Origin of the sequence: Bradyrhizobium sp. LTSP857 (assembly GCF_000938285.1) — a bacterium.
Classification (GTDB): Bacteria; Pseudomonadota; Alphaproteobacteria; order Rhizobiales; family Xanthobacteraceae; genus Bradyrhizobium.
The window spans coordinates 203,146-258,907 of record NZ_JYMS01000027.1; the positions used below are offsets into that span (position 1 = coordinate 203,146).

Annotated in this window: 54 protein-coding genes, 1 tRNA gene and 2 pseudogenes (2 of these 57 running past the window's edge); 30 read left to right on the forward strand and 27 right to left on the reverse strand. The window is 63.5% G+C overall.

Features of this window, described 5'->3' with window-relative positions:
• The 3 genes and pseudogenes from UP06_RS18400 to UP06_RS18410 form a co-directional block, all read right to left on the reverse strand.
• Positions 1 to 989, reverse strand: the 5' portion of a protein-coding gene (locus UP06_RS18400) for a PQQ-dependent sugar dehydrogenase (RefSeq protein ID WP_045004558.1). The gene continues 280 nt to the left of window position 1, outside the view; only the first 989 of its 1,269 coding nucleotides appear in the window; the start codon lies at positions 987 to 989; the stop codon falls past the left edge of the window.
• A gap of 381 nt (positions 990 to 1,370) precedes the next feature.
• Positions 1,371 to 2,356, reverse strand: a pseudogene (locus UP06_RS18405) (NAD-dependent epimerase/dehydratase family protein).
• Between the two features lie 75 nt (positions 2,357 to 2,431).
• Positions 2,432 to 2,506, reverse strand: a tRNA-Gly gene (locus tag UP06_RS18410).
• A gap of 273 nt (positions 2,507 to 2,779) precedes the next feature.
• On the opposite strand from UP06_RS18410, the gene trxA reads away from it, so the two are divergent.
• Both trxA and UP06_RS18420 read left to right on the forward strand, forming a co-directional pair.
• Positions 2,780 to 3,703 carry a thioredoxin gene (trxA, locus tag UP06_RS18415; RefSeq protein ID WP_045004559.1) on the forward strand — a complete coding sequence of 308 codons (924 nt, stop codon included), beginning with the start codon at positions 2,780 to 2,782 and terminating at the stop codon, positions 3,701 to 3,703.
• Between the two features lie 30 nt (positions 3,704 to 3,733).
• A complete protein-coding gene (locus tag UP06_RS18420) occupies positions 3,734 to 4,411 on the forward strand; it encodes an LON peptidase substrate-binding domain-containing protein (protein WP_045004560.1) in 678 nt (225 codons plus the stop codon).
• Positions 4,412 to 4,636: 225 nt separating this feature from the next.
• Here UP06_RS18420 and UP06_RS18425 read toward each other — a convergent pair whose 3' ends face one another.
• The 6 genes from UP06_RS18425 to UP06_RS18450 all read right to left on the reverse strand — a co-directional run bounded on the left by UP06_RS18425 (position 4,637) and on the right by UP06_RS18450 (position 8,212).
• Positions 4,637 to 5,227: a cytochrome b/b6 domain-containing protein gene (locus UP06_RS18425; RefSeq protein ID WP_045004561.1), complete on the reverse strand. Its 591-nt coding sequence runs from the start codon at positions 5,225 to 5,227 to the stop codon at positions 4,637 to 4,639.
• A gap of 38 nt (positions 5,228 to 5,265) precedes the next feature.
• Positions 5,266 to 5,544, reverse strand: coding sequence for a PepSY domain-containing protein (locus UP06_RS18430; RefSeq protein ID WP_045004563.1), 279 nt, complete (start codon positions 5,542 to 5,544; stop codon positions 5,266 to 5,268).
• A gap of 218 nt (positions 5,545 to 5,762) precedes the next feature.
• Entirely contained in the window at positions 5,763 to 6,563 is an 801-nt protein-coding gene (locus UP06_RS18435; protein ID WP_045004565.1) for an SDR family oxidoreductase, read from the reverse strand.
• A gap of 3 nt (positions 6,564 to 6,566) precedes the next feature.
• Positions 6,567 to 7,007 (reverse strand): PaaI family thioesterase, encoded by a 441-nt coding sequence (locus UP06_RS18440; protein ID WP_045005007.1) that lies wholly within the window; start codon positions 7,005 to 7,007, stop codon positions 6,567 to 6,569.
• Positions 7,004 to 7,807, reverse strand: coding sequence for a crotonase/enoyl-CoA hydratase family protein (locus tag UP06_RS18445; protein WP_045004567.1), 804 nt, complete (start codon positions 7,805 to 7,807; stop codon positions 7,004 to 7,006). The genes UP06_RS18440 and UP06_RS18445 overlap by 4 nt, the downstream gene beginning before the upstream one ends.
• Before the next feature lie 54 nt (positions 7,808 to 7,861).
• A complete protein-coding gene (locus UP06_RS18450; protein WP_045004569.1) occupies positions 7,862 to 8,212 on the reverse strand; it encodes a hypothetical protein in 351 nt (116 codons plus the stop codon).
• Positions 8,213 to 8,303: 91 nt separating this feature from the next.
• On the opposite strand from UP06_RS18450, the gene UP06_RS18455 reads away from it, so the two are divergent.
• Positions 8,304 to 8,834, forward strand: coding sequence for a TetR/AcrR family transcriptional regulator (locus UP06_RS18455; RefSeq protein WP_045004571.1), 531 nt, complete (start codon positions 8,304 to 8,306; stop codon positions 8,832 to 8,834).
• A gap of 172 nt (positions 8,835 to 9,006) precedes the next feature.
• Complete coding sequence (locus UP06_RS18460; RefSeq protein WP_045005009.1) at positions 9,007 to 9,204, forward strand: Trm112 family protein; 198 nt, start codon at positions 9,007 to 9,009, stop codon at positions 9,202 to 9,204.
• 203 nt (positions 9,205 to 9,407) lie between these two features.
• On the opposite strand, the gene UP06_RS18465 is transcribed toward UP06_RS18460, so the two are convergent.
• Positions 9,408 to 10,625 carry a ubiquinone biosynthesis hydroxylase gene (locus tag UP06_RS18465; RefSeq protein ID WP_045004573.1) on the reverse strand — a complete coding sequence of 406 codons (1,218 nt, stop codon included), beginning with the start codon at positions 10,623 to 10,625 and terminating at the stop codon, positions 9,408 to 9,410.
• 149 nt (positions 10,626 to 10,774) lie between these two features.
• Here UP06_RS18465 and tesB point away from each other — a divergent pair, with 149 nt between their 5' ends.
• On the forward strand, positions 10,775 to 11,638 hold the full coding sequence (gene tesB, locus UP06_RS18470; protein WP_045004575.1) for an acyl-CoA thioesterase II: 864 nt from the start codon (positions 10,775 to 10,777) through the stop codon (positions 11,636 to 11,638).
• 97 nt (positions 11,639 to 11,735) lie between these two features.
• Here tesB and UP06_RS18475 read toward each other — a convergent pair whose 3' ends face one another.
• Genes UP06_RS18475 through UP06_RS18490 form a run of 4 tightly spaced genes read right to left on the reverse strand, consistent with a single transcriptional unit; the run spans position 11,736 to position 16,718 of the window.
• The gene (locus tag UP06_RS18475; RefSeq protein WP_045004577.1) at positions 11,736 to 12,698 is read right to left on the reverse strand and encodes a Bug family tripartite tricarboxylate transporter substrate binding protein; all 963 of its coding nucleotides are present in this window, start codon (positions 12,696 to 12,698) and stop codon (positions 11,736 to 11,738) included.
• Between the two features lie 53 nt (positions 12,699 to 12,751).
• Positions 12,752 to 13,975: a CaiB/BaiF CoA transferase family protein gene (locus UP06_RS18480; RefSeq protein WP_045004579.1), complete on the reverse strand. Its 1,224-nt coding sequence runs from the start codon at positions 13,973 to 13,975 to the stop codon at positions 12,752 to 12,754.
• 24 nt (positions 13,976 to 13,999) lie between these two features.
• A complete protein-coding gene (locus tag UP06_RS18485) occupies positions 14,000 to 15,139 on the reverse strand; it encodes an FAS1-like dehydratase domain-containing protein (RefSeq protein ID WP_045004581.1) in 1,140 nt (379 codons plus the stop codon).
• A gap of 16 nt (positions 15,140 to 15,155) precedes the next feature.
• Positions 15,156 to 16,718, reverse strand: a complete 1,563-nt coding sequence (locus UP06_RS18490; protein WP_045004583.1) for an acetate--CoA ligase — start codon at positions 16,716 to 16,718, stop codon at positions 15,156 to 15,158.
• A 186-nt stretch (positions 16,719 to 16,904) separates the two neighbouring features.
• On the opposite strand from UP06_RS18490, the gene UP06_RS18495 reads away from it, so the two are divergent.
• Positions 16,905 to 17,681 (forward strand): IclR family transcriptional regulator, encoded by a 777-nt coding sequence (locus UP06_RS18495; protein WP_045004585.1) that lies wholly within the window; start codon positions 16,905 to 16,907, stop codon positions 17,679 to 17,681.
• Positions 17,682 to 17,712: 31 nt separating this feature from the next.
• Here UP06_RS18495 and UP06_RS18500 read toward each other — a convergent pair whose 3' ends face one another.
• Complete coding sequence (locus tag UP06_RS18500; RefSeq protein WP_045004587.1) at positions 17,713 to 18,609, reverse strand: DUF4339 domain-containing protein; 897 nt, start codon at positions 18,607 to 18,609, stop codon at positions 17,713 to 17,715.
• Between the two features lie 234 nt (positions 18,610 to 18,843).
• On the opposite strand from UP06_RS18500, the gene UP06_RS18505 reads away from it, so the two are divergent.
• The 12 genes from UP06_RS18505 to xth all read left to right on the forward strand — a co-directional run bounded on the left by UP06_RS18505 (position 18,844) and on the right by xth (position 31,031).
• Complete coding sequence (locus UP06_RS18505) at positions 18,844 to 19,182, forward strand: P-II family nitrogen regulator (RefSeq protein ID WP_045004588.1); 339 nt, start codon at positions 18,844 to 18,846, stop codon at positions 19,180 to 19,182.
• Positions 19,183 to 19,253: 71 nt separating this feature from the next.
• The gene (locus UP06_RS18510) at positions 19,254 to 19,568 is read left to right on the forward strand and encodes an ArsR/SmtB family transcription factor (RefSeq protein ID WP_045004589.1); all 315 of its coding nucleotides are present in this window, start codon (positions 19,254 to 19,256) and stop codon (positions 19,566 to 19,568) included.
• Entirely contained in the window at positions 19,565 to 19,939 is a 375-nt protein-coding gene (locus UP06_RS18515) for an SRPBCC family protein (RefSeq protein ID WP_045004590.1), read from the forward strand. Before UP06_RS18510 ends, UP06_RS18515 begins: the two co-directional genes overlap by 4 nt.
• Before the next feature lie 95 nt (positions 19,940 to 20,034).
• Complete coding sequence (locus UP06_RS18520) at positions 20,035 to 20,637, forward strand: ATP-dependent Clp protease proteolytic subunit (protein WP_045004591.1); 603 nt, start codon at positions 20,035 to 20,037, stop codon at positions 20,635 to 20,637.
• Between the two features lie 446 nt (positions 20,638 to 21,083).
• The gene (locus UP06_RS18525) at positions 21,084 to 21,422 is read left to right on the forward strand and encodes a P-II family nitrogen regulator (protein WP_027525082.1); all 339 of its coding nucleotides are present in this window, start codon (positions 21,084 to 21,086) and stop codon (positions 21,420 to 21,422) included.
• Between the two features lie 38 nt (positions 21,423 to 21,460).
• The gene (locus tag UP06_RS18530) at positions 21,461 to 22,909 is read left to right on the forward strand and encodes an ammonium transporter (protein WP_045004593.1); all 1,449 of its coding nucleotides are present in this window, start codon (positions 21,461 to 21,463) and stop codon (positions 22,907 to 22,909) included.
• Positions 22,860 to 24,722 carry a caspase family protein gene (locus tag UP06_RS18535; RefSeq protein WP_245305502.1) on the forward strand — a complete coding sequence of 621 codons (1,863 nt, stop codon included), beginning with the start codon at positions 22,860 to 22,862 and terminating at the stop codon, positions 24,720 to 24,722. The genes UP06_RS18530 and UP06_RS18535 overlap by 50 nt, the downstream gene beginning before the upstream one ends.
• 121 nt (positions 24,723 to 24,843) lie before the next feature.
• A complete protein-coding gene (locus UP06_RS18540; protein WP_045004594.1) occupies positions 24,844 to 25,248 on the forward strand; it encodes a GFA family protein in 405 nt (134 codons plus the stop codon).
• 220 nt (positions 25,249 to 25,468) lie between these two features.
• Positions 25,469 to 26,683 (forward strand): aminotransferase class I/II-fold pyridoxal phosphate-dependent enzyme, encoded by a 1,215-nt coding sequence (locus tag UP06_RS18545; RefSeq protein WP_045004595.1) that lies wholly within the window; start codon positions 25,469 to 25,471, stop codon positions 26,681 to 26,683.
• Between the two features lie 9 nt (positions 26,684 to 26,692).
• A complete protein-coding gene (locus tag UP06_RS18550; RefSeq protein WP_045004596.1) occupies positions 26,693 to 29,167 on the forward strand; it encodes a DNA translocase FtsK in 2,475 nt (824 codons plus the stop codon).
• A gap of 151 nt (positions 29,168 to 29,318) precedes the next feature.
• Positions 29,319 to 30,074: an outer membrane lipoprotein carrier protein LolA gene (locus UP06_RS18555; protein WP_045005012.1), complete on the forward strand. Its 756-nt coding sequence runs from the start codon at positions 29,319 to 29,321 to the stop codon at positions 30,072 to 30,074.
• Positions 30,075 to 30,215: 141 nt separating this feature from the next.
• Positions 30,216 to 31,031, forward strand: coding sequence for an exodeoxyribonuclease III (gene xth / locus UP06_RS18560; RefSeq protein ID WP_045004598.1), 816 nt, complete (start codon positions 30,216 to 30,218; stop codon positions 31,029 to 31,031).
• A gap of 57 nt (positions 31,032 to 31,088) precedes the next feature.
• Here xth and UP06_RS18565 read toward each other — a convergent pair whose 3' ends face one another.
• Both UP06_RS18565 and UP06_RS18570 read right to left on the reverse strand, forming a co-directional pair.
• The gene (locus tag UP06_RS18565) at positions 31,089 to 31,532 is read right to left on the reverse strand and encodes a cyclic nucleotide-binding domain-containing protein (RefSeq protein WP_045004601.1); all 444 of its coding nucleotides are present in this window, start codon (positions 31,530 to 31,532) and stop codon (positions 31,089 to 31,091) included.
• A gap of 58 nt (positions 31,533 to 31,590) precedes the next feature.
• On the reverse strand, positions 31,591 to 32,277 hold the full coding sequence (locus UP06_RS18570; protein WP_007598630.1) for a response regulator transcription factor: 687 nt from the start codon (positions 32,275 to 32,277) through the stop codon (positions 31,591 to 31,593).
• Between the two features lie 203 nt (positions 32,278 to 32,480).
• Between UP06_RS18570 and UP06_RS18575 the strand changes: the two genes are divergently transcribed.
• Together UP06_RS18575 and UP06_RS18580 are read left to right on the forward strand one after the other, a co-directional pair.
• A complete protein-coding gene (locus UP06_RS18575) occupies positions 32,481 to 33,050 on the forward strand; it encodes a L,D-transpeptidase family protein (protein ID WP_045004605.1) in 570 nt (189 codons plus the stop codon).
• A 6-nt stretch (positions 33,051 to 33,056) separates the two neighbouring features.
• A pseudogene (locus UP06_RS18580) lies at positions 33,057 to 33,838 on the forward strand (2-keto-4-pentenoate hydratase).
• A 48-nt stretch (positions 33,839 to 33,886) separates the two neighbouring features.
• Here the strand turns inward: UP06_RS18580 and UP06_RS18585 are convergent.
• Positions 33,887 to 34,576, reverse strand: a complete 690-nt coding sequence (locus UP06_RS18585; protein ID WP_045004607.1) for a YggS family pyridoxal phosphate-dependent enzyme — start codon at positions 34,574 to 34,576, stop codon at positions 33,887 to 33,889.
• Positions 34,577 to 34,685: 109 nt separating this feature from the next.
• Between UP06_RS18585 and UP06_RS18590 the strand changes: the two genes are divergently transcribed.
• Positions 34,686 to 36,383 carry a diguanylate cyclase domain-containing protein gene (locus UP06_RS18590; RefSeq protein WP_045004609.1) on the forward strand — a complete coding sequence of 566 codons (1,698 nt, stop codon included), beginning with the start codon at positions 34,686 to 34,688 and terminating at the stop codon, positions 36,381 to 36,383.
• 3 nt (positions 36,384 to 36,386) lie between these two features.
• On the opposite strand, the gene UP06_RS18595 is transcribed toward UP06_RS18590, so the two are convergent.
• Entirely contained in the window at positions 36,387 to 37,433 is a 1,047-nt protein-coding gene (locus UP06_RS18595; protein WP_197087323.1) for a GGDEF domain-containing protein, read from the reverse strand.
• 198 nt (positions 37,434 to 37,631) lie between these two features.
• Between UP06_RS18595 and leuS the strand changes: the two genes are divergently transcribed.
• Genes leuS through holA form a run of 3 tightly spaced genes read left to right on the forward strand, consistent with a single transcriptional unit; the run spans position 37,632 to position 41,852 of the window.
• Entirely contained in the window at positions 37,632 to 40,256 is a 2,625-nt protein-coding gene (leuS, locus tag UP06_RS18600) for a leucine--tRNA ligase (protein ID WP_045004611.1), read from the forward strand.
• Complete coding sequence (lptE, locus tag UP06_RS18605) at positions 40,243 to 40,794, forward strand: LPS assembly lipoprotein LptE (RefSeq protein WP_045004613.1); 552 nt, start codon at positions 40,243 to 40,245, stop codon at positions 40,792 to 40,794. The genes leuS and lptE overlap by 14 nt, the downstream gene beginning before the upstream one ends.
• A 29-nt stretch (positions 40,795 to 40,823) precedes the next feature.
• Positions 40,824 to 41,852, forward strand: coding sequence for a DNA polymerase III subunit delta (gene holA, locus UP06_RS18610; RefSeq protein WP_045004615.1), 1,029 nt, complete (start codon positions 40,824 to 40,826; stop codon positions 41,850 to 41,852).
• Between the two features lie 160 nt (positions 41,853 to 42,012).
• Here the strand turns inward: holA and UP06_RS18615 are convergent, their stop codons facing one another.
• The 7 genes from UP06_RS18615 to hemJ all read right to left on the reverse strand — a co-directional run bounded on the left by UP06_RS18615 (position 42,013) and on the right by hemJ (position 50,370).
• Complete coding sequence (locus UP06_RS18615) at positions 42,013 to 42,897, reverse strand: ParB/RepB/Spo0J family partition protein (protein ID WP_045004617.1); 885 nt, start codon at positions 42,895 to 42,897, stop codon at positions 42,013 to 42,015.
• A 156-nt stretch (positions 42,898 to 43,053) separates the two neighbouring features.
• On the reverse strand, positions 43,054 to 43,908 hold the full coding sequence (locus tag UP06_RS18620) for a ParA family protein (RefSeq protein ID WP_045004619.1): 855 nt from the start codon (positions 43,906 to 43,908) through the stop codon (positions 43,054 to 43,056).
• Positions 43,909 to 43,937: 29 nt separating this feature from the next.
• Positions 43,938 to 44,579: a 16S rRNA (guanine(527)-N(7))-methyltransferase RsmG gene (rsmG, locus tag UP06_RS18625; RefSeq protein WP_156163081.1), complete on the reverse strand. Its 642-nt coding sequence runs from the start codon at positions 44,577 to 44,579 to the stop codon at positions 43,938 to 43,940.
• A 75-nt stretch (positions 44,580 to 44,654) separates the two neighbouring features.
• Positions 44,655 to 46,535 (reverse strand): tRNA uridine-5-carboxymethylaminomethyl(34) synthesis enzyme MnmG, encoded by a 1,881-nt coding sequence (gene mnmG, locus UP06_RS18630; RefSeq protein ID WP_045004621.1) that lies wholly within the window; start codon positions 46,533 to 46,535, stop codon positions 44,655 to 44,657.
• Between the two features lie 243 nt (positions 46,536 to 46,778).
• The gene (gene mnmE / locus UP06_RS18635; protein ID WP_045004623.1) at positions 46,779 to 48,110 is read right to left on the reverse strand and encodes a tRNA uridine-5-carboxymethylaminomethyl(34) synthesis GTPase MnmE; all 1,332 of its coding nucleotides are present in this window, start codon (positions 48,108 to 48,110) and stop codon (positions 46,779 to 46,781) included.
• A 312-nt stretch (positions 48,111 to 48,422) separates the two neighbouring features.
• The gene (gene rho, locus UP06_RS18640; protein WP_045004625.1) at positions 48,423 to 49,688 is read right to left on the reverse strand and encodes a transcription termination factor Rho; all 1,266 of its coding nucleotides are present in this window, start codon (positions 49,686 to 49,688) and stop codon (positions 48,423 to 48,425) included.
• A 247-nt stretch (positions 49,689 to 49,935) separates the two neighbouring features.
• Positions 49,936 to 50,370: a protoporphyrinogen oxidase HemJ gene (hemJ, locus tag UP06_RS18645; RefSeq protein WP_045004627.1), complete on the reverse strand. Its 435-nt coding sequence runs from the start codon at positions 50,368 to 50,370 to the stop codon at positions 49,936 to 49,938.
• A 459-nt stretch (positions 50,371 to 50,829) separates the two neighbouring features.
• Here hemJ and UP06_RS18650 point away from each other — a divergent pair, with 459 nt between their 5' ends.
• Genes UP06_RS18650 through dnaQ form a run of 4 tightly spaced genes read left to right on the forward strand, consistent with a single transcriptional unit; the run spans position 50,830 to position 53,654 of the window.
• A complete protein-coding gene (locus tag UP06_RS18650; protein WP_045004629.1) occupies positions 50,830 to 51,669 on the forward strand; it encodes a pyruvate, water dikinase regulatory protein in 840 nt (279 codons plus the stop codon).
• Between the two features lie 8 nt (positions 51,670 to 51,677).
• The gene (locus tag UP06_RS18655; protein ID WP_045004631.1) at positions 51,678 to 52,286 is read left to right on the forward strand and encodes a Maf family nucleotide pyrophosphatase; all 609 of its coding nucleotides are present in this window, start codon (positions 51,678 to 51,680) and stop codon (positions 52,284 to 52,286) included.
• Between the two features lie 23 nt (positions 52,287 to 52,309).
• Positions 52,310 to 52,909 carry a dephospho-CoA kinase gene (gene coaE, locus UP06_RS18660; protein ID WP_045004633.1) on the forward strand — a complete coding sequence of 200 codons (600 nt, stop codon included), beginning with the start codon at positions 52,310 to 52,312 and terminating at the stop codon, positions 52,907 to 52,909.
• Positions 52,910 to 52,934: 25 nt separating this feature from the next.
• The gene (gene dnaQ / locus UP06_RS18665) at positions 52,935 to 53,654 is read left to right on the forward strand and encodes a DNA polymerase III subunit epsilon (RefSeq protein ID WP_045004635.1); all 720 of its coding nucleotides are present in this window, start codon (positions 52,935 to 52,937) and stop codon (positions 53,652 to 53,654) included.
• On the opposite strand, the gene secB is transcribed toward dnaQ, so the two are convergent.
• Positions 53,651 to 54,133: a protein-export chaperone SecB gene (gene secB, locus UP06_RS18670; protein ID WP_045004637.1), complete on the reverse strand. Its 483-nt coding sequence runs from the start codon at positions 54,131 to 54,133 to the stop codon at positions 53,651 to 53,653. The two genes, dnaQ and secB, sit on opposite strands and share 4 nt — an antisense overlap.
• Positions 54,134 to 54,534: 401 nt before the next feature.
• Here secB and UP06_RS18675 point away from each other — a divergent pair, with 401 nt between their 5' ends.
• Both UP06_RS18675 and mltA read left to right on the forward strand, forming a co-directional pair.
• The gene (locus UP06_RS18675) at positions 54,535 to 55,239 is read left to right on the forward strand and encodes a Tim44/TimA family putative adaptor protein (RefSeq protein ID WP_045004638.1); all 705 of its coding nucleotides are present in this window, start codon (positions 54,535 to 54,537) and stop codon (positions 55,237 to 55,239) included.
• A protein-coding gene (gene mltA / locus UP06_RS18680) for a murein transglycosylase A (RefSeq protein ID WP_045004639.1) crosses the window boundary here: on the forward strand, positions 55,217 to 55,762 show its beginning. It continues 1,005 nt past the right edge of the window; only the first 546 of its 1,551 coding nucleotides appear in the window; its start codon is at positions 55,217 to 55,219; its stop codon lies beyond the right edge, outside the window. The genes UP06_RS18675 and mltA overlap by 23 nt, the downstream gene beginning before the upstream one ends.

Below are 55,762 nucleotides of genomic sequence, written 5' to 3' on the forward strand. Positions count from 1 at the left end.
TAGAACTTCATGCCGAGCGGAGCGACGTGGGCGCCGAGGTTCAGCACGGGCGGCGTGAACTCGGAGCACTTGTGGCCCATCGCGAACTTCGGATCCGGAAGGTCGCCCTGATGGCAGTAGGGATAGCCGAAATGCTCGCCGAGCTTGCTGACCATGTTCAGCTTATCGGAAGGCAGATCGTCGCTGACCCAGTCGCGCGCATTTTCCGTGAACCAGTACTTGCCGGTACGCGGATCGACATCGCCGCCGACCGAGTTGCGAACACCGAGCGCATAGACTTCAGCGTTGCCGGTCTTGGGATCGACGCGCCGGATCTGCGAGACGCTGGTCGGAGGAACGCCGACGTTGAAGGGCGGTCCGAACGGAATGTAGAACCAGCCTTCCTTGTCGGCCGCGAGGTACTTCCAGCCATGTGCGGCGTAGGACGGCATGTCGTCATAGACGACCTTGCCCTCACCGAGATTGTCGAGCTTGTTTTCGACGTCGTCGTAGCGGATCAGCTTGTCGACCGCGATGACGTAGAGCGCACCGTCCTTGACGGCCAGACCCGTGGGCATGTTCAGCCCCTTGAGGATGGTCTTGACCTCTTTCTTCCCGTTGTTGTCCTTGATGGCATAGACGTTGCCGAGGCCGAACGAGCCGACGAACAGCGTGCCCTTGTCACCCCAGGCCATCTGCCGCGCGGCGAGCACGCCCGAGGCATAGACATCGATCTTGAAGCCTGCCGGCAGCTTGATCTTCTTGATGAGGCTGGCGAGCTCGGCGTCGGACGCGCCGGTCGGCGGACCCGAGGGCGGCGCCAGGCCCTTCTGTGCTTCGGTCTCGTCGCCGAGGAACCAGTCGTCCGGCGGATGGGTCCAGAACTCCTTGGTTCCGGATTCGTATTTCTTCAGCTGCCGGCTCTTGTCCTGCTGCTGCGCACTGGCGACGCTTGTCCCTGCAAGAAGGGCCACGGCCGCAAGCGCCAAGACGGATTGATGGAATTTCATCGCGTCACTCCCCTAAGGCAGCCATCTGGGCTGCACGTTATTTGTTTTGGTTTGTCGAGTCGGCGAAGGTCGGAGTCTGTCGAGAGGCAGACGCAAAAAGGTTAGCACATCTGCGAGCAGTGAGAAGCGCGTCACGTGCACTGCCGTAGTGCTCAATAAAAATTGAGACGGATTTTCTCCGAGAGTGAATGCGGCGATAGCAACACTCTCGCTGCAACGCGGAATCGCAATGAAGCGCGCCTCATTTGCAGGCAGCAAAATGGGCGACCAATGCAAAACCGCGAAAACAACCCCATGCACAGTAGAACATCAGACGCCGGATGGTGCGCGGTGACGCCGGCCACACATCTGAAACATCGTGCGAATTGATAAAAGCGGCGACTATTTGGCGACGGGGTACGGCTCATCGTCAAATTGCATGTCGTGATAGCCTTTCGCTCCCACCTCGCGCGCCAGGGAGCTGCGAAAATCGCGCCCCTCGCGCAGGCTGCTCAGCATATGGGCGAAATCGAATTCGGGATGCCATCCGAGTTCGCGCCGCGCGCGGTCGTTGACATAGACCCGGTCGATCTTGGGAAATAGCCGCCAGCCGCGCGCCGCGTAGAGTTGCTCGCAATCGGGATAGAGCGTCCGCACCACGCCAGCTGCATCACGCGGCAGCGCCGCGAGATGCTGCGGCCCAAATGGGGTTGTAGCCGAGACGATATAACGGGCGAAACCGATCTCCGGTGCACGCGCCACGGCGAGCAGATGGGCACTCACGGCGTCCGCTATGTCCAGCCGGCGATAGAGCAGCTCGTTGGCCTGCGCATTGTCCAGCGGGTAGGCCGACCGCATTGCGGGATCATCATCGTCCTCCGGAAAGAAGCGCGAGGTCCGCAACCCCACGACCGGCAGACCGCGCTCGCGGAAGAACAGCTCGCACAGATTTTCCGCCATCAGCTTGGTGGTGCCGTAGATGTTTTTGGCACCGGCGGTAGGTCCTCGGTGACCCACACCGCCGGCTGCCCCGCCTCCGGCCGGAGCTGGGAACCGAATGCACTGGTGGTGCTGGTGAAAACAAAGCTCTTCACGCCAGCGGCGGTGGCCGCCTCGAGCAGATGGAGCGTGCCAGTGACGTTGGTGTCGATGAAGTCCCGCTTGCTGTGGGTCGCCACATGAGGCTTGTGCAGGGTCGCGGTGTGGATGATTGCGGTGACCCCGGCCGTCTGGTTCCGCACAAAGTCCGGATCGGTGATCGAGCCGATGGCGTCGGTGAAAGCTGATTTCTTCAGATCAACCCCATGCACAGGTGAGCCGCGCCCGCGGAGCGTCCGGGCAATGGCCTCCCCGAGGTGGCCCGCGCTGCCGGTGACCAGGATTGTCATGGCAGACCCCACCCAGCCGCCAGCGGTGCAGCGAACGACGCTATGTGCCCGTTTGGCTGGACGCTTGGGAAAAATTGGAGCGGGCGAAGGGGCTCGAACCCTCGACCCCGACCTTGGCAAGGTCGTGCTCTACCACTGAGCTACACCCGCATCCTGTGTCGGCCGCATGACGCGCCCGGCAACGGCTGTCGTATGCCAAAAGCGGGCGGCGAATGCAACAGCTACGGGCAGCATAGATTCGGATTTGGGACCCCATATGGGCCCAATCCTGGCAAAACCGACCTAAAATCGCCCTGAGCGGCCGAATCGGTTCCCATGGATTGAAATTCGGCCGCCCCGGCCCAATTTTAGGGCCGACAGCGAAGCATATGAATTGGCGACGTGCTAAAGACCCGCCATTCCAGACATAGACGAGGGGATTCCGTGACGATCATCGACCAGGGTAACGGAGCCGCAGTCCCGGCTGCGGCGGATCTGATCAAGGACACCACCACCCAGACCTTCGTGAAGGACGTCATCGAGGAATCGAAGCGCCAGCCGGTGCTGATCGACTTCTGGGCCGAGTGGTGCGGCCCCTGCAAGCAGCTCACCCCCGTGCTGGAAAAGGCGGTCAAGGCGGCCAAGGGCAAGGTCAAGCTGGTCAAGATGAACATCGACCAGCATCCGGCGATCCCGGGCCAGATGGGCATCCAGTCGATCCCGGCCGTGATCGCCTTCGTCAACGGCCAGCCGGCCGACGGCTTCATGGGCGCGGTGCCGGAGAGTCAGATCAACGCCTTCATCGAAAAGCTGACCAAGGGCGTGACCGCACCGGGCGAGGCCAACATCGCCGAGATCCTGCAAGAGGCCGAAGCCGTGCTCGCCGAGGGCGATGCCGCGGCCGCAGCGCAGATCTATGCCGAGGTGCTCCAGCACGATTCGACCAACATCGCCGGACTTGCCGGGCTCGCAAAATGCTACGCCGTCTCCGGCGCGATGGAGCAGGCCAAGCAGACGCTCGCCATGGTGCCGGAATCCAAGCGCAACGACCCCGCGGTGAAGGCCGTGCAGACCGCGATCGATCTCGCCGAGCAGGCGCAGTCGCTCGGACCGGTGGCCGAGCTGGAACAGAAAGTCGCCGCAGACCCGCTCGATCATCAGGCGCGATTCGACCTTGCGACCGCGCTCAACGCGCAGGGCAATCGGGCGGCGGCCACCGAGCAGCTGCTAGCGATCATCAAGCGCGACCGCAAATGGAACGACGACGGCGCCCGCAAGCAGCTCGTGCAGTTCTTCGAAGCCTGGGGCGGCGCCGATGATGCGACCGTCGAGGGCCGCAAGCGCTTGTCGATCATCCTGTTTTCGTAAGCACGAGCTGGCGACGTCAGCGGGGACCAGATGCCGATCAATATCGAATATCGCGGCCCCGCCGACCTTCCGGAAATTCTCCCGGTATTTCCGCTGCCAGGTGCGCTGCTGCTGCCGCGCGGGCAAATGCCGCTCAACATCTTCGAGCCGCGCTACCTCGCGATGGTCGACGATTCCTTCCGTGATGGCCATCGCCTGATCGGCATGATCCAGCCCGACATCGCGCATTCGCCGAAGAATTCCGACAAGCCGGCGCTGTTCCGCGTCGGCTGCGTCGGCCGCATCACCCAGCTGGCTGAATCCGGCGACGGCCGCTACATCCTCGAGCTCACCGGGGTCGCGCGGTTCAAGGTGGTCGAGGAGCTCGAGGTGCTGACCGCCTACCGGCAGTGCAAGGTCGACATCTTCGCCTTCGCCGACGATTTCACCGCGCGCGTCGGCGAGGACAAGGTCAACCGCGAGGCCTTGCTGGTCGCGCTGGCGGATTTCTTGAAGGCCAACAACCTCAAGGTCGACTGGGAGGGCGTCGAGAGCGCGCCCAACGAAGCGCTGGTCAATGCGCTGGCAATGATGTCGCCCTACGGCCCGGCCGAGAAGCAGGCTATGCTCGAGGCGCCGGACCTCAAGACCCGCGCCGAGATCTTGATCGCGGTCACCGAGATGGATCTCGCCAAGAAGCGCACCAGCGGCGATCCGCCGCTGCAGTGAGGGTGTGCTGCGACATTTCGCTTTCAGAAATATCTTGAACACGATGATTGCTGCCACAACGGTGATGCGCTCCCTCTCCCGCTTGCGGGGGAGGGTTGGGGAGAGGGTGCTTCCTCAAGCGAGAACCCCGATGAGGAGAAAGCCCTCACCCGGCGCTTCGCGCCGACCTCTCCCGCAGGCGGGCGAGGTTGACTGAGCCTGCCGCCCGAGCGGTTCAACCCAACTTCAAGAACGATGACGGATGCGTTTGCGTCCGGTGAACATCGCGCGGATCAAATTCTCACGCTGAAGAACGCCCATCAGCACCACGCCTACGACGTGCAGAACGACCAGGACGATGACCGCGTCCGATGCATAGGCATGGGTATCCTCGATCCACCGGACGCCGAAGAATGTGACGGTGACCGACAGCGCGCCGGTGATCGACGAGACCGCGAGCGACACGAGCAGTGCCACCAGCATCAGAGTGCCGGCAGGATTGAGCCCGATATAGCGTCCCGTGATGCCGCGGCGAAGATTCCAGAGATAGCGGGGCGCGGCACGGAGCCTGACGCCGACCATGCGAAAGCGCGAATAGCGGCTTCCCAGAAATCCCCATATCAGGCGGAAAGCCAACAGCCCGATCACGCCATAGCCGACGATGCGGTGAAGGCCGTCATAGACGGCGGGCGTGAACCACGCGATCAGGACGCTAGCTGCGAGAGCCCAGTGCCAAAGGCGCAGCGGGAGGTCCCAGACATCGACCGTCCGCGAAACGGTCTTGTCCGCGGGGGCCCGGATGGGCTCCCCGCGCGCGTCTGGTACCGCTTCGTCCATCGGCCTCAGTTCATTTAGCGCAGTTTATTTGGCACAATTTATTTAGCGATCGTGTGCTTCAGGCTGAGATCTTCAGGGCTGTAGAACAGCTCGTAGATCTTGCCTTCCTTGACGCCGTAGACCTCATAGCACGAGCCTTCGATCTTGGAGCGCCGCACCTCGTAGCCGGCCGCCTTGGCCTTGGCTTCGGCATCGCCCGCCGGCTTCCATGATGCCTTGTCGAGCTTGGTGCAGTTCTTGAAACCGTCGGCCATGGCCGTCGACCCCATGCCGATCCCGACCGTCAGTGCAATGGCAACAACACGAATGACCTTCACGAACGTCTCCTCCTCTGTCGTGTGCGCGACGCTTCGCGCGAAACGCGACCGAAGGAAGCAAAGGGGATCGCGAAGTCAACTCGGGTTCGGGGCGCGAAGCCTTTAGAGATATTCTAACGGTCGCCAAAACATCAGCGCGCTCCGCATGCAGCGCGTGTTTGGAGCTTCGCTGCGGCCTTACGCCTCACGGCCTGGTGTCGAAGATATCGACCTGCGCCTCACCCGCGGGATGACCGACGTCGCAGCCAGTCGGCCCACGAGAGCCGTCCACGCACGCCATGGCTGACGACGAAGCCCATGCCACGCGCCTTCGCGTCTGAAAGACTCACCGGCAGGATTTTACGACGCAGTCCGCGCGCATCCTGGTACTGGCCGGCGAGCGCGGTAAGACTGAGGTCTTCGGGACCGCCGATCTCCGCGCGCTCACCACGCGCCCCATCGAAGGCGCATGTCACGACGTGATCGGCGACATCCGACGTATCGACAGGATTGAACGATGTCGTCGGCACCGGCCACACCGGAAGCCAGGCGAGGCCCGCGAGCAACCTGTCGAGCAGATAGTAGAACGGCATTGCGCGAACGACGGACCAGGACAGCGCGGACGAGCGGACCAACCGCTCGCCGGCAAGCTTGACCCGGCCATAAGGCAGCGTCGCCTCGTCGAGTCCGACGATCGAGGTGTGCAGGAAATGCCGCACGGACTGTTCCTGGCACAGCGACAGCAATCGCTCCGTGCCTTCGACATCCACGGCGGAAGGGGACCTGAAGAAGTCTATCGGACGAACCCCGCCGCGCCGTGCGATCGGCGAATACGTCGCCGCATTGATGACCGTGTCGACACCATGCAGCGCTTGCCGCAGCCCGGCTCCCGTAGCGAGATCACCGACGACCCACTCGATATCCGATCGCGTGCCCCGTGATCGCGCAAGGACCCGGACGCGACGGCCGTCGCGGACAAGGCGATCGACGATGTCACGGCCAAGATGGCCCGTGCCTCCGGTGACGAGCGTCAGCGCCATGCTTCAGCCTCCCGTACGTGCCGGCTCTCCCATGGGAACGAGCACGGCCTCGCCGGTCGCGACGAGAGACAGTTCGCCCTGCTCATCAGCAGCGAGAAGCTCGGCCCGGGCGAATACCTGCCTGCGCCCGGCGCGCACCGTCGTTCCCCTGGCGATGAAGTGAGAGCCGACGGCCGGCTTGAGGCAGTTCATCGAGAAGTGCGACGCGGTGACTGAGCCCACCAAGGTCGCGGCAGCAAAACCGCAGGCGGTGTCGAGCAGGGCTGCGATCAAGCCGGCATGCAGGTGTCCGGAATATTGGGCAAAGTCGTCGCGCCAGCTCATGCGGATGGCGACCTCACCTTGGCCGGCCTCAACGACTTCGAACTCCGCCATGCGGTTGAACGCAGCGGATGAATTGACTGCCTTGAGAGCCGGCAGATCGAAACCGTCAGTCCTGCTCATGCGCAGCTCCATCGTGGTGGACGCTTCTCGAGATTGCTCCTGACGGCCTCGACATGATTGGGCGAACCGAGCAACGCAGCCTGTTCGGCGGTTTCGGCCGCAAGACCGGTGGCCGCGTCGCAAGTCGCCGCGAGATTAAGGAGCCGCTTGGCGGCGCGAATGGCATCCGGACTTCGGTTTGCGATCTCCTGCGCAGTCGACAATGCGGCCGCCAGCGGATCATCGGCGAGTCCGGTCGCAAAGCCATAAGCCAGCGCCTGCTGAGCCGAAAACACACGGCCGGTGTAAGTCAGTTCGCGTACGACATCCTCACGCGCAAGGTGGCGCATCAGTTGGGTGCCGGCCATATCGGGCACCAATCCCCATTTGGCCTCGATGACGGCGAGCTGCGTTGCCGGTGCGAGATAGCGAAGGTCGGCACCTAGCGCGAGCTGGAAGCCGCCGCCGAAGGCGACGCCGTGGACGGCTGCGATCACGGGCATCGGCAGCTCGCGCCACAGCCAAACGAGATGCTGCGCATAGTTCGCGATCCCGTGGGTTCGTTGAGTGAGGTCGATCGATGGGATCAGCCGTTCGCCGTTTGCCGTGGCCAGCAGGCGGTCCAGGTCGAGGCCCGCGCAAAACGCGCGTCCTTCGCCGGAGAGAACGACGGCGCGGACATCCTTGCAAGCGCCAAGCTGTGTTCCAACGGTGATGATCGCTTCGAACATCGCCGGGTCCAGCGCGTTCATCTTGTCCGGGCGATTCAGCCGGACATGGGCCACACCTTCCTCGATGGTCAGGCGAACACGATCTTCCATAGCCACTCCACTTTGAAGGCCTTGGGTTTTGAGACCTTGGGTTCGTTTCGACGTTCAGTAGCCGGCAACCGCCATGACCACGACGGCACTGAGCGCCATCCAGCCAAAGTGCCGGCCGCGTGTCGCCCATGCATTGGCCAGGGCGGAAAAACCGAACACGCAGGCCATGGTGATCACGATCCAGTGGCGCGCCGGCGCGGAGTCCATCCAGGGCGTCGCGATCAAGAGCACACCACCGCCGATCCAGGCCACGGTCGAGGCCTGCCAGACCAGGCGGATCAAGGTGCGGAGGCGCTCGGGCTCGATACGGGCACGCGCAAAGACCTTGGTCTCGCCGAGGATGCCATGGATGATCGCCACGACAATGGTCAGGACGCCGGCACACTGGAGCAGGAGATCACGCATCAACGCCTCCGTACAGTTATGTATGGTGGATTAAGCGCTGGCCCGCCGCCTGTCAATACACTAGTGTATGGCTCGACCCTTGGACCCCGAGATGACCGAACAGCTCTCCGCCGACGACTGGATCAACGCGGGACTCAAGGCGCTCGCCAAAAGCGGCTTCACGGCGCTGAAGGCCGATCCGCTCGCCAAGGCCATGGGCGTCTCGCGCGGCAGCTTCTATTGGCACTTTGCCGATCTCGGCGCGTTCCACGCGGCCATTCTGAAGCGCTGGCGCGAGATCGCGGCCGAGCAGATCATCGCCGACGTCGAGGCCGGCAGCGACGAGCCGCTGAAAGCGCTGCTGCGCCGGACGTTTGGCGCGCGGCTCGATCTCGAACGTGCCGTGCGCAACTGGGCGGCGTTCGATCCGGCCGCGCAAGCGGCGGTCCGCGCCATCGACCGCCGCAGGCTCGATTATATCGAGACGCTGCTGGAGCGGCGCGGGCTCAATGCCACGATGGCGCAGGGGCGCGCGCAGATCCTGTACTGGACGTTTCTCGGCTTCGCGCTCTCCGGCGCGCCGGTCCCGGCGCCACGACTCCAAGGCCTGCTCGACGAGCTCCTGCGAATGATCGCCGGTTAGCCAAAAAGCCGGTGGCGCCCGCGATGGGCGGCCGCGATTTTCTATGCTAGAGCCCCATTCCGATGGAATCGGAACGGGACGCTAGATTCTTTTTTGACGCGTTTTCTTTACGCGAACCGGTATCCACTTCGCTCGAAAACGCTCTACAGGCAGCCGATCGCCGGAGACCATGATGACCGCGCCCACTGAACGCCCCGAAAACAGCGTCGATCCCAAATTGCTGGAGATCTTGGTCTGCCCGCTGACCAAGGGCCCGCTGGAGTTCGATTCCGCCAAGCAGGAGCTGATCTCGCGCTCCGCCAAGCTCGCTTATCCCATTCGCGACGGCATCCCGATCATGCTGCCGGAAGAGGCGCGGAAGATCGATTGAGATAAGCGGTCATTTTGCGCGACGGCCGCGCAACAGCCTCATTGTCGTCCCGGCGAAGGCCGGGACCCATAACCACAGGAAGTGGTTGTAGCGCGAAGCTGGTAACTCCGAGTCTTCGCAAAACTATTGCTGCGGCGTATGGGTCCCGGATCTGCGCTGCGCTTGTCCGGGACGACGAGCGGAGAGCTAGGCGACAGCGAGAATTACAGCGCCTCGCCCTTCAGCAACTTCGGCACCTCGCCCGTGAGCCCCGCGGCCTGGCGGATGAAGAGATTCTTCAGCGGCGGGGCGCGGTCGACGAGGCCGAGGCCGATGTCGCGCACGGTGCGCAGCAGCGTCGACTTGTTGGAGAACAGGAAGTTCAGCGAGTTAGTGGCAACGCCCATCGCCATGGTGTCGAAGCGGCGCCAGCGCTGGTAGCGCTCGAGCACGTCGGCTCCGCCGATATCCATCCCAAGCCGCGCGGCATCTACGACGACCTCGGCCAGTGCGGCGACATCCTTCAGCCCCATGTTGAGGCCCTGGCCCGCGATGGGATGGATGACATGCGCGGCGTCCCCGACCAGCGCCAGGCGCTCGGCGATGAAGGAGCGCGCCACGAAATAAGACAGCGGAAACGCGCGCGGCTTGTCGAGCGCCTTCACCTCGCCGAGATGCAGGCCGAAGCGCTGCTCGAGCTCGCCATGAAATTCGTCGTCGCTCAGGGCCACGATGCGCGCGGCCTCGCTGCGGCGCTCCGTCCACACCAGCGAGGAACGCTTTCCGGTAAGCGGCAGGATCGCGAACGGACCCGCGGGCAAGAAGTGTTCTTCGGCGCGCCCCTCGTGATCGCGCTCATGGCCGACGGTGACGACGATGCCGGATTGATCATATTCCCAGCCATGGGTGGCGATGCCGGCGCGCTCGCGCAGTTTTGACTTCGCACCGTCAGCCGCGATCAACAGGCTCGCGGCAACAACGCTGCCGTCACTGAGCGTCACGTCGATGCCGTCAGCACGGGCGTCATAGGAGGCAACGGCCGTGGCGCGGAGCTCGACGCCGGCCGCTTCGGCGCGGACGACCAGCGCATCAATCAGGCGGCGGTTCTCGACCATATGCGCGAAGGATTCGCCGGGCGCGACATCGCCGGCAAGATTCAGGAACACCGGACGCGTCGCGTCCTCCAGCTTGGAATCCGTGACCACCATGTCGAGGATCGGCTGCGCCTCGCCCTTGACGTCGTCCCAGGCGCCGAGGGCCTCGAAAAGCCGGCGGCAGGCCGCCACGATCGCAGTCGCTCGGGGATCACGGCTCGGACGGACGCTGAGCGCCGGATCGGCGACGATGATGGGAATCTCGGGCCCGAGCCCCTGGCGCAGCGCCAGCGCCAGCGCGAGGCCCGCAAATGCGCCGCCGCCAATGACTATGCTACTCTGTGACATCTAAAATTCCCGGCCAACTCTTGGTCTTGCTAGCAGACTTGAGGTGGGCGAAACAGTGCGGTGAAACAAGGGCGGAACGGCCCCCAAGAACTGCCTAATGTGTCATTCCTGAGCAACCCACCCGGAATGACGGCAAGAAAGTTCACTCCATGTCCAAAAGCCTGTTCGACCTGATCTCGATCCTCGACCTCGAACAGCTCGAGGTGAATTTGTTCCGCGGCAACAGCCCGAAGACGGACTGGCAGCGGGTCTTTGGCGGCCAGGTGATCGGGCAGGCGATGGTTGCGGCCTGCCGCACCGTCGAGGGCCGGCTGCCGCACTCGCTGCATTGCTATTTCATCCTGCCGGGCGATCCGCAGATTCCGATCATCTACCAGGTCGAGCGGCTGCGTGACGGCAAGAGCTACTCGACCCGCCGCGTCACCGCGATCCAGCACGGCAATGCGATCTTCTCGATCATGGTGTCGTTCCATGCCGAGGAGGCGAGTGCGTTCGATCACCAGGACAAGATGCCGGACGTGCCGCCGCCGGAAAAGCTGACCGCGGAGGAGGTTGCAAAACAGCCGCAGTTCAAGGAGATGCCGGAGTTCATCCGCCGCTACTATGAAATGGATCGTCCGATCGAATTGCGTCCCGTCGAGATTGGCCGCTATTTCGGTCAGAAGGTCGACGACGGCCGCATCAATATCTGGATTCGCACGGCCGCAAAGCTCCCCGACGATCCCGCGTTGCATCTGTGCGCACTCGCCTACGCGTCGGACTTCTCGCTGCTCGATGCGATCATGGCGCGCTACGGCCGCACGCTGTTCGACAAGCGCATGATGCCGGCGAGCCTCGATCACGCGATGTGGTTCCACCGCCCGTTCCGCGCCGACGAATGGCTGCTTTACGCGCAGGATTCGCCGAGCGCGCAAGGCGGCCGCGGCTTGAGTCGCGGCCTCATCTTCAAGCCGGACGGCACGCTGGTGGCCTCAGTGGCGCAGGAAGGCTCGGTGCGCGAGCGTCGCACCTAAAGCGCGATGAGATTGGGATGAATCGTCATCGCGCTTTAGGTTGTTGTTGGAGCATGATCTTTCCGGAAAACCGCTGCGCACTTTTCCGGATCATGCTTTAGCCGCCCTGTAAACCTGTCGACTTGATCACCGGCCCCCATTTGAGCCGCTCTTGCGCCTCGAATCGGGCGAGGTCCGCCGGCGTTCCGCCGGCCGGATCGAATCCCAGCTCCTGGAGCCGCTTCCTCGTCTCGGGCAGGGCCAGCGCCTTGGCGAACTCGCCGTTCAGAAGCTCGATGACGGCTTGTGGCGTGTCGCGCGGCGCGTAAAAAGCGTTCCATCCTGCCATCTCGAAATCAGGCACGCCCTGCTCGGCGATGGGTTTTACGCCCGGCAGAAGTTCGCTCGGCTTCAGCACGGTGATGCCCAGCGCCTTCAACTTGCCGTCGTCGATCTGCGTGCGCAGTGCCGTGACCGTATCGATGAGCAGCGGCACCTGTCCGCCAAGCACGTCGGTCATCGCCGTCGCCGATCCCTTGTAGGGAACGCCGAACATCGGCGCGCCGGTCTTCTCCTTGAGAAACTCGAAGATGACACGTGCCGTCGTGCTCGGCAGGGCGATGTCGATCCTGTCGGGCTTCGCTTTCGCCGCGGCGATCAGATCAGCCACATTGTTTCCGGCAAACGACGGACTGGCCGAGATCACCAGCGGCAGTTTGCCCACCAGGATGATCGGGGCAAAATCCTTGTCCGGCGCGAAGCCCAGCGAGGGATACATGAACTCGTTCATGGTCTGGGTGGCGTTGGTGCCCATCAGGAGCGTATAGCCGTCGGGGTCCGAATGCGCCGCCTGCTCGGCACCGATATTGCCGCCGGCACCGGGCTTGTTCTCGACATAGAAGCGCTGGCCCAGCGTCCGCGACAAATGGTCGGCCAGGTATCGCGCCACGACGTCGGTGCCCTGGCCCGCCTGATAGGGAACGATGATCCTGACCGGCCGGGTCGGATAGGTTTGCGCAAGGCTTGCGCAACTCCATAACAGGGCCAGCCATCCGGCGGCCCATCTCACGGATTTCAGCATGCTCGTTTCCTCCGATTATGATTCTTTTGATCGTCTTCTTGTTGGTAGCCTTCTTATCGTTGCGCGGCGTCCTTCCCTGGCGGCGTGACGACGCCGGCTTCGATCAGGCCGTCGATCGTCGCTTCGTCGAAACCGGCGTCCGCCAGGATTTCGCGGGCATGCTCGCCAAAGCGGGCCGGCCGTCGCGTGGTGCTGCCGGGCGTCTGCGCGAGCTTCACGGGAATGCCGGGTGCACGATGGCCCTCGCTTTCGACCAGCATGTCGCGGTGAGCGACGTGGGATTGCGCGAACGCCTGCGGCACGGTGTTGACGACGCCTGCGGGAACGCCGGCCTGCATCAGGTCGCGGCAAAGCGCGTCCGACTTGAAGCCGGCCAGCGTGCGCTCCAGCTCAGTGCGAAGCGCTGCAACGTGACTGAGCCGGTCGGCGTTGGTCCGAAAGCGCCGATCATCGAGCAGATCGCCGCGTTTCACCTTCTGGCAGAAGCGGCGAAACTGGCCGTCATTGAGGATGCCGAGAAATATCTCGCCGTCGGCCGCCGCGAACTTGTCGTAAGGCGCGATGTTGGGATGGGCGCTGCCGAGACGGCCGGGCACAGTCCCTGAGCAGATCCAGTTCGCCGCGTGTGGCACGAGAAGGGCGAGCGCGGTGTCGAACAGCGTCACCTCGACGCGCTGTCCGCGTCCGGTCCGTTCGCGCGCCGCGAGCGCGAGCAAGACGCCCGTGAGCGCATTGTAGCCGGTGACATAATCGACAATGGGAACACCGACGCGCGTGGCGCCTGAGTCCTGCGTCCCGTTGATGCTCATCAAGCCACACATGGCCTGGAGCACTGCATCGTAGCCGGGCAGGCCGCCGAGCGGCCCGTCGGCGCCGAAGCCGGAGATGGCGCAATAGATCAATCGCGGAAAGCGTTCGGACAAATCGGCCTCGTAGCCGAGCCCCCAGCGCTCCATGGTGCCAGGTAGGAAATTCTCCACCAGCACGTCGGCATCTTTCAACAGCGCTTCGAGCACCGCGCGCCCCTCCGCGCGCGACAGGTCGAGCGCCATACCCCGCTTGCCGCGATTGACGGCGCCGAAATACGCCGCTTGTCCTGCCGCATCGAAGGGCGGCCCGAGGCCGCGCGTCTCATCGCCCGATGGCGGCTCGATCTTGACGACGTCAGCGCCATGATCGGCCAGCATCTGCGTACACAACGGGCCCGCCAGCACGCGCGAGAGATCGACGACCTTGAGGCCGGTCACCGCTCCGCGCGTGAGATCAGATGCGGGCATGCTGATAGGCCCAGTTGGTCGTCGTCAGGTGCGGCTAGGCAGTTCCACGATGCCGGTTCCGAGCACCGAGAGTTCATCGTCCTGGTTGCGCGCTTCCTGTTCGATCTCGACGAGGTGACGGCCGTTCTCGACGAATTTGCGCTTCACCCTGCCCTTGATGAACAGGATGTCGCCCTCGGGATTGTGCCGGCGGATCTTGCAGGTCGCGCGGCGCAGGAAACCATCATCGCCCATCCAGTTGGTGAGGTGATGGGTCAGCCAGGAGCAGCGCTCCGGACCGTAATCATAGGCGCCGGGCGCGCCGACCTCGAGCGCGAATTCCTCTTCCCAGTGCACGCGCTCGGGACAATCGGGAATATTGAAACGGTTCGGAATGCCGAGGCCGCGATGGGCGTCCTGCAGTTTCCAGGCGAGCTTGTTGGCACGGATGTAGAGACCGCCCCAGCCCTGGGCATAAGCAATGAATCCGGTGACCGTCATCGGCCCCTTCAGCATCACGGGCAGTGCCTCGCCTTCGGTGACGTCCTGCCAGTAGCGCGGACGCGAGCCCTGAATCCTCTCGTCGGCATAGTGCTTGTAGGCTGCAGCCAGTTCCTGCTCGCTGTAGCGGCGCTGCGGGCGGGCCTTGACGTCGCTGTACTTGGTGCCCTGCTCGCGCGCGTGGTCGCGCTCGGTCCGGAAGCACCAGCTATCCGCTTCGGCGACGAGGTCGCCCTGCTGGTTGAAGAAATCGACGTGATAGGTCTGCTGGATCGCGCGGCCGGCGAAACGCGTCTGATGCTCGACGAGGTCCTTCAACTTTGCCTCGGTCGAAATGACGTCGTTGCGCCGGATAGCCTTGTGCCAGGTCCAGTCGGCGCCCGACCACATGGCGTGGACGCCGGGCAGGCCGCCGACATAGCCCGACACGATGCGGCTGGTGCTGAAGAGGAAGCTCGGAAGCGCGATGAGGCCGCCATAGCTGGTCTTGGCGGCGTATTCGGGATCGCACCAAAGCGGGTTGTCGTCGCCGATGCCGTGCGCGTAGTGACGGATGTTGTCGCGCGTTGCCTCGTAGCACCAGGGCTCGGCGGTTACGCCGATCGAGACGCCGATGCGCTTGCGCAAATCGTCGAGGCCCTCTTCGGTGATCTTCGGAAACCTGGTTTCGGTCGTGTCCAGCATGTGGCGTTCCTTTCCTCTAACTCGTCGTTTCTGATTGTTTGACGGCCTGCTCCCGATCGCGCAGCACCTTGCGGTTGACCTTGCCGGCAGGCGTCTTGGGCAACTCCGTGACGAAGCTGACGAGACGGGGATACTCATGGTGGCTGAGGCGCTGGCGCACGAGGTTCTGGATCTCGTGCTCGAACGACGTATCGCCGGGTCTGTCGGTGACCACGAAGGCCTTCACCACCTGCCCACGCAGGGAATCAGGGACGCCAATGGCCGCGGCCTCCCGCACCTGCGGATGCTTCAGGATCGCGTCCTCGATCTCGACGGCGCTCATGGTCCAGCCGGCGGAGATGATGACGTCATCAGCCCGGCCGCCATGATAAAAATACCCGTCCTCATCGATGCGCCCGAGATCCTTGGTCGCGATCCACGCGCCACGGCGCCAGACCTTCAGCTCGCCGGTGACGCCGGGCGCGCACGGCCGCCCTTCGGCGTCCTGCACTTCGACGCGCCCGCCGGGGATCGGCTTGCCCAGCGATCCCGGCTTGACGACGAAATCGCGTGCGCCGGGATAGCTTACCAGGATCACGCCGATCTCGGTGGTGCCGTACATGCTGCAAACCTGACGGCCGAAGGTTTCGTTGACAAAGGCTGCCGTCTCGCTGTCGATGGGTTCGCCGGTGAACGACAATTTCTCCAGCGCGTAGCGGTAGCGCGGCGCGGCGCCCGAATTCCGCAGCATGCGATAATGAGTGGCAGCGGCGGAGATGTTGTTGAACTGATAGCGCCCGAGCGCGGCCAGCAGACGCTCCGGATTGAACTTGCCGGCATAGGCCCCGATGGTGATGCCGAGCGCCAGCGGCGCCAGCGTGCCGTGCCAAAGCCCATGTCCCCATGCCGGCGATGACGGACAAATGAAGCGGTCGCCCGGACGCAGACCGGTGCCGTACAGCGCTGCCACCATCAGCGTGACGATCGAACGATGCGTGTGCTTGACCGCTTCGGGCAATTCGCGCGTCGTGCCCGACGTATATTGAAACAGCGCCATCGCGTCGGCCGCGGTATCCGGCGTGAAGTGCGGCGCAAAACGTTGCAGCTCGCTCAGGAGGGCGTCATCGGCGACCACGATTTCGGTGCCGATCCCGGCGAGAAGCGGCGCCTTCTCCGCGTTGGTCACGATCAGCCGCGGCTTGCAGTCGTCGACGCGCAGCTTGACGCCGTCGGGTCCGAACAGCGTGAACAGCGGCACCGCGACGGCGCCGGCCTTCATGGTCCCGAACACCGCCACGTAGAAGGCGCGCGAGGGCTCGAGCATGACCGCGACGCGATCGCCGGCCTTGATCCCGCGGCTCACCAGATAATGCGCGAAGCGCGCGGAAGCTTCCGCGAGCTCGCCGAAGCCCAGCACCTCGTCCGGCCCTTCCGAGCGAACAACGATCACCGCCGGGTTGGAGCGGCCGGCATGCCGGTCGATACATTCATGCGCGATGTTCAGGCGCGCGCGATTGCCCTCGAACAACTCCCAGAGTTTCTCCGAAGAGAAATTGGCCTGCGCGTCCGCATAGCTCGTGTGGTCGGTCAGCGTGCTCATGGCCGGCAAGATACCGACGGCGCGCTAATTGTCAAATAGCACTATCGATTGTATATATACAATTACGCAGAGGTCGCGACGGGCCTTGTTGTGCACGCGGCGCGACGAGGACGACCAAAGCTGTACTGGCGTGGTCGTGACGAGATGGTGTTGTTGCACCCCGGCCGCTGTTGTACCGATACAATCATGCCGAATCCCAGATCACCCCGTGTCCGCGCCGTGCCCGCGGTCACGCGCGCCGTCGCCATCCTCCGCATGCTCAGCCGCAGCCCCACGCCGCAGAGTCTCAAGGCGATTGCGGAGACTCTCGACCTGGTGCCGAGCACTGCATTGCACATCGTGCGGGCGCTGCTGGCGGAAGATCTGCTGCAAGTCGATCCGCAGACCAAACGCTACAGCCTCGGCGTCGGCATGCTGCCGCTGGCGCGCGCGGTGCTCGAGCACGCCGACTTTCCCAGCCTGATGCGACCGAAGCTCGAGGAGATTTCAGGCCGCTACGGCGTCATGGCGATCGGCGTCGAGGTCCCGGATCTGGACAACATGATCGTCGTAGCACTGGCCCGCAGCCAGGCCCCGGTGCGGCTTCATGTCGACATCGGAAGCCGTTTTCCGGCGTTGATCAGCGCCACCGGCCGTTGCGTCGCCGCCTTCAGCGGCCAGCCGGACAAGGAAATCGAGAAGCGTTTTCGTCTTCTGCGCTGGCACAACGCGCCGACCTTTGAGGCCTGGCGCAAGGAGGTCGATCAGGTGCGCAAGCAGGGTTTCAGCATCGATCGCGGCAATTACATTGCAGGCGTGACGATCGTCGCCGTACCCGTCCTGAACGCGAAGGGGACGATCTCGCACACCGTCGCGGCCGTCGGCCTCGGCAGTCAGCTCGATCGCGCAACTGCGCTGGCGCTGGCGCGCGATATGCGCGCCGTCGCGGAAGCGATCGCCGCGCAACTGGCGATTCACACCTGATACGTCGTGGGCGAGCGGAAGAGCCGATCGCTTAGAGCGACCCGCGCGGAGCGAGCTCGGTCTGCGACGCGAACCAGTTCATCATCCAGCGATACACCCACGGGATCGGGATAATGAAGCCAGACAGGATCGCAGCCACGATTCCGCGCCAGAGAATCCCGAGGCCGCTACCCCTGAAGATGATGTCGCGTCGTGTGCCCTGGATGTTGCGGCACATCCAGCGGATCTGGGCCGCGGCGACCCAGGCCCAGCCGACGATGGTGATGATGGAGATCGCGAACAGCAGGTTCCAGCCGATATAGGCCCACACCGAGCCGGTGAAGCTGAGGCCGAGCGGCTGCTCGTTGGAGGCGAGATTCGCGACCATCCATTTGAGCAGGAGCCAGTAGAGAACGACCTGGACGATAAAGATCACATTGTTCAGCGACGCGCTGCCGAAGAGTGCGATAGCGATCGCCAAAACGACGAAGCCAAAATACCAGGGCACCAGCGTCATCGCATTGCCGGTGAAGCTGAGGTTCGGCCGCCCCGGAACCTTGACGCAGGACACGATCCATTTCGTGTACCAGACGAACACCCAGGGCACCGGGATGATGAAGCACATGCCGATCAGCATCACGATGCTGCGCCAGGTGAACTCGAGGATGCCGAAATCGACTGACAGCGATCCTCCGCCACCGGCTCCGGTATAGCCAGCACCGGCATAGCCGCCGGCGCCCATCATCGGCGGACCGCCCGCGGGCACCATCGGCGGCGCGCCGCCTCCGACGAGGCCGGGAATTTCAGCCGCCTTCTGCCAGCCCGCCATGCCCTCCGACCAGACCAGCGTATCGGGGCGCACGACGCCCTGCGCGATGAGATCGCGGAATTGCCCTTCCGGATAGGGCCCCTGCTGCTTGCCCTCGGATGCGTAGAACCAACTCGCCATGACGCGCCCCCAAAATACTTATGTACCGTTCGGCAGGCGCGGGTTCACCGCATCCGTGCCAAAAATGCATTGTGAAGGATGAACGGCTGCCCTGTACAGAGGCGGCGGTTCACAAGCGCACGCGTTTTTCCACTTCAATCTGCAAGTTTCTTATGCCATTTGCCCGGAAAGATGCCAGATTGACGCTGCGCCGGGGACACACGGCGCGGCGCATCCCGGGGAATAGGCCTGACCATGAAACTCGTCGTCGCGATCATCAAACCCTTCAAGCTCGATGAGGTCCGTCAGGCGCTCACCGCGATCGGCGTCCACGGCATGACCGTGACCGAGGTGAAGGGCTACGGCCGGCAGAAGGGCCACACCGAGATCTATCGCGGCGCCGAATATGTCGTGAACTTCCTGCCCAAGCTGCGGATCGAGATCGCGGTCGCCTCCGACATCGCCGAGAAGGCGGTAGCCGTGATCACCGCGTCGGCGCGCACCGGGCAGATCGGCGACGGCAAGATCTTCGTCACGCCGATCGACCACGCCCTGCGCATCCGCACCGGCGAAACCGATAGCGACGCACTCTAGTCGCGAAGAGCACGCGACCGACTACCTCATTCGGGCTTGCGCGACACATAAGTGTATGCTTATGTGTCGTCATGATCGAAGCCGACATCTTCAAGGCGCTGGCCGACCCCACGCGCCGAAAGGTCTTTGAGAAGCTTGCAGGCGGAAGCCTGAATGCCAGCACTCTGCGCGACGGATTGGAGATCAGCCAACCGGCGATGTCGCAGCATCTCGCGGTGCTGCGCGCGGCAGGCCTGGTGCGTGAACAGCGGCAGGGCCGCTTTGTGAACTACGAAGTCGACCCGGATGGAATCGTCGCCATCGGGGCCTGGCTTGCGCGCTATCGCGCCTACTGGCCGAAGCGCATGGAAGCACTCGCCGATCTCTTGAAGGATATGGATCAATGAGCGATGCCGTGAAACCTGATCCCTCCGACGCAGACTTGGTGCCCGAAACAGACTTGGTGCTCGAATATGATCTCGATGCGCCGCCGGCAAAGGTCTGGCGCGCCGTGACCATTCCGGCGCTACGCGAACGCTGGCTGCCGGATCGTGACCTTGCGGGCGCCGAGCCGGAATCATCGATCGCCGGCGAAGAGGTGCGGTACCGGCTTCGCGATTCCGAACCGCCGTTTCGCGAGAGCCACGTCATCTTCCGGATTGAACCGAACGAGGACGGCGGCACGCGCTTCCGCATCATCCAGCAAGCCTGCCACGATCGCGCGAAGCTGCCGCAGGCGGCCAACAGCAATTGCTGCCTGATGCGCGCGGCGGCCTAGAGCATGATCCGGAAAAGTGTGAAGCGGTTTTCCGAAAAGATCATGCTCAAGTAGCGGCAAACAGACTTCATCATCCGCAGACATGGAGGTCGCCGATGCGCGACATGCTTCAGCTCGTCCCTATGGTCGTCGAACAATCCGCCCGCGGCGAACGATCCTTCGACATCTACTCGCGGCTCCTGCGCGAGCGCATCATCTTCCTCAACGGCGAGGTCAATGATGCGATGTCCGGACTGGTCTGCGCGCAGCTGCTGTTCCTGGAGGCAGAGAATCCGAACAGACCGATCAATCTCTACATCAATTCCTATGGCGGCGTGGTCACCTCTGGACTGGCGATGTACGACACCATGCAGTTCATCAAGGCGCCGGTCCACACGCTGTGCATGGGCACCGCGCGCTCCATGGGCTCGTTCCTGCTGATGGCCGGCGAACCCGGTCACCGCGCCGCCCTGCCCAACGCAAGCCTTCACGTGCATCAGCCACTCGGCGGCTTCCAGGGACAGGCCTCCGACATCCTGATCCACGCCACCGAAATGCAGGAAACCAAGCGGCGCATCACCCGGCTCTATGCCCAGCATTGCGGGCGCCCCGAGGAGGAGGTGGAACGGACCCTGGACCGCGACCACTTCATGACCGCGCAGCAAGGGGTCGAATGGGGATTGATCGACCGGGTCTTTGTGGAGCGCGACGCCGCGTGACGGGCTGACGGTGGCGTTCAGCCGGATATCGTCCGGCAAGCCTCGTCCTGTCCAAGCGGCCGGTCTTTTACGCGTATCGCATGAGCACGAACGCGACGGGCTCGATATTTCGCCTCACGGCGAAGCACTTCCGTAAGCTTCACCTATAATTAGATACCTTTCAGCTGCCCGACGCGTGAGCAACATTGTGTCTGCAGCCTGTCTTGCCTTTATTTTAATCAGATATGGTCACGTATTGAGCGCGACGTAATAGCGCACTGCAGCGCAATACCCGCCAAACGCGAAAACACCCGTCTTCATAGTCCGTTAGGCAACGCGCCCGATCTGGCACGGCATTTGATTCTAGAGGTCGTGGCTGTGCCCGCGTAGTGAACTTCTCCCTCGTGGCGAACCAGTCGAGAAACGCCCGGCCACGTCCGGACCGGGCCCAAGCGGGGATAGGACCCATGAAAATTGTTATGGCGATTATCAAGCCATTCAAGCTGGAAGAAGTCCGTGACGCCCTGACCGCCATTGGCGTTCACGGTCTCACGGTGACGGAAGTCAAGGGATATGGCCGTCAGAAAGGCCATACGGAAATCTATCGCGGCGCTGAATATGCCGTGAGCTTCCTGCCCAAGATCAAGATCGAGGTCGCTGTCGCCTCCGACCAGGTCGACAAGACCATCGACGCCATCACGTCCGCTGCGAAAACCGGACAGATCGGCGACGGCAAGATCTTCGTCATCAGCCTCGACCATGCGGTTCGCATCCGCACCGGCGAAGCCGACGCCGCGGCCCTTTGATTTCGCGCTCAACCAAAATCCAATCAGGAGTAAATGAAATGACGTTTAAGCGTCCCTATGGCGCGGGATTGGCGGCTCTCGCAGTCGGCCTGTTCGCTGCGACCGCAGCCTATGCCGAGCCAACGGTCAACAAGGGAGATAACGCCTGGATGCTGACATCGACAGTGCTCGTGCTGTTGATGACGATCCCGGGTCTCGCGCTGTTCTACGGCGGCCTCGTTCGTTCCAAGAACATGCTCTCGGTCCTGATGCAGGTGTTCTACACCGTCTGCGTCGTCACCGTGATCTGGGCCGTGTACGGCTACAGCCTCGCCTTCACCGGCGGCTCCGACTTCATCGGCGGCTTCTCCAAGGCCTTCATGATGGGCGTCACCACCGACTCGAAGGCCGCGACCTTCAGCGTCGACGCCAACATCTCGGAGCTCGTCTATGTGTGCTTCCAGATGACCTTCGCGGCCATCACGCCCGCCCTCATCGTCGGCGCCTTCGCCGAGCGCATGAAGTTCTCGGCGGTCGCCCTGTTCATCCCGCTCTGGGTCACGCTGATCTACTTCCCGATCGCGCACATGGTCTGGTACTGGCCCGGCCCGGACGCGATCCAGGATGCAGCCAAGGCGCTTGCTGCTGCGGCTGATGGAGCGGCGAAGACCGCGGCTCAGGCCAAGCTCGACGAGATCAATGCCGACGCCGGCTGGATCTTCAAGAAGGGCGCGATCGACTTCGCTGGCGGCACCGTGGTGCACATCAACGCCGGCATTGCAGGTCTCGTCGGCGCTCTGCTGATCGGCAAGCGCACCGGCTACGGCAAGGAGCTGATGGCTCCGCACTCGCTGACCATGTCGATGATCGGCGCCTCGCTGCTCTGGGTCGGCTGGTTCGGCTTCAACGCCGGCTCCAACCTCGAAGCCAACGGCGGCGCTGCCCTCGCCATGACCAACTCCTTCGTCGCCACCGCAGCCGCCGCGCTGTCGTGGATGTTCGCGGAGTGGATCGTGAAGGGTCATCCGTCGGTGCTCGGCGTCATCTCCGGCGCTGTCGCGGGCCTCGTGGCCGTCACGCCTGCCGCCGGCTTCTCCGGCGTGATGGGTGCGATCGTCCTCGGTCTCGTGGTCGGCGTGGTCTGCCTGTTCTTCTGCACCGTCGTGAAGAACGCGCTCGGCTACGATGACTCCCTCGACGTGTTCGGCGTGCACTGCGTCGGCGGCATCGTCGGCGCCCTCGGCACCGGCATCCTGGTCAACCCGGCTCTCGGTGGTGCTGGCATCATCGACTACACCGCGATCCCGCCCAAGGTTGCCGATTACGACTTCGCGGCGCAGATGATCTCCCAGATCGAGGCGGTCTGCACCACGCTGGTGTGGTCGGGCATCGGTTCGGCGATCCTCTACAAGGTCGTCGATGTGATCGTTGGCCTCCGCGCCAATGTCGAGACCGAGCGTGAAGGTCTCGACATCACCGAGCACACCGAGCGCGCCTACAACATGTAACTGTCCTCCCGGGGCGCGATCCCCTCGGGGATCGCACCCACAACTACGGTTTGGGCACATACCCGGCAATGCCCCGACCGTTGAGGGGCTCCAGCGCAAGTTGGAGCCCCTTTCTTTTTGCCCCGAGGGCAGCCGCGGCCGCGGGACCGGCGCAGAGCCAAATTGCATTGTCGCGACACCGGCGAGTATGATGCTCTCCCTGGAGCGCCATTTTATGCGTTTGTTGCATTGCCTGGCCCTGTGTCTTCTTTCGCTGGCCTTGTCGGCCCCCGACGCCAAGGCTGATAAGCGCGTCGCACTGGTGATCGGCAACGGCGCCTACAGGAACGTTCCCACACTCGCCAATCCGACCAATGATGCGGCCGATGTCGGCGCCGCCCTCAAGCGAGCGGGTTTCGATCCTCTCATCGCGATCGATCTCGATCAGGCAACCATGCAGGAGACCGTGCTTCGCTTTGCGCGTGAAGCCCGCGGCGCCGACGTTGCCTTGTTTTACTATAGTGGACACGCCCTCCAGTTCGCCGGCGTGAACTATCTGGTGCCGGTCGATGCCGTCGTCCGCGACGAGGTCGATCTGCGGCGCCTTGTGCGAGCCGACGAGATTCTCGCTGACCTGCAACAGGCAAAGAACCTGCGGATTCTCGTGCTCGATGCCTGCCGCGACAACCCGTTTGCCGACGAGCTGCGGCGGAACGTTGGACAGGGTCGCGGCGTAACCGTCGCACGCGGCCTCGCCAAGATGGAGAGCCCGGAAGGCACCATCATCTCCTATGCGACCCAGGCCGGGCGCACGGCCGACGACGGCAACGGCCGCAACAGCCCCTATACCAGCGCGTTCCTCGAGCACATTCGTGACAGGGACAATATCAATACGGTGTTTCAGATCATCAGCGCCGGCGTCTACCAGCGGACCAAAGGCTCGCAGGTCCCCGAGCTTTCACTGTCGTTCTTCGGCGAGTTCTATCTGAACGGCAAGCCAGAGACGGCGGCGCTATCCCCAGCAGCGCCTCAGGCCGATCCTTGTGCCGATGCCGGAGATCATTGGCGAAGCGCGGAAGCGCTTGGTACGCTTGCCGCATTCAAGGACCACCTCGTACGATTCCCGACCTGTACGTTCGTGGATCTCGCAAAATCCCGCATCGCCGCGCTGACAAAACCCGCAGACGACGTGAAGCGCACCACCGCCTTCGACGGAACCTGGATCGGCAAGGAAACCTGCGAGAGCAGACCGCCATTTGCGGAGGGCTATTACCAATACGCCCTGCGCATCAAGGACGGGGTGCTTCAAGCCGCCTTTGGCGACGAGGGCAAACCCGGTTCGACCATCTATGATGGAAAGATCGAGACCGACGGCAGCGCCAGCATCACTGTCAAAGGCGTTATTGGCGAGAACGACCCGCTGCGTCGGCTCGCCGGCAGCTCCTATCAGTACAAGATCGCCCTCGCGTTGAAGGATTCGAGCGGGACCGGCGTTCGTACCGAAACTGCGCGGCCATGCCGGATGGAACTGTCGAAGCTAGCGCCGCAGAGCCCGGGAGCAAATCCGGGCCAAGCCGATCCGAAGCGCGCCACCAAGCGCGACGACAAGTCAGCCGTGGTCGCGCCCGAACAGCGCGACGGTGGGCAACCTCGGCAGACCGGAAGCGGGCTGAGCTGCTCAGCGATGCGAGGCAGGTGCGCCGTAGCTTGTGTCAGTCGCGGCGGCCGTCCGGATTGCGCCTCGACCGCTTGCCCGCGGCTGGAAGCAGAGTGCATGAGCAGCGGGTGCTGGCGCGGCCGAGGATTTAACGGCTGCGGGCTTGCCAAGAGATAGTGTCCGCAGGACGATCGCCAGGCGACCTCTTTTGTCCGCTTGGACAGAAGAAAAAGATTGCCATTCCAGGTCACCGGCGCAGAAATATCGACCACAACGAACAACAAACCGGGAGGTCGTCATGCGTTTGGAAGGCGGATGCTATTGCGGTGAAGTGCGCTACGTGGCCGAAGGCGATCCCATGATGCAGGCCCAATGTCACTGCCGCGAGTGCCAGTACATCTCGGGCGGCGCGCCCAACACGTTCATCGCGATGCCGGCGGCGGGCTTCACCTACATCACCGGACATCCCAAGCAGTTCACGCGCAAGGATCTCGCGCGCGCCGTCACGCGGGAATTCTGCGCCGAATGCGGCACCCATCTGGTGACGAAGGTTCCGGGACTGCCGGCGACGATCGTGAAGGTCGGCACGCTGGACGAGCCCAAGCAGTTCCATCCGCAGATGGCGATCTACACCTGCGACAAGCAGGAGTTCCATTCGATCCCGTCAGGTATGGCAACATTCGAGAAGCTGCCGGCGCATTGAAGGTCGGATCGAGCGGTGCACTCCCTCTCCCGCAAGCAGGCGGGAGAGGTGAGAACCGCCGCCGCCATCCCGTTGTTATCCGGCCCAATTATTCCGCTCTGGACGGGCCCGCCGGTCGATGGTTAATCGCGTCTTAACCTCGCCCTATCTATGGTGAACTGAACCGTTTCCCGCCGGCGCCTTGGTGCGACCGGCTGTTCCAAGAGTGCTGGCGCCCAGAATGGCAATGACCGCTTCATCCCGTGCGCCGCTGGAAGGTGGAAGCTCCGATACCGAACGCTCGCCCTTCGTCCGGCTGAACGAGCTGTTGGCGCCGCATCAGCCCGGCAAGCCCTTGATTTCGCTCGCGGTCGGCGAGCCGCAGCATCCGGTGCCTGACTTCGTCGGGCCGGTGCTGGCCAAGCACATCGCCGATTTCGGCCGTTACCCGATGAATCAGGGCACCGAGCCATTCCGCAAAGCAGCGGGCGCCTGGCTGTCGTCGCGCTTCAAGCTGCCGCGACCGCTCGACCCCAAGAGCGAGATTCTCGTCCTCAATGGCAGCCGCGAGGGGCTGTTCCTCGCCGCGATCACGGCCGCACGCTATGTCGGCCCTCGCCCCGGCAAGCCCGCCATCCTGATGCCGAACCCGTTCTATCCGGTCTATGGCGCCGGCGCCCGCGCCGCGGCCTGCGAACCGGTCTATCTGCCAACCACGGTCGAGAACGGCTTCCTGCCCGATCTCGACGCCGTCGACGAAGCGACGCTGGCGCGCACGGTGGCGTTCTATCTGGCCTCGCCTGCCAATCCGCAGGGCTCCGTCGCGTCGCGCGATTATTTCACGCGCCTGAAGAGCCTCGCTGATCGCTACAACTTCGTGATCCTGAGCGACGAATGCTATTCCGAGATCTACACCCGCGAGGCACCGGGCAGCGCGCTCGAATGCGCCGGCCCCGACTTCACCCGCGTGGTTGCGTTCCAGTCGCTGTCGAAGCGCTCCAACCTGCCGGGCCTGCGCGTCGGCTTCGCGGCCGGCGACAAGAAGTTCATCGGCATGTTCCTCGAGCAGCGCAACATCGCGGCGCCCCAGGTGCCAGTTCCGCTCCAGCATGTCGCGACCGTTGCCTATGGCGACGAAGCGCATGTCGAAGAGAACCGCAGGCTTTACCGGATCAAGTTCGATCTCGCCGACCAGATCATCGGCAATCGCTACGGCTATCGCCGGCCCGACGCCGGCTTCTGCGTCTGGCTCAATACGTCCGAGATCGGCGACGACGTATCGGTGTGTCTGAAACTCTTCACGGAAGCCGGCGTGCGCGTGGTGCCCGGCAGCTTTTTGGCGCGGCTCCAGCCCGACGCCTTCAATCCCGGTGCGGGCTATATTCGTCTGGCATTGGTGCAGGATGGTGAGACCACGGCGCAGGCGCTGCACCGGCTGGTCGAGACTCTGGGTTAGGCGGGGCCCGTGAGCATGTCGGCAATCGAACGCGTCATTCCCCTGGTCGGCCATCTGCCGCCATCGATCCGCGAGGCGCTGAGCCGGCGCGTGCGCGAGCTCACCGGCTTCGGCCTGATCATCTTGTCGGGCACAGCTTCCGCCGCGCTGATGACCTGGTCGGTGCAGGACCCGAGCCTCAGCCACGCGACCTCACGGCCGATCCGCAACATTCTCGGCTATGCCGGCGCAATCGGCGCCGATCTCGCGATGCAGATCCTCGGGCTCGGCGCGATCATGCTGATCCTGACGGTCGCGGTGTGGGGCTGGCGCATGATGACCCACCGCCCGTTCGACCGCGAGGCCTTGCGGCTCGGCTGCTGGATACTCTGCACGGTGATCGCGGCGGGCTTTGTGAGCTGCTGGCCGCACGGCGGCGCCTGGCCGCTGCCAACCGGGCTCGGCGGCGTGGTCGGCGATGCGCTGGTGCGCGCGCCCGCGGTGATCTTCGGCCCACCCGGCGCGATCTATCGCATGGTGCTCGGCATCATTCTGTTCGTCGCGCTCGCCGCGACCTTCCTGATCGCCTGCGGTCTTGGCGCACGCGAACATGACGAAGATCTCGCGGAGATCGAAGACGACGACAAGCCGCTTGATGAAGACGAGGAGAGCGACCGCGGCTCGGTCTCGCTGGGTTGGCTGTTCCACGCGCTGATGAGCACCAAGGCGCGGCTGATCTGGCTGCTCGGCACCGCCTATCGCTCGCTGGTCTCGAGCGGACCGAAGGCCAAGGCCGTTTCTTTCAGCCGCCAGGAACCCAATCTCGGAGGCCGTGCCGCGCCTTCGATCTCGCCGCAGTCCGAAGACGAGGACTACGACGACGAGCACGGCGAGGAAGAAGGCGAAGACGAGGAAGAGGAGCAGCCTGCCGCGCGCGCACCGCGCAAGAAGGCCGCGCCGAAGGCGGCTTCCAAGAAATCCTCCGACAAGTTCGAGCTTCCGTCCGTGTCCGTGCTGGCCGCGCCCAAGGCCGGCGATCGCCAGCCGCTCAGCAAGGCCGAGCTGGAAGCCAATTCGCGATCGCTCGAAGGCGTGCTGCAGGACTTCGGCGTGCGCGGCGAGATCGTGAAGGCCCATCCGGGTCCCGTCGTCACGCTGTACGAGCTGGAGCCGGCGCCCGGCATCAAATCGTCGCGCGTGATCGGCCTCTCCGACGACATCGCCCGCTCGATGAGCGCGCTGTCGGCGCGCGTCGCCGTCGTGCCCGGTCGCAACGCCATCGGCATCGAGCTGCCGAACGCGCATCGTGAAAAGGTCTATCTGCGCGAGCTGCTGGTCGCCAAGGAGACTGTCGAGACGGTGGCAAAGCTGCCGCTCTGCCTCGGCAAAACCATCGGCGGCGATCCCGTCATCATCGATCTCGCCCGCACGCCGCACATGCTGATCGCCGGTACCACCGGCTCCGGCAAGTCGGTCGCGATCAACACCATGATCCTCAGCCTGGTCTACCGGCTGCGTCCCGATCAGTGCCGATTGATCATGGTCGATCCGAAGATGCTCGAACTCTCCGTCTATGACGGCATTCCCCATCTGCTCACGCCGGTCGTGACCGATCCGAAGAAGGCGGTGGTCGCGCTGAAATGGGCCGTGCGCGAGATGGAAGAGCGCTACAAGAACATGGCCAAGCTCGGTGTGCGCAACATCGACGGCTACAATGCGCGCCTGCTCGAAGTGAAGGCCAAGGGCGAAGAGCCGACGCGCACGGTGCACACCGGCTTCGACAAGGAGACCGGCAAGGCGATCTATGAGGAAGAGAAGCTCTCGCTCGAGCCGCTGCCCTACATCGTCATCATCGTCGACGAAATGGCCGACCTGATGATGGTCGCGGGCAAGGACATCGAGGGCGCGGTGCAGCGCCTGGCGCAGATGGCGCGCGCCGCCGGCCTGCATGTGATCCTCGCCACGCAGCGTCCGTCGGTCGACGTCATCACCGGCACCATCAAAGCGAACTTCCCGACCCGCATCGCCTTCCAGGTCACCTCGAAGATCGACAGCCGTACCATTTTGGGCGAGATGGGCGCCGAGCAGCTGCTCGGCCAGGGCGACATGCTCTACATGGCCGGCGGCGGCCGCATCAGCCGCGTGCACGGTCCCTTTGCATCGGATGAGGAAGTCGAGAAGGTGGTGCGTCACCTCAAGACGCAGGGCCAGCCGGAATATCTCGAGGCGGTCACAGCGGAAGAGCCCACCGAGGACGAGGACGGCGCGGTGTTCGACGCGTCCGCCATGGGCGCGGACGGCGGCGGCGATTTGTTCTCGCAGGCCGTTGCCATCGTCAAACGCGACCGCAAGGCTTCCACCAGCTACATCCAGCGCCGCCTCCAGATCGGCTATAATCGCGCCGCATCGCTGATGGAGCGTATGGAACTGGAAGGCATTGTCGGACCCGCCAACCACGCCGGTAAGCGCGAGATTCTGGTCGAGGAAGAAGACAGCCATATGTGAGGCGCTGCCTCGAAATGACCTTTTCACGCAAAAACGATCTCCGCTTTTACCCGAAATCACGCTAAAACGACGCCCAGCCACACAGGACGACGCGTTGATCAGACATCCGGACATTCGATTCGCTGCCTCCATCGCTGCGCGTAGCGCGCGCGTGGCCGGCGTGCTTCTCGTCACCGCCGCGATGGTGACCGCAGCGTCGTTCGCGCAGACCGTGCCCGTGCCGAAGCCGGCGCCGAAAGCCCGCGACAATGCTCCGCCTTCGGGGGGACCGTCGATTACCGGCGCGACGCAGGCACCGCCGAATCCGGTCATTCCCGATCCGCGCCGCAACGTGCCGAGCAGCATCTTCCAGACCTTCGATGCCAACCAGAAGGCGCAGGCGGCCAAGGTCAGCGCCTATCTGTCGTCGCTGTCGACACTGGTCGGAAACTTCGTCCAGGTCGGCCCCGACGGCAGCAAGACGCAGGGCGATTTCTACATCCAGAAGCCGGGCAAGGTGCGCTTCGAATATGATCCGCCGAGCCCGATCGACATCGTCGCCGACGGATCGTCGGTCGTGGTGCGCGACCGCAAGCTCGCCACGCAGGACGTCTATCCGCTGTCGCAGACGCCGCTGCGTTTCCTGCTCTCGGACCGCATCGATCTGATGAAAGACACCAACGTCGTCAACGTCACCGCCGACGACGTCTTCGTCAGCGTGACGATCGAGGAGAAGCAGGCCCTGGTCGGCACCAGCCGCCTCATGCTCATGATCGGCGCCAAGGACGGCCAGCTGAAGCAATGGACCGTCACCGACCCGCAGGGCTACGACACCACGATCGCGGTGTATAATCTGGATGCTGGCAAGAAGCTCGATCCCGGCATGTTCAAGATCGATTTTACCAATTACGGCCCGTCGCCGGGATAGGCGCGGTGCGTAGGGTCGGCAAAGGCGCAAAGCGCCGTGCCCACCATCTCTCCGCGATTGAACAAGAAGTGGTGGGCACGCTTCGCTTTGCCCACCCTACGGCTGGATCACCCTACGAGAGCTTGCTAAGACGCATGCCTCATGCGTTTTTCCCTGACAACCTGGAACATCAATTCGGTGCGGCTGCGCATCGATCTGGTCGCGAAGTTTCTCAAGAGCGCGCGGCCGGACGTGCTGTGTCTCCAGGAGACCAAGTGCATCGACGACGCCTTTCCGCTGAAGCGCTTCAAGCGGCTCGGCTATGAGCACGTCGCGCTGAACGGGCAGAAGGGCTATCACGGCGTTGCCATCGTCTCGAGGATTCCGTTCGAGTCAAAGGACATCCGCACCTTCTGCGACAAGGTGGATTCGCGCCACATTTCCGTGTCCTTTGGTGAAAAAGCCAACATCGCAAAGCCGCTGGTGCTGCATAATTTCTATGTCCCCGCCGGCGGCGACATTCCCGATCCCGCGCTCAACGAAAAGTTCGACCACAAGCTTCGCTTCCTCGACGAGATGAAAGCGTGCGAGCCGCTGCATCCGCGCGGCGAGGACCGCCACATCCTGGTCGGCGATCTCAACGTCGCGCCGCACGAGAACGACGTGTGGTCGCACAAGCAGCTTCTGAAGGTGGTCTCGCACACGCCGATCGAAACCGAGAAGCTACAGGCCGCGCTCAGCGCCGGCGAATGGGTCGACGTCGCCCGCGAACGCATCCCGATGTCGGAAAAGGTCTACACGTGGTGGAGCTACCGCTCCGCCGACTGGACCGTCGGCGATCGCGGCCGCAGGCTCGACCACATCTGGGTCTCGCGCGCGCTGAAAGACGCCGTCAGCGATTTCAAGATTTTGCGCGATGCGCGAAGCTGGGAGCGGCCGTCGGACCACGTGCCGGTGACGGTCACGCTGGACGTTTAACCTCTCGTCATTCCGGGCTCACGACTTCGTCGCACTCCGGAATGACGAGCGAGAGGCCTAGGTGCTCAGCTTCGCACCCGCCATCAGAATATCGCTGGCGATTTGGCTGGAGCGAATCGCGAATTCATCGCGCAGGCGCAGCGCAGCGGCAGGGTCGCTCTCCAGCACACGCTGAAACAGGCTGCGCGCGACGCGGATAACGGAAGAGTGCTCCAGCGCGATCGCGCCTGACGGCCGCTTCATCGGCACCACCAGCGCGAGCTCGCCGATCAGCGTGCCCGGACCTGCGATCATTTCGGCGCCGGCACCGTCATCGACGCGAAAGGCGCCGCGCTGGACCACGAAGCCGGCATCGGCGTCGTCACCGAGATTGAACAGGACGTCGCCGCGGACGAAATCACGTTGCTCGGAGCCGATCGCCAGCATGCGCAACGAGGCCTCTCCCAACAGGCGCAGTGTCGGGACACGCTCGAGAAGCGCTACGTCGTCGTCGATTGACATTCAGATCCGAGGCTCAAGGGCATGCAATCTAAAACGATTCGCATGCCCCCGAAGCGTATCACGGCACCAGCTTGTAGCCACCGGCTTCCGTCACCAGGATTTCCGGGTTGGCGGCGTCCTTCTCGATCTTCTGGCGGAGGCGGTAGATGTGGGTTTCCAGCGTGTGGGTGGTGACGCCGGAATTGTAGCCCCAGACCTCCTGGAGCAGGGTCTCGCGCGACACCGGCATCTGGCCGGCCCGGTAAAGGAAGCGCAGGATCGCGGTCTCCTTTTCCGTCAGCCGCACCTTGCGGGCGTTGGCAGCGGTCAGCATCTTGGAGCCGGGACGGAAGCTGTAGGGCCCGACCGAGAACACCGCATCCTCGCTGGCCTCGTGCTGGCGAAGCTGGGCGCGGATGCGGGCGAGCAGCACGGCAAAGCGGAAGGGCTTTGCGACATAGTCGTTGGCGCCTGATTCCAGGCCCAAAATCGTATCGGAATCGGTGTCATGCCCGGTGAGCATGATGATCGGCGCCTTGAAGCCGCCCTTGCGTAAGGAACGGACCACCTCGCGGCCGTCGGTGTCGGGGAGGCCGACATCCATCAGGACGAGATCGGGGGCGTTGGCCTTGGCCGCGCTCGCGCCCTTGGCGCCGGTATCGACGGCAGAGGCTTCAAATTCTTCGTGTAGCGATAATTGCTCCACCAACGTGTCGCGCAGATCGGTATCGTCGTCCACGATCAGGATCTTGCGGGCATTGGCCATAGGGGGTCATCCTTTTGGAGTCCGGCTCGGCGCGCATTCATGCCGCACCCAGCCGTAATGGAAAGTTTTGGGGTCGCTGTTTTTATTGTTGTTCGTGTTGAAGTAGTGGGCTGTTACCGATTCACAAGCCGGAATTACACTAACCTAGAATAGCAGGGCGGTCTGATGAATGTCCTGTAATGAATTCGACACCGCGCTTTCACATGAAAAACAACGCCAATTCAACCGGTTACACCAAGATTCGGCGCTCCGGGCAGCTCTCCGCGATCCGCGTTAAGCCTGCTGCCGGCAATCCACGCCGCGGCTGGCTGACCGCCGGACCGCTGACGATCCCGGTGGCGCTGGGTCGCGGCGGCATTTTGGCCAACAAGCGCGAGGGCGACGGCGGCACCCCCAGAGGCAGCTTCCGGCCGCGGCAATTGTGGTGGCGGGGCGACCGTCACAGCCGGCCGCGAACATTCCTGCCGGCCCGGATCATCACCGGCGCGGACGCCTGGTGCGAGGACCCCGGCGATCGCCACTACAACCAGTGGATCCGGCGCGGAAGCGAGCAGGACGGCGACCGGCTCAAGCGCGCCGACCATCTCTATGACTTCATCATCGAGATCGATCACAATACCAGGCCGCGGATCGCCGGCCGCGGCAGCGCGGTGTTCTTGCATCTGGCCCGCGACAATTTCGGCCCGACCGCGGGCTGCGTCTCCATGACGAAATCTGCGATGCTGCGATTGCTGCGGCGATTGGGGCCACGAACAAGAATCATCATCGGGTGAGGACATATGCTCGACAAGGATCAGATCGCCGCCGCATCGCGAATCCTCGCTCAACATTGGCGCGACGGCACCAAGCTTGATGCGCTCGAGACACGCTTGCGGCCGCAGACCCGCGCCGAGGGCTACGCCGTCCAGGCTGCGCTCAGCGGAAAAGTGTTTGGTTGGAAGATCGCGGCGACGAGCGAGGCTGGCCAGAAGCACATCAATGTCGCGGGCCCAATGGCCGGAAGGATTCTCAGCGACACCGTCATTGCCGATGGCGGCACCGCGTCGATGAAGGGCAATGCGATGCGCGTCGGCGAACCGGAATTCTGCTTCCGCATGGGCCGCGATCTGGCGCCGCGGCCGGCGCCTTACAGCGTCGATGAAGTGCTCGCGGCCGTCGACACATTGCATCCCGCGATCGAGATTCCCGATTCCCGATTCGCGCTTTGCCGATTTCGCCAGCGCCGGCGAAGCCCAGCTCATTGCCGACCATGCCTGCGCACATCTGTTCGTATTGGGGGGCGCCGACGACAGCCAATTGGCGCGCGATGGACCTCGTCGAAGAACGGCCAGAGATCACGCTGCGTGGCCAGCGCTATATCGGCCACGGCAAGAACGTGCTCGGCGATCCCCGTGTTGCGTTGACCTGGCTCGCCAATGAATTGCGCGGGCTCGGCATTCCGTTGCGGGCAGGGGAGGTGGTGACAACAGGCACATGCCATCCGCCGCTGCCGATTGAGGCGGGCGATCAGTTTGCGGTGGATTTTGGGGCGCTGGGGAAGGTGTCGGTGAGGTTCGAATAGACACCTCACACACCAGTGTCGTCCCGGCGAAGGCCGGGACGACAACAACTACCGATGCCCGAAAATCGCACTCCCCACGCGTACATGCGTGGCGCCGAGCATGATGGCGGTCGCATAGTCCGCGCTCATGCCCATCGACAGGTTCTGCAAGCCGTTGCGCGCGGCGATCTTGGTGGTCAGCGCGAAATGCGCGGCCGGAGGCTCGTCGACCGGCGGGATGCACATGAGGCCGGAGATCGTCAGCCCATAGGTGCCGCGGCAGCTCGCGAGGAAGGCGTCGGCCTCACCCGGCGCGATGCCGGCCTTCTGCGGCTCCTCGCCGGTATTGATCTGGACGAAGAGCTGCGGGTGCTTTTTCTGGGATTCGATTTCTTTGGCTAACGCCTGGCAAATGCTCGGACGGTCAACCGAGTGGATGGCATCGAACAGCGCCACCGCCTCTTTCGCCTTGTTGGATTGCAGCGGCCCGATCAGATGCAGCGCGATATCCGGGTAAGCAGTCGTTAACTCCGGCCACTTGCCTTTGGCCTCCTGCACGCGATTCTCGCCGAATACGCGCTGTCCGGCGCCGATTACCGGGATAATTGCATCCGACGCAAAGGTCTTGGACACCGCGATCAACGTCACCGCGCTCCGTTCACGGCGCGCATCCTTGCAGGCGCGCGCAATTTCCGCTTCGACCGCGGCAAGCGCGTTTGGTGAATGGCCGGTTACCGGCGCAGCGTTGGCTTCTGTCATGACGTCGATCGACTCGCGGGAGTAACGGAAGTAGTTCCAATTTTACCGAGTTCAAGAAAGGGTTTTTGAACCCTTCGCTTTACCTTGCCAATTGGGGTGGGTAGCGAAGATGGCGAACGTCAGTTTCAACCGCAAACGCGTAAAACTCAAGCAGGTCCTCGGAATCCGGGCGCGGCTTGCTTTGCTCGCGGTGATTCTTGTAGCCCCCTTGATGCTCGAGCGCATCCGCTCGCTCGAAGACACCCGTACCAAGCAGATTGCACAGGCCACGGCCGAATTCACCACCGTTGCAAGGCACAGCGCCGATGCGCAGCGCGAAGTCATCTCGTCGGTCGAGACCATCCTGAAATCCGAGGCCTTCATCCGCGCTTCTGCCGGCGGCGTCAGCAAGAGCTGCGACGTGCTGCGCGCGAGCCTGCCGACGAGCCTTCCCTGGATCCGCACGCTGCTGATCGCCAGTCAGGAAGGCCGCATCCAGTGCGCGACTAACAACATGTATGTGGGTCTCGACCTCAGCGACCGGCCCTACTTCCAGCAGGCGCAGGAGACCGGCCGCTTCGTGCTGTCCGACTTCATCCTGTCGCGCCCCGTGCAGACGCCGACCGTCATGGCGGTGTATCCGGTCTCCGCCTTCAGCGGCGTTGCCGATGCCGTCGTGCTTGCGACCGTCAATCTCGACTGGATGTCGAAGGTCATGAATAATCTCGGCGGCCGCGCCGGCATCACGGCGGTGCTGGTCGACAGCGCCGGCACCGTGCTGGCTGCGCCCGCCGACCAGCATAGCGCGGTCGGACGCCCGCTCGACAACATGCCGCTGATGTCGGCGATTGCCGACATGGCGCTGCGGTCCGACCAGGATGAAGGCTCGCTGTCGTTCCTCGCCGCCGATGGCTCACGGCGCGCAGTCAGCTATACCCGCATCGCCGGCACCAATGCCCGCCTGATCGCCAGCATCGACGAGGACAAGGTGTCCGCGGCGGTCAGCCGCGACATCCGCACCGCCTATCTCCAGTTGGCCTTCGTCGTCGTGTTCGTGCTGTTCGGCGCGCTGATCGCTGCCGAGAAGCTCGTGATCAAGCCGATCGAGATGCTGGCGGACATGGCCAAGCGTCTCGGCGAAGGCGATTTGTCGGCGCGCGCAGCGCGCAATCGCCTGCCGTCCGAATTCGTGCCGCTGGCGCGCGCCTTCAACGGGATGGCCGCCCAGCTCAGCCAGCGCGAGCGCCAGCTGATCGAGAGCAACGACCGCCTGACGGTGATGGCCTCGATTGACATGCTGTCGGGGCTCGCCAACCGCCGCGGTTTCCAGAGCCGCCTCGACTTCGAATGGATGCGTGCCCAGCAATATGGCAGCGAGCTCGCGCTGCTGATGATCGACGTCGACCATTTCAAGCTGTTCAACGACACCTACGGCCATCTCGAAGGCGATTCCTGCCTGACCCGGCTCGGAGAGTCGCTGTCCGGCATCGCCGCCGACACCATGGGCTTTGCCGCGCGCTATGGCGGCGAGGAGTTCTGCCTGCTGCTGCCGAACACCGACGTGATGCGCGCGGTCGAGATCGGCGAGCTGGTGCGCGCAGCCGTGCTCAAGCTCTGCCTGCCGCACATCACATCCGCCCACATGATCGTCACCGTCTCGATCGGCGTTGCCGCGACGCGGCCGAACGAGACCTTGCGTCCGGGCGATCTGATCGAGGCCGCTGACGCCGCGCTCTACGCAGCAAAGCACCGCGGCCGCAACAATGTCGTCGAGCACGGCATTTTGCGGATCGAGGGCACCACGGCCGAAATCGCGATGGCAGGCTAGCGGCTAACCCGCGGCCCAGGCGCGATCGAGCTCGGTCTCCGTCACCACCCGATTGCGGCCCCCGCCCTTGGCAAGATAGAGCGCGCGGTCGCAGCGCTCGACCAGATCGGCGATCGTCTCGCCCGCCCGATATTGAGCCACACCGATCGACACCGTGATGTTGGGCAAGACCTCGCCGGTCGAGCGGCGCGTGATCTTGCACTCCCCGATCGCACGCCTGATGCGCTCGGCAATCTCTGTGCAAGCCGCAAGATCGGCATCCGGCAGCACCGCGATCAGCTCCTCGCCGCCATAGCGGGCCGAAAGATCCTGCTCGCGCACCTTTTCACGCAACACCTTTGCGATTAGGCGCAGCACCTGGTCGCCCACGCCGTGGCCGAAATTGTCGTTGAAGGTCTTGAAGTGGTCGATGTCGAGCAAGAGCACGCTGAGCGGCTCGCCCCAATCCGCCGTCGTCTGCGCCTTGCGCAGGAATTCATCCAGCGCTCGCCGGTTCGCCAGACCGGTCAGCGTATCGGTGCGGGCGCGCTGCTCGGATTTGGTCAGCGAATCGCGGATCACGTCGAGCTCGCGGGTCTTTTCCGCAAAGCCCGCTTCCAGCCGGGTTGCCCTTGTGGCCGCACGCGCCAGCTCATTCATGAGCTGCGCTACCAGCGCCTTCGGATCGACGCCGGCCTGGCCCTGATCGGCGACCTCGCTGATCGCCTGGATCTGGGAATGATTGTCGGCGATCGCGGTCGCCAAAAACTCCTTCGCCGCGCCCATCAACCCATGCAGCCGCTCGGAGGTCTCGGAGGCGACGGCGCCCGCACTGGGCGCGACATAGGTCACGAACAGGTCCTGATTGATCCCCGCGTCAAAGGGGCGGTTGTGGTCGATCAAGAGATCGATGGCGTTGCGCAGATCGTCATTGCTGCCTGCGAAATAATGGAACCAGACCGCGAAATTGTTCGGCGTCGGCGGAATCCGCTGCTCGGCCATGCCGCGCATCGCCCTTTCGGCGACGGAGGCGGCATAGTCGTGGTCGAGATCGTCGAGGCTGGCGTCCATCGCAGACATTGGGGGGTTTTATCTGGTTGCACCCTCGCATCGAGCCCTTAATCGTACCCAAATAGCGACCTCAGTAGTTATGCGGGGGGCGCGGCGTTGCAGACCCGTCCCCACGGCAACCCATTGACCCCTTGAGGACTTCTATGGCCTAGTCCGGCCTCTTTGGACGGCCCGAACTCACGAAAACCCAACGATTCCATGACCTCCGAACGCTACAACGCCCGCGATGCCGAACCGCGCTGGCAACGCCAATGGGACGAACAGGCGATCTTCGTCTCCAAGAACGACGATTCGCGGCCAAAATACTATGTGCTGGAGATGTTCCCCTACCCGTCTGGGCGCATCCATATCGGCCATGTCCGCAATTACACGCTCGGCGACGTGCTGGCCCGCTTCATGCGCGCCAAGGGCTTCAACGTGCTGCACCCGATGGGTTGGGACGCCTTCGGCCTGCCGGCTGAGAACGCCGCGATCGAGCGCAAGGTCGCGCCAAAAGCCTGGACCTACGACAACATCGCCGCGATGAAGAAGCAGCTCCGTTCGATCGGGCTGTCGCTGGACTGGTCACGCGAATTCGCGACCTGCGACCCCAGCTACTACAAGCACCAGCAGAAGATGTTCCTGGACATGCTCGCCGCGGGCCTCGCCGAGCGCGAGAAGCGCAAGCTGAACTGGGATCCGGTCGACATGACCGTGCTCGCCAACGAGCAGGTGATTGACGGCCGCGGCTGGCGCTCGGGTGCCGTTGTCGAACAACGCGAAATGAGCCAGTGGGTCTTCAAGATCACGAAGTACTCGCAGGAGCTGCTGTCGGCGCTGGATGGGCTCGACCGCTGGCCCGACAAGGTCCGGCTGATGCAGCGCAACTGGATCGGCCGCTCCGAAGGCCTGCTGGTCCGCTTCGCGCTGGATCCGGCGACGACGCCTGCCGGCGAGAGCGAGCTGAAGATTTTCACGACGCGCCCCGACACGCTGTTCGGCGCGAAATTCATGGCGATCTCGTCGGATCATCCGCTGGCTCAGGCTGCGGCCGCGAAGAACCCGAAGCTTGCGCAGTTCATCGCCGACATCAAGAAGATCGGCACGGCGCAGGAGATCATCGACACCGCGGAGAAGCAGGGTTTTGATACCGGCATCCGCGCCGTGCATCCGTTCGATCCGTCCTGGAAGCTGCCGGTCTATGTCGCCAACTTCGTGCTGATGGAATACGGCACCGGCGCGATCTTCGGCTGCCCTGCGCATGACCAGCGCGACCTCGACTTCGTCAACAAGTACAGCCTCGGTGTCACGCCGGTGGTGTGCCCCGAAGGCCAGGATCCCAAGACGTTCGTCATATCGGACACCGCCTATGACGGTGACGGCCGCATGATCAATTCGCGCTTCCTCGACGGCATGACGATTGATCAGGCCAAGGACGAGGTCGCAAAACGGCTTGAAAACGAGCTGCGCGGCAACGCGCCGGTCGGCGAGCGTCAGGTCAATTTCCGCCTGCGTGACTGGGGCATTTCGCGCCAGCGCTATTGGGGCTGCCCGATTCCGGTGATCCACTGTCCGAAGTGCGACGTGGTGCCGGTGCCGGATGCCGATCTGCCGGTGGTGCTGCCGGAGGACGTGAGCTTCGACAAGCCGGGCAACGCGCTCGATCATCATCCGACCTGGAAGCACGTCACTTGCCCGCAATGCGGCGGCAAAGCTAGCCGCGAAACCGACACCATGGACACCTTCGTGGATTCGTCCTGGTACTTTGCGCGCTTCACCGATCCGTGGAACGAGAACGCGCCGACCACGCCCGCCGTCGCCAACCGGATGCTGCCGGTCGACCAATATATCGGCGGCGTCGAGCACGCGATCCTGCATCTGCTCTACAGCCGCTTCTTCACCCGGGCGATGAAGGCGACCGGCCATATCGCGCTGGACGAGCCGTTCGCCGGCATGTTCACGCAGGGCATGGTGGTGCACGAGACCTACCAGAAGGCCGACGGCACCTATGTGCAGCCGGCCGAGGTGAAGATCGAAGTCGGCGGCAACGGCCGGCGCGCTGTTCTGATGGCGACCGGCGAGGACATCACCGTCGGTCCGATCGAGAAGATGTCGAAGTCGAAGAAGAACACGGTCGACCCCGACGACATCATCGAAACCTACGGCGCCGACGTCGCGCGCTGGTTCATGCTGTCGGACTCCCCGCCCGACCGCGACGTGATCTGGAGCGACGAGCGCGTCCAGGGCGCCTCGCGCTTTGTACAACGGCTGTGGCGGCTGGTGAACGATTCCGCGGAACTCGGCAAGGACGCGTCGGCGGCCCGACCGGCCAACTTCGGTTCGGATGCGACCGCCTTGCGCAAGGCCGCCCATGGCGCGCTGGACAAGGTCACGACCGGCATCGAGCGGCTGCACTTCAATGTCTGCCTCGCCCATATCCGCGAATTCGCCAACACGTTTTCGGAGGTGCTCCAGCGCCCCGGCCAGCCTGCTCCCGACTTGACCTGGGCGATCCGGGAGGCCGGCCAGATCCTGGTCCAGCTGTTCTCCCCGATGATGCCGCATCTGGCCGAGGAATGCTGGCAGGTTCTGGGGCACACCGGGCTGGTTTCGGAGGCCAATTGGCCCCAAATCGAACGCGATTTGCTGGTTGAAGACGCTGTGACCCTGGTGGTCCAGGTCAACGGCAAGAAGCGGGGTGAGGTCACGGTTGCAACAGCGGCCCAAAATCCGGAAATCGAGGCTGCCGTTTTGGCGCTCGATGCGGTAAAACTGGCGCTGGACGGCAAGCCCGTCCGCAAGGTGATCATCGTCCCCAAGAGGATCGTGAATGTTGTCGGCTAGGATCCGCATCGCAGCCCGCTTGCTGGCAGTCGTCGCATTGGCGGCGCTGACGGCCGGCTGCTTCCAGCCGATGTATGCCGAGCATACCGACGGCACCCCCGGCCTGCGCGAGAAGCTGATGGGGGTCGACCTCCCGCCGATCAGCAAGGCCAACGCATCGCGCGAGGCCCGGGTCGGCGTAGAAGTCCGCAACGCCCTCGCCTTCAAGCTTTACGGCTCGGCCACGGGCATGCCGCCGACCCACCGCCTGGATATCCGCTTTTCCTCCAGCAAGTCGTCGCTGATCGTCGATCCCAATACCGGCCTGCCGAACAGTGAGAACTACGGCATCGATTGCCAGTACAATCTGACCGAGGTCGCGACCGGCAAGTCGGTCATGACCGGCACCACGTTCTCGCGCGTGTCCTATGATATGCCCGGCTCCTACCAGCGCTTCGCCCGCAACCGCGCGGTGCGTGACGCCGAGGATCGTGCCGCCAACGAGATCGCCGAGAACATCAACACCCGGCTCGCCGCATTCTTCACCGCAGGCACGTGAGCTTGCCTCCTGTCCTGACGATCTAGGTCATGGTTGCGCTGCGCGGAAAAGAGATCGACGCGTTCCTCGCCCGCCCCGACGTGGGCCGTCCGATCATCCTGCTCTACGGTCCTGATGCCGGCCTCGTGCGCGAACGCGCCGACGCACTGATCGCGTCAGCCGTCGACGATCTCAACGATCCCTTCTCGCTGGTCAAGCTTGACGGCGACGAGCTGTCGGCCGAGCCGTCGCGCTTGGTCGACGAGGCCATGACCGTGCCGCTGTTCGGCGGACGGCGCGCCATCCGCATCCGCGCCGGCTCGCGCAGCTTCGCCAGCGGCGTCGACACGCTGGCGGAGATGGGCGTGAAAGATTGTCGCATCGTAATCGAGGCCGGCGAGCTGCGTGCCGAGTCGCCGCTGCGCAAGGCCTGCGAGCGCGCCAAAACTGCGGTGGCGATCGGCTGCTATCCCGACACGGAGCGCGATCTCGCCAAGCTGATGGACGACGAGCTCCGCATCGCAAACTTGCGCATCGCGCAGGACGCTCGCGCCGCGCTGATGTCGTTCCTCGGCGGCGACCGCCAGGCCTCGCGCAATGAGCTGCGCAAGCTCACGCTCTATGCCCATGGCAAGGGCGAGATCACGCTGGATGACGTGATGGCCGTTGTTGCCGATGCCTCCGAGCTGAAACTCGATCCGATCGTCGACGGCGCCTTCGCCGGCCGGCCCGACATCGTCGAGACCGAGTTCGCAAAGGCCATGATCGCCGGCACCTATCCCGGCGTGATCATCTCCGCGGCACAGCGCCAGGCCGCGTGGCTGCACAAATCCGCGCTCGCGATTGCCGACGGCACGCCGGCCTCCGCCGTGCTCGACGGCGGATTTCCGCGGCTGCATTTTTCGCGAAAGCCCGCGGTCGAAACCGCGCTACGCAATTTCAGCGTGGCACGGCTTGCAGGAATCATCGAGCAGCTCGCGACCGCCGCGCTCGACACCCGCAAGCAGTCCACGCTCGCCGCCGCCATCGCCCAGCGCACGCTGATGGCGATCGCCGCGAATGCGAAGCGGCGGGGGTGAACGGCACTCTCCCCAATATCGTCCCGGCGAAGGCCGGGACCCATAACCACAGGGAGAAGTTTGGCGAAGACTCGTGGTTCGGCACTGCTGCCTTCCGCAATCGACGGATCACGCGGTATGGGTCCCGGCCTTCGCCGGGACGACACCGAGGGTGGCGGGGCTAGACCGCGCCCTTCGCGAGCCGCTTCATCACCTCGTCGAGCTGATCGAGATTGCGGTAGTTGATCTGCACCGAGCCGCCGGGATCGCGATGGCTGACCGTGACCTTGAGACCGAGCGCATCGCTGACGCGCTTTTCCAGGTCGATCGTATCAGGGTCCTTTTCCTTGGCCCCAGCGCGCACCTTTTGCGGCTTGCGCTCCGGCACGCCCTCTTCATGCGCAAGCGCCTCAGTCTGGCGGACGTTGAGGCCCTCTTCGACGATGCGCTTGGCAGCCGCCAGCGGATCGGGCACGCCGATCAGCGCGCGGGCGTGGCCCGCCGTCAGCTTGCCATCTGCGATGAAGGCCTGCACCTCGGCCGGCAGTTTCGTCAGCCGCATCATGTTGGCGATGTGGCTGCGGCTCTTGCCGACGACTTTTGCGATCTCGTCCTGGCTGCGTTTGAACTCGTTGGCGAGCGCGTGATAGCCCTGCGCCTCTTCCATCGGGTTGAGGTCCTCGCGCTGCACGTTCTCGACGATCGCGAATTCCAGCGCATCGCTGTCGCTGATGTCGACGGGGACGATCGGCACTTCGTGCAGGCCGGCCATTTGCGAAGCGCGCCAGCGCCGTTCGCCGGCGATGATCTCAAAGCGATCCTGCGCGCCCTTCACGGGGCGCACCACGATTGGCTGGATCACGCCGTGCTGCTTGATCGAATCGCTGAGCTCCTTGAGCTCGGTCTCCGAAAAGGTGCGGCGCGGATTGCGCGGATTGGGCTTGATGAATTCGATCGGCACCTTGCGCTGCGCGCGCGGGCGGTCGACATGCTGTGCCTCGCCGCCGACGTCACCGATCAGACTCGCAAGACCCCGGCCCAGTCGCGAACGCGCTTCGTCGGCCATCGCCAGCTCCCTTGGATTCACGGTGCAACACTCCAGAACTGAATTTCGAATTGTAGTAACTTGTAGGATGGGTAGAGCGAAGCGAAACCCATCGCTGCTTGCACGTAGGGTGATGGGTTTCGCTTCGCTCTACCCATCCTACGGATCAACGTCGCTTCAATGCGTGACGCGCAGCTCGCGCTCGCGCTGGATCACTTCGGTGGCGAGCCGCAAGTACGCTTCGCTGCCAACGCATTTGAGATCGTAGACCAGCACCGGCTTGCCGTAGGACGGCGCCTCCGAGATGCGCACGTTGCGCGGGATCATGGTCTTGTAGACCTTCTCGCCCATGAACTGCCGGACGTCGGCAACGACCTGGTTCGAGAGGTTGTTGCGCGAGTCGAACATGGTGAGCACGATGCCGTGGATCGACAGGTTCGGATTGAGCGTCGAGCGCACCTGCTCCACCGTCTGAAGCAGCTGCGACAAACCTTCGAGCGCGAAGAACTCGCATTGCAGCGGCACCAGGATCGCGTCGGACGCGGCCATCGCGTTCACCGTCAGCAGGTTGAGCGAAGGCGGGCAGTCGATCAGCACATAGGTGTAGTCGGCATCCGGCGAGACGTTGTTGTTGAGCGAAGAGATCGCGTCACGCAGCTTGAAGGCGCGGCCGGGCGTGGTGCCGAGCTCGAGCTCGAGGCCGGAGAGATCCATGGTCGAGGGCGCAATGTGCAGCCGCGGCACCGCGGTGGACACCACTGCTTCGCGCAAACTCGCCTCGCCGATCAGCACGTCATAGGTCGAGCAGGAGCGGTTGCGGCGATCGATGCCGAGGCCGGTCGAGGCGTTGCCCTGCGGATCGAGATCGACGATCAGGACACGCTCGCCAATCGCGGCGAGCGCCGTGCCGAGGTTGATCGCTGTGGTTGTCTTTCCCACACCGCCCTTCTGATTCGCCAGCGCCAGGATCCGCGGGTGCCCTTGCGGGACCACGGCCGTCTGCTCTTGCTGCGGTTCGTCAATCACGGTCATCGCAATTCCCCACTCAACCCCTGAACGTGTCAGCCGCGCCGTTCGGCGGTATCAAGCTCCACGATCCAGCCATCGCCCGTTCGACTCTGGTGGAGCTGAGGCTGAATATTCCAATATTTAGCGGCTTCGGTCAATTCAGCCTCTACATCTTGACCCTTGAGAAATAACGCCTTTGCGCCTTGGCGCATCAGCGGCTCCGCAAAGCCGATGAGTCGGTGTAGCGGAGCCAGTGCGCGTGCGGTGACGCAATCGACGGGGCCGGTGATTCTATCCACATTATCCCCGATCTCAGCGAGATGTACGACTCCCGGAGATATGGTGACGCGGATCGCTTCGCGCAGAAACGCGGCCTTCTTGGCGATCCGCTCGACGAGATGGATGCTGGAGCCCGGCGTCCCGGCCAGGACGCAGGCCAGGACGACGCCGGGAAAGCCGCCGCCGCTGCCGAGATCGGCCCAGCGTTTTACGGACGGCGCGAGATCCACGAGCTGAAGCGAGTCGGCAATGTGCCGGGTCCAGAGGTGCGGCAGGGTCGACGGCGCGACCAGGTTGGTCTTGGCTTGCCACTCCCGCAGCAGCGCGATGTAGCGATCGAGCCGGTCTTCGGTTTCACGTGAAACGGGGGCGAGCTTGAGCGCCGCTTCCTTGTCGGCGGCGATGACGGAGTCCAGCGATCTATCGTTCGCGCTGGCTTTGTCGATCTTCTGGCCGGTCGGGGTCGGCCCGTGTTGTTTCACGTGAAACGCCTATGCGATTGCTTTGGAAGTCTTTCGCGCTTCGCGGCGAAGATAGGCCGCGAGGATGCCGAGCGCTGCCGGCGTCATGCCATCGATGCGGCCGGCCTGGCCGACGGTGAACGGCCGTGCCCTCTCCAGCTTGGCGCGGACCTCATTGGAGAGACCGGGGACCAGCTTGTAGTCGACATCCGATAGCACCAGCCCCTCGTCCCGCCGGAAAGCTTCGACATCTGCGCTCTGGCGCTCGAGATAGACATCGTATTTGGCGTCGATCTCGAGATGGGTGGCAATCACGGGATCAATGGCCGATAGCTCCGGCCAGATGCTGCGGACCTGGCTCCAGCCGACGTCCGGATAGGCCATCAGCTCGAAGGCCGATCGGCGCTGGCCGTCGCGGTTCAGGGTCAGCCCGTGCTTGATGGCCTCGTTCGGGGTGATCGTCAGCGACTTCGACAGCGTGCGGGCCGCAGTCAGAGCGTCCATCTTGGCGCGATGATGCTGGGTCCGGGCACTGCCGACACATCCGAGCGCAATCCCCTTCTCGGTCAGGCGCTGGTCGGCGTTGTCGGCCCGCAGCGTCAGCCGGTATTCGGCTCGCGAGGTAAACATCCGATAGGGCTCGCTGATCCCGCGGGTGACGAGGTCGTCGATCATCACCCCGAGATAGCCATCTGCCCGATCGAACACGGTCAGCACTGCCCCACTCGCAGACAGCGCCGCATTCAGGCCGGCGACGATGCCCTGGCCCGCGGCTTCCTCGTATCCGGTGGTGCCGTTGATCTGACCGGCCAGGAAGAGACCGCGCAGACGCTTGGTCTGGAGGGTCGGATCGAGCTCGCGGGGATCGATGTGGTCGTATTCGATGGCGTAGCCCGGCCGGACCATCGTCACTCGCTCCAAGCCAGGAATGGTGGCGAGGATTGCGAGCTGGACCTCTTCCGGCAGCGAGGTCGAGATCCCGTTGGGATAGACGGTGCTATCGTCGAGCCCTTCCGGCTCCAGGAAGATCTGGTGACCATCGCGATCGCCAAAGCGGACGATCTTGTCCTCGATCGAGGGGCAATAGCGCGGCCCCGAACTCTTGATCTGACCGGAGTACATCGGCGAACGATGGACATTGGCCCGGATCACCTCATGGGTGGCGGCCGTGGTCCGGGTGATGCCGCATTGGATCTGCGGCGTCGTAATCCGCTCGGTCATGACTGAGAACGGCTCGGGCGGCTCGTCTCCGGGCTGCATTTCGACGGCGGACCAGTCGATCGTGGTGCCATCGAGGCGCGGCGGCGTGCCAGTCTTCAGACGGCCCAGCGTGAAGCCTGCCCGCTCGAAGGAGCTCGAGAGGCCCATCGCTGGCGCCTCGCCGACCCGGCCGGCTGGCCAGTTCTTCTCACCGAGATGGATCAGACCGCGCAGGAAGGTGCCGGTGGTGACGACAATGGCCCCTGCTCCGAGCTCCCGGCCATCGGCCAGGCGCAGACTGGTCACCCGTCCCTCGACCACGATCAGCTCGTCGGCCTCGCCTTCGATGACAGAAAGTCCCTCGGTCTCCCGGATCGCGGTCTGCATCGCCGCGGCATAGAGCTTACGGTCAGCCTGGGCCCGCGGGCCGCGGACGGCGGGACCCTTGCGGCGATTGAGGACGCGAAACTGGATGCCGCCGGCGTCGGCCACCCGGCCCATCAGACCATCGAGCGCATCGACCTCGCGGACCAGATGGCCCTTGCCGAGACCACCGATGGCGGGGTTGCAGGACATGGCGCCGACGGTCGAGAAACGGTGTGTCACCAGAGCGGTCGTCGCGCCCATCCGGGCGGCCGCAGCCGCGGCTTCACAGCCGGCGTGGCCGCCGCCAATCACGATGACGTCGAAACTCTCTCGCTCTGTACGCATGGGCGGACTTCTATCCCAGAGCGGAAAAAGCCGGAAGCGGAAACTAGGGGAGTCGGTTGTTTCACGTGAAACAGGGCCCCGATCGACCCGGACCAATTTTCTCGAAAACAACCCCATGCACAGTAGAGCGGGGCTTGAAATCATTACGTTTCACGTGAAACAGTCGGAGCCAAATGCGGGTCTGTTTCACGTGAAACAACCAAACAGTGGAACAAGCGCTAGTTCTAGAATGTAGAACTAGCGCTACTTTCCGATACAGAATTTCTGGAAAATGGCCCCAAGGACGTCCTCGACGTCCACCCGGCCCAACAGCCGACCCAAGGCATAAGCGGCGGAGCGCAGCTCTTCGGCTGCCAGCTCCTCGCCCTCTTCTACAAGCTCCAGACTCCGGCGCAAGCTGTCAGACGCCCGACGCAGCAAATCGCGCTGGCGCGCCCGAGTGACCAAGGCGCCCTCGCTGGCTCCAAAGAATTCGGCCGCGAACTCGACCATGGCCCTGATCAGATCGGGTAACCCGTCGCCCCGGCTGGCCGAAATCGCGAAGGACTTGTCCGCGCCCGCCCCGACGACCGAGACGCCCTCCTCAAGATCGATCTTGTTACGGACCGTCCAGACCGGTGCGCTCCTGGATGCCTGCTCCTTCGCCGTCACCTCAGGACCCGTCAGCCAAAGCACCAGGTCCGCATCCGCCGCCCGCGCCTTGGCCCGGCGGACGCCCTCCTGCTCGACCGGATCCTCAGTCTCGCGAATGCCGGCGGTGTCGATCACCGTGACGGGATAGCCGTCGAGATCGAGCTGCACCTCGATCACGTCGCGCGTGGTGCCGGCATGCGGCGAGACGATCGCGACCTCACGGCGCGCGAGCTGGTTGATCAGCGTCGACTTGCCGACATTGGGTGGCCCGGCAATCGCAACCACAAGGCCATCGCGTAGACGTTCAGCTTGTCCCTGTGCCGCAAGCACTTCTGCGATTTCGTCATGCAGCGCCCTGATCGCCTTCACCGCCGGCGCCCTAAGCTCGGCCGGCACATCGCCCTCGTCGGAGAAATCGATGCCGGCCTCGATCAGCGCCGAGGCCTCGATGATGCGCTCGCGCCAATCGCGAGCGCGATCGCCGAGCAGGCCCTGCAACTGACGCAGCGCCTGACGGCGCTGGCGATCGGTGTCGGCGTGGATGAGATCGTCCAGGCCTTCGGCTTCCGTGAGGTCGAGCTTGCCGTTCTCGAAAGCGCGCCGCGTGAACTCGCCCGGCTCGGCCGCCCGCGCATTCGGAATGATGGAAATCGTAGCCAGAAGTGCGGCGAGCACCGCGCGACCACCATGAACGTGGAATTCGGCAACATCTTCCCCCGTCGCGCTGGCCGGGCCCGGAAACCAGAGCACGACCGCATCGTCGACCGGCTGACCGGCGCCGTCACGGAGCAGCCGGCGGCTGGCCTGCCTCGGCGCCGGCAGCTTTCCCGCCAGCGTCGTCAGCACCAGGCCGGCCTGCGGCCCAGAGACGCGCACGACCGCCAGCGCGCTCGGCGGACGACCGGACGACAGCGCAAAGATGGTCTGATCTCGCGGATGCATGGCCTATTTGTCCGGCTACCGCGGAAAAGGCAAACATCCGTTTTGACGAACAATCGACCTGGTTTTGCTGCGCATATCTCGCAGCAAAAGCCTATATTGCACTGCAATATAATTGCAGCATTTTGCTGCAACAGTTTCATCGCTCAAACTGAATGGATCTAATAGATCCAATTATTATTTATAAATATCAACGTCTTATGTCGAATTCGGATTAGTCGGCCAGCCGTTCGCCATGCTGCACATTCGGTGCAGCAAAGCCGCACAATAAAAAAGGCGCCCGAAGGCGCCCTTTAGGGTCGTGCTGCACTGCACTCAGGTGTTCATCGAGTCGAAGAACTCGGAATTGCTCTTCGTCGAGCGCAGCTTGTCGAGCAGGAAGTCGATCCCATCCATGGTGCCCATCGGGTTCAGGATGCGGCGGAGCACGTACATCTTCTTGAGGACCTGCGGATCGGTGATGAGCTCCTCCTTGCGGGTGCCGGAGCGCGAGATGTCGATCGCCGGGAAGGTACGCTTGTCCGAGACCTTGCGGTCGAGGATCAGTTCCGAGTTACCGGTGCCCTTGAACTCTTCGAAGATGACTTCGTCCATACGGCTGCCGGTATCGACCAGCGCAGTCGCGATGATCGTCAGCGAGCCGCCCTCCTCGATGTTGCGGGCGGCACCGAAGAAGCGCTTCGGGCGCTGGAGCGCGTTGGCGTCGACACCGCCGGTCAGCACCTTGCCGGATGACGGCACCACGGTGTTGTAGGCGCGGCCAAGGCGCGTGATCGAATCGAGCAGGATCACGACGTCGCGGCCATGCTCGACCAGACGTTTTGCTTTCTCGATCACCATCTCGGCGACCTGGACGTGGCGCACCGCCGGCTCGTCGAACGTCGAGGACACCACCTCGCCCTTCACCGAGCGCTGCATGTCCGTGACTTCTTCCGGACGTTCGTCGATCAGCAGCACGATCAGATAGCACTCGGGGTGATTGTGCGCGATTGAATGCGCGATGTTCTGCATCAGCACGGTTTTACCCGTGCGTGGCGGCGCAACGATCAGCGCGCGCTGGCCCTTGCCGATCGGCGCGACGATGTCGATCACCCTTGCAGAAAGGTCTTTTCGCGTCGGATCGTCGATTTCCATACGGAAACGCTGGTTCGGAAACAGCGGCGTGAGGTTGTCGAAATTGACCTTGTGCTTGGCCTTTTCCGGGTCCTCGAAATTGAGCGTGTTGACCTTCAGCAGCGCGAAATAGCGTTCGCCTTCTTTCGGGCTGCGAATATGGCCTTCGATGGTGTCGCCGGTGCGCAGGCCGAAACGGCGGATCTGCGAGGGCGAGACGTAGATGTCGTCCGGTCCCGGCAGATAATTGGCGTCCGGCGAGCGCAGAAAGCCGAAGCCGTCGGAGAGCACCTCGACGACGCCCTCGCCAACGATGTCGGTTTCAGCAATCGCGAGCTGCTTGAGGATGGCGAACAGCAGCTCCTGCTTGCGCATGGTGCTGGCATTCTCGACCCCATTCTCTTCCGCGAATGAGACGAGCTCGGCCGGCGTCTTCGACTTGAGGTCCTGGAGTTTAATTTCCCGCATTGGGGTGGTCCTGTGGGGTAACCTTGGGAGGGGGTGCGAGGAGGCTCTGAAATGCGGACGCGAGAAGGTAAGGTCCGCAGGTCTGGCAAGGAGAGCGCCGGTGAGGCTTCAAACCTGATGCGGTGTCCGGCCTCTGGAAAGCTCAGACACAACCACATCCGCCTGCGTTGGGTGGGATATCGCTAATATAGAAAATCGCGTCTCACTCCGCAAGCTGAAGCGCTGAGCGATCGTTCACAATCCTTGCCTAGAACGGCTTCACGATCACCATGATGACGATGAGAATCATCATCACGGTCGGCACCTCATTGATAATCCGATAGAATTTCTGGCTCCGCGGGCGCCGGTCGGCAGCGAAGTCCTTCACGCAGCGCGAAAAAAAGCCGTGGACCCCGGACATCGCCAGCACCAGTGCCAGTTTTACATGCAGCCAGCCGAAGGTGAACCAATGGCCGGACCAGGCGAGGTAGAGCCCGGCGAGCCATGTGACGCCCATAGCCGGGTTGATGATTGCCCTGAGCAGCCGGCGTTCCATGACCTTGAACGTTTCCGACTGCTTCGAACCGATGTCCGCGTCGCAGTGATAGACGAACAATCGCGGCAAATAGAGCATGCCGGCCATCCACGATATGACGGCGATCACGTGCAGCGCCTTGATCCAGAGATAGACGTCTTCAGACATGCCTGGCGTCCGAATTTGCGACCGGCCTTCCGGTGGCTGGGGATAGTAAGAACTCGTTAAGGTCTTCCAGTGCACACATATCCGCTTATTGGGCTCCCCTACACTTAAACCTTTTAGAATCTTAAGGTTTGAGTCTGTGTGACCGTGATTATGACTCATGCAATGTAGTCCGCCACCTCACGCGGGTTTGTTCACATCCATCAACATGTCCTGCAAAGGTCTCGCCTGACCGGATAAGTCATCCGGTCTCAAGGGCTTGCGTGCCGCTCTCGGCAGCTTATCAAGAGGGTTGTCAGCACGATTCCATTTTTCCGTTTGGCAGGCGCCGAACTTGTTCTGATGGGCAGGGGTGTGAACAAAATTCGCAGTTGTCCCGCCCCCGGTGTCGCACAACCCTTTCCGAGGGGTTAAGGTCCACAAAAATCCACAGACCACACCGTGTTCATACAAAGGGCTTTTGTGCCGACCTCGAACAATTACTTCCATCTGCACCTGGTCTCCGACTCCACCGGCGAGACGCTGATTACGGTGGCGCGCGCCGTTGCCGCGCAGTACGCGAATGTCACTCCGGTCGAGCATGTCTATCCGCTGGTGCGCAGCCAGAAGCAGCTTGATCGCGTGCTCGACGAGATCGAGGAAGCGCCGGGGATCGTGCTGTTCACGCTGCTGGAGAAGGATCTGGTCTCCAGGCTCGAGAATAAGTGCCAGGGGATCAATGTTCCGAGCCTGTCGATCATCGGGCCGGTGATGCAATTGTTTGAGGCGTATCTCGGGGCTGCGACGACCGGTCGGGTCGGTGCCCAGCACGTTCTCAACGCCGAATATTTCAAGCGCATCGACGCACTGAATTACACGATGATCCACGATGACGGTCAGCATGTCGAAGGACTTGAAGACGCCGACGTTGTGCTCGTCGGTGTCTCTCGCACCTCGAAGACGCCGACGTCGATCTATCTCGCCAACCGCGGCATCCGCACTGCCAATGTGCCGCTAGTGCCGGGCATTCCGGTTCCGGCGCAGTTGGAGACGCTGACCCGGCCTCTGGTCGTGAGCCTGCACGCGACGCCGGAACGCCTGATCCAGGTTCGTCAGAATCGCCTCCTATCCATGGGGGCCGACTCCAGCAGCGACACCTATACCGACAGACAAGCCGTCGCCGAGGAGGTCGCGTTCGCGCGCAAGCTGAGCGCCAAGCACGATTGGCCGCTGCTGGACGTCACGCGGCGCTCGATCGAGGAAACCGCCGCTGCGATCATGAAGCTCTACAGTGATCGCCAGCGTAACCGGCCGTCTGAATAGTTTTCGCGATGGGTCTCTGGCGCGGCAAATCTCCGTTGATTTTGGCGTCGCAAAGCAGCGCGCGAAAGATGCTGTTGGCCAACGCCGGGCTGGAGTTTACGGCGCTGACAGCCGATATCGACGAGCGCGGCATTCAGGCTCAGTCGAAGCTGTCGAATCCGCGCGAGATTGCTCTGCTGCTGGCGCGCGAAAAGGCCAAGGCGGTCTCGATCAATCACCCCGCAAGCTACGTGATCGGTGCGGATCAGACGCTGGCCCTTGGCGATCGCCTCTTCAACAAGCCCGCAGGCCGCCCCGAGGCTTTGGCGCAACTGCGCGAGCTCGCCGGCAACAGCCACGAGCTGAATTCGGCCGTGGCCGTTGTGCGCGACGGCAAGATTATTTTTGAGGACGTCTCGGTGGCCCGCATGACCATGCGGCAGATGACCGAGGCGGAGCTTTCGGCCTATCTCGACGTGGCCGGCGACGCCGTGACGACAAGTGTCGGCGCCTATCAGCTCGAAGGCCTCGGTATCCATCTGTTCGAGCGTATCGAAGGCGACCATTTCACCATTCTCGGCCTGCCGCTGCTGCCGTTGCTTGCGTTCCTGCGGCGCGAGCGGCTAGTTGCGGTGTGACGGACAGGGATGGCAGAACGCTGATGCGGATTGTGGGACTGACTGGCTCGATCGGGATGGGAAAATCCACCACCGCGAAATTGTTCGCGGAGGCTGGCGTCCCCGTCTACGACGCCGATGCTGCGGTCCATCAACTGTACGAGGGAGAGGCGGCGCCTGCGATCGAGGCCGCCTTCCCCGGCACCACCGTGAACGGCAAGGTCGATCGGCCAAAACTGTCCGCGCGCGTCGTGCATGATCCCGCTGCCATCAAGCAGCTCGAGCAGATCGTCCATCCCATGCTCGGTGCGTCCCGCAAAAAATTCTTTGCCGATGCGGAAGCGGCCAACGCGCCGGTCGTGGTCCTGGATGTTCCGTTGCTGTTCGAGACCGGTGGCGAGAAACGCGTCGACGCCGTGGTCGTGGTCTCTACCTTTCCGGAACTTCAGCGCGAGCGTGTGCTGGCCCGCGGCACCATGGACGAGGCAAAACTCGACGCCATCATCGCGAAGCAGACGCCCGATGCCGATAAGCGCAAGCGAGCCGATTTCGTAGTGGATACGTCACACGGACTTGAGCCGGTGCGCGCGCAAATCACGCACATCCTGGCCGAGGTCGTTAAGATGCCGCAGCGGCGAGCCTGATTCGCCGCCTGACACGGCTGACCTCATGCGCGAAATCGTTCTCGACACCGAAACCACCGGCCTCGATCCATTGCGCGGCGATCGCCTGGTCGAAATCGGCTGCGTCGAGATTTTCAATCGCATGCCGACGGGACAGACCTACCACGTCCATATCAATCCCGAGAGGGACATGCCGGCGGAAGCGTTCGCCGTGCACGGCCTGTCGGCTGAGTTCCTGTCGACCAAACCGCTGTTCCACGAGGTCGTCGACGCGTTTCTGGAATTCATCGGCGACGCGCCGCTGGTGATCCACAACGCCTCGTTCGACATCAGCTTCATCAATGCCGAGCTCGACCGGATCAAGCGTGCCGCGATCCCGCGCGAGCGACTGGTCGATACGCTGCTGCTGGCGCGGCGCAAGCATCCGGGTGTGTCGAACCGGCTCGATGACCTCTGCTCGCGCTATTCGATCGACAATTCACGCCGGACCAAGCATGGCGCGCTGCTCGATTCCGAACTGCTGGCCGAAGTCTATGTCGATCTGGTCGGGGCGCGGCAGTCGCAGCTGCTCCTGGCTTCGGAGAGCGAAGAGAATCGCGTCAATGCTGCCGGCGATGCGCCGCGGCGGCAGCGGCTGGTGCCGCTTGCGCCGCGGGTGACAGACGCCGAGCGCGAGGCCCACCGGACCTTCATCGCAACGCTCGGCGACAAGGCGATCTGGAACGAGTTCCTCGCCGCTCCAGCTGCCGCCAATCCAGCCGGTTAGGCCTGACCGGCCGGCTGAGCGGCCATTTGCCGCTCCATGTTCTGACGATAGAGACCGACGAAGTCGACCGGATCCAGCATCAGGGGCGGGAACCCGCCGTCGCGGACAGCGGTCGCGATGATCTCGCGGGCGAACGGGAACAACAGCCGCGGGCACTCGATCATGACCAGCGGGTGCAGGTTCTCCTTCGGAACGTTGGTGATCCGGAACACGCCGGCATAAGCCAGCTCGAACGAGAACATCACCTTACCGGCGGTCTCGGCCTTGCCCTCAACCGACAACGTCACCTCGAACTCCTGTTCGCTGAGGTTGTTGGCGCTGACATTGATCTGGATGTTGATCTGCGGGGGCTGGCCCTGCTGCTGGAGCGAGGTCGGCGCGTTCGGATTTTCGAACGAGAGGTCCTTGGTATATTGCGCCAGCACGTTGAGCTGGGGTGCCTGGGCCGCCTCGGGAGGGGTGCCGTTGCCGTTGGTCATAAGATGTCTCCTTACCCGATTGGGGCTGAATTTCGCGGCGGTTGGCTAACATAGGGCCGCCTCATTCCACAAGGACGAACGGCTTCCGACGGTATATCCGGGCCGCGCCCATAACTGTGACGTCCAACCTGCCCCGGACCCGAAATCGCCCGTTAAACGATTGAAGATGCGCGATTTCCGGGCAGGATCGGGTTTCCCCTTAAGCATAAAACGCGCTACACTTCACGCTGTGCCAAAAGGCGCCATTGGCCGGGCAAGATTTCGTGCCTACATCCGGCGGACGTGACGCGCGGACCCAAAATGGTGATGTAGACTTGCCGTTCCCGTATGGAACGGTCTACTGGCCGGATCGATTTTCCCGGCACGGCCCCTTCTCGAGAAGACCAGAAAGCGAATACCACGTGGACATCTACACCATCATCTTCCTGGCGCTGGCGGTCTTTATTTTTCTGCGGCTGCGTAGCGTGCTGGGGCAGCGGACGGGTAGCGAGCGCCCGCCGTTCGACCGCACCGCCCGCAATGCGCTCCAGGGGGCCCCGGACAAGAACGTCGTGACCATGCCGGGCAAGGTGATCGACCAGGCCCCGCTGGCGCCGACGGCCGAGCCGACCCCGCCTTCCGACCGCTGGAAGGGCCTGACCGAGCCGGGCACCCCGCTGGCGCAGGGCCTGGATGCCATCGTCGAGAAGGACTCCACGTTCGATCCCCGCCACTTCATCTCCGGCGCCCGCGGCGCTTACGAAATGATCGTGCTGGCCTTTGCCAATGGCGACCGCCGCGCGCTGCGCGACCTGTTGTCGTCGGAGGTCTATGAGAGCTTCGACGCTGCGATCAAGGAGCGCGAGAAGAACGAGCAGAAGACCGAGACGCGCTTCGTCTCGATCGACAAGGCCGAGCTCGCCGGCGCCGAGCTGCGTGACCGCACCGCGCAACTCACCATCCGCTTCGTCTCGCAGATGATCTCGGCCACCCGCGACAAGGCCGGCACCATCGTTGACGGCAGCGCTGACACGGTCGCCGACATTACCGACATCTGGACTTTCGCCCGCGACGTCACCTCTCGCGATCCGAACTGGAAGCTGGTTGGCACCGGAAGCGCGACTTAAACTTGTCTTCAGGAATGGCGTGACGGCGCTCTGTGCAGGTGCCGTTGCGCTGTTGTCGTTTTCGCTCGGCGCCGAGGCTGCACGGCGTCACTATCGCAGCCATCAGCACCATGTTCCCGAAGAGGCTGCGCTTCCTCCGCGAGCCCTGCCCTATCCGCAGCTCCCGCTCCCGTTCGAAATTCCAGGCGCGCAATATCTGCCGCTGGTCTGGGCGGACGTGAAGGGCTGGAGCGATGACGATCATCTCGCGGCCTACAAAACATTTCGCGCGAGCTGCCGCTCGATCAACGCGCAGACCGGCGCGGCCGAGTCAAAAGCCTTGGGCGCCTCGCTGAGCGAACCCTGCCGCGCCGCCAAAACGCTTGACCTTACCGACGACGCCAAGGCGAAGACGTTCTTCGAGGACAATTTTTCGCCGCTGCGGATCTCGCGCCTCGGCGAGCCCGACGGTTTTGTCACCGGCTATTATGAGCCGGTGCTCGACGGTTCGCGCACCCAGACCGACATCTACAACGTTCCGGTC

What these genes read in the sequence shown, in the direction of transcription:
- UP06_RS18530 (WP_045004593.1), top strand. Translation starts at nt 21,461, where the DNA reads ATGACGTTTAAGCGTCCCTATGGCGCGGGATTGGCGGCTCTCGCAGTC.
- UP06_RS18615 (WP_045004617.1), bottom strand. Translation starts at nt 42,897, where the DNA reads ATGGCCGACGAAGCGCGTTCGCGACTGGGCCGGGGTCTTGCGAGTCTG.
- hemJ (WP_045004627.1), bottom strand. Translation starts at nt 50,370, where the DNA reads ATGTCTGAAGACGTCTATCTCTGGATCAAGGCGCTGCACGTGATCGCC.
- UP06_RS18585 (WP_045004607.1), bottom strand. Translation starts at nt 34,576, where the DNA reads ATGACAGAAGCCAACGCTGCGCCGGTAACCGGCCATTCACCAAACGCG.
- xth (WP_045004598.1), top strand. Translation starts at nt 30,216, where the DNA reads ATGCGTTTTTCCCTGACAACCTGGAACATCAATTCGGTGCGGCTGCGC.
- secB (WP_045004637.1), bottom strand. Translation starts at nt 54,133, where the DNA reads ATGACCAACGGCAACGGCACCCCTCCCGAGGCGGCCCAGGCACCCCAG.
- UP06_RS18590 (WP_045004609.1), top strand. Translation starts at nt 34,686, where the DNA reads ATGGCGAACGTCAGTTTCAACCGCAAACGCGTAAAACTCAAGCAGGTC.
- UP06_RS18570 (WP_007598630.1), bottom strand. Translation starts at nt 32,277, where the DNA reads ATGGCCAATGCCCGCAAGATCCTGATCGTGGACGACGATACCGATCTG.
- UP06_RS18420 (WP_045004560.1), top strand. Translation starts at nt 3,734, where the DNA reads ATGCCGATCAATATCGAATATCGCGGCCCCGCCGACCTTCCGGAAATT.
- UP06_RS18440 (WP_045005007.1), bottom strand. Translation starts at nt 7,007, where the DNA reads ATGAGCAGGACTGACGGTTTCGATCTGCCGGCTCTCAAGGCAGTCAAT.
- tesB (WP_045004575.1), top strand. Translation starts at nt 10,775, where the DNA reads ATGTCCAAAAGCCTGTTCGACCTGATCTCGATCCTCGACCTCGAACAG.
- UP06_RS18525 (WP_027525082.1), top strand. Translation starts at nt 21,084, where the DNA reads ATGAAAATTGTTATGGCGATTATCAAGCCATTCAAGCTGGAAGAAGTC.
- UP06_RS18425 (WP_045004561.1), bottom strand. Translation starts at nt 5,227, where the DNA reads ATGGACGAAGCGGTACCAGACGCGCGCGGGGAGCCCATCCGGGCCCCC.
- UP06_RS18460 (WP_045005009.1), top strand. Translation starts at nt 9,007, where the DNA reads ATGACCGCGCCCACTGAACGCCCCGAAAACAGCGTCGATCCCAAATTG.
- UP06_RS18620 (WP_045004619.1), bottom strand. Translation starts at nt 43,908, where the DNA reads ATGACCGTGATTGACGAACCGCAGCAAGAGCAGACGGCCGTGGTCCCG.
- UP06_RS18445 (WP_045004567.1), bottom strand. Translation starts at nt 7,807, where the DNA reads ATGGAAGATCGTGTTCGCCTGACCATCGAGGAAGGTGTGGCCCATGTC.
- leuS (WP_045004611.1), top strand. Translation starts at nt 37,632, where the DNA reads ATGACCTCCGAACGCTACAACGCCCGCGATGCCGAACCGCGCTGGCAA.
- UP06_RS18540 (WP_045004594.1), top strand. Translation starts at nt 24,844, where the DNA reads ATGCGTTTGGAAGGCGGATGCTATTGCGGTGAAGTGCGCTACGTGGCC.
- mnmG (WP_045004621.1), bottom strand. Translation starts at nt 46,535, where the DNA reads ATGCGTACAGAGCGAGAGAGTTTCGACGTCATCGTGATTGGCGGCGGC.
- UP06_RS18475 (WP_045004577.1), bottom strand. Translation starts at nt 12,698, where the DNA reads ATGCTGAAATCCGTGAGATGGGCCGCCGGATGGCTGGCCCTGTTATGG.
- UP06_RS18565 (WP_045004601.1), bottom strand. Translation starts at nt 31,532, where the DNA reads ATGTCAATCGACGACGACGTAGCGCTTCTCGAGCGTGTCCCGACACTG.
- dnaQ (WP_045004635.1), top strand. Translation starts at nt 52,935, where the DNA reads ATGCGCGAAATCGTTCTCGACACCGAAACCACCGGCCTCGATCCATTG.
- UP06_RS18510 (WP_045004589.1), top strand. Translation starts at nt 19,254, where the DNA reads ATGATCGAAGCCGACATCTTCAAGGCGCTGGCCGACCCCACGCGCCGA.
- UP06_RS18490 (WP_045004583.1), bottom strand. Translation starts at nt 16,718, where the DNA reads ATGAGCACGCTGACCGACCACACGAGCTATGCGGACGCGCAGGCCAAT.
- UP06_RS18595 (WP_197087323.1), bottom strand. Translation starts at nt 37,433, where the DNA reads ATGGACGCCAGCCTCGACGATCTCGACCACGACTATGCCGCCTCCGTC.
- UP06_RS18435 (WP_045004565.1), bottom strand. Translation starts at nt 6,563, where the DNA reads ATGGCGCTGACGCTCGTCACCGGAGGCACGGGCCATCTTGGCCGTGAC.
- UP06_RS18500 (WP_045004587.1), bottom strand. Translation starts at nt 18,609, where the DNA reads ATGGCGAGTTGGTTCTACGCATCCGAGGGCAAGCAGCAGGGGCCCTAT.
- UP06_RS18655 (WP_045004631.1), top strand. Translation starts at nt 51,678, where the DNA reads ATGGGTCTCTGGCGCGGCAAATCTCCGTTGATTTTGGCGTCGCAAAGC.
- UP06_RS18495 (WP_045004585.1), top strand. Translation starts at nt 16,905, where the DNA reads ATGCCGAATCCCAGATCACCCCGTGTCCGCGCCGTGCCCGCGGTCACG.
- UP06_RS18465 (WP_045004573.1), bottom strand. Translation starts at nt 10,625, where the DNA reads ATGTCACAGAGTAGCATAGTCATTGGCGGCGGCGCATTTGCGGGCCTC.
- UP06_RS18515 (WP_045004590.1), top strand. Translation starts at nt 19,565, where the DNA reads ATGAGCGATGCCGTGAAACCTGATCCCTCCGACGCAGACTTGGTGCCC.
- UP06_RS18480 (WP_045004579.1), bottom strand. Translation starts at nt 13,975, where the DNA reads ATGCCCGCATCTGATCTCACGCGCGGAGCGGTGACCGGCCTCAAGGTC.
- UP06_RS18450 (WP_045004569.1), bottom strand. Translation starts at nt 8,212, where the DNA reads ATGCGTGATCTCCTGCTCCAGTGTGCCGGCGTCCTGACCATTGTCGTG.
- holA (WP_045004615.1), top strand. Translation starts at nt 40,824, where the DNA reads ATGGTTGCGCTGCGCGGAAAAGAGATCGACGCGTTCCTCGCCCGCCCC.
- UP06_RS18455 (WP_045004571.1), top strand. Translation starts at nt 8,304, where the DNA reads ATGACCGAACAGCTCTCCGCCGACGACTGGATCAACGCGGGACTCAAG.
- mnmE (WP_045004623.1), bottom strand. Translation starts at nt 48,110, where the DNA reads ATGCATCCGCGAGATCAGACCATCTTTGCGCTGTCGTCCGGTCGTCCG.
- UP06_RS18575 (WP_045004605.1), top strand. Translation starts at nt 32,481, where the DNA reads ATGAAAAACAACGCCAATTCAACCGGTTACACCAAGATTCGGCGCTCC.
- UP06_RS18505 (WP_045004588.1), top strand. Translation starts at nt 18,844, where the DNA reads ATGAAACTCGTCGTCGCGATCATCAAACCCTTCAAGCTCGATGAGGTC.
- UP06_RS18485 (WP_045004581.1), bottom strand. Translation starts at nt 15,139, where the DNA reads ATGCTGGACACGACCGAAACCAGGTTTCCGAAGATCACCGAAGAGGGC.
- UP06_RS18545 (WP_045004595.1), top strand. Translation starts at nt 25,469, where the DNA reads ATGGCAATGACCGCTTCATCCCGTGCGCCGCTGGAAGGTGGAAGCTCC.
- UP06_RS18520 (WP_045004591.1), top strand. Translation starts at nt 20,035, where the DNA reads ATGCGCGACATGCTTCAGCTCGTCCCTATGGTCGTCGAACAATCCGCC.
- rho (WP_045004625.1), bottom strand. Translation starts at nt 49,688, where the DNA reads ATGCGGGAAATTAAACTCCAGGACCTCAAGTCGAAGACGCCGGCCGAG.
- coaE (WP_045004633.1), top strand. Translation starts at nt 52,310, where the DNA reads ATGCGGATTGTGGGACTGACTGGCTCGATCGGGATGGGAAAATCCACC.
- lptE (WP_045004613.1), top strand. Translation starts at nt 40,243, where the DNA reads ATGTTGTCGGCTAGGATCCGCATCGCAGCCCGCTTGCTGGCAGTCGTC.